Annotated in this window: 46 protein-coding genes, 2 tRNA genes and 1 pseudogene (1 of these 49 running past the window's edge); 38 read left to right on the forward strand and 11 right to left on the reverse strand. The window is 48.8% G+C overall.

Annotation, left to right across the window (positions count from 1 at the left end; genetic code table 11):
• Positions 1–440: 440 nt before the first annotated feature.
• From H8Z83_RS13820 to H8Z83_RS13860, 9 genes are all read left to right on the forward strand, one after another.
• Complete coding sequence (locus tag H8Z83_RS13820; protein WP_187015570.1) at positions 441–1,292, forward strand: TIGR02391 family protein; 852 nt, start codon at positions 441–443, stop codon at positions 1,290–1,292.
• 16 nt (positions 1,293–1,308) lie between these two features.
• Positions 1,309–2,118: a Hachiman antiphage defense system protein HamA gene (locus tag H8Z83_RS13825; RefSeq protein WP_187015571.1), complete on the forward strand. Its 810-nt coding sequence runs from the start codon at positions 1,309–1,311 to the stop codon at positions 2,116–2,118.
• Positions 2,115–5,162, forward strand: a complete 3,048-nt coding sequence (locus tag H8Z83_RS13830) for a DEAD/DEAH box helicase (protein ID WP_187015572.1) — start codon at positions 2,115–2,117, stop codon at positions 5,160–5,162. Before H8Z83_RS13825 ends, H8Z83_RS13830 begins: the two co-directional genes overlap by 4 nt.
• 69 nt (positions 5,163–5,231) lie before the next feature.
• Positions 5,232–5,447: a helix-turn-helix domain-containing protein gene (locus tag H8Z83_RS13835; RefSeq protein ID WP_187015573.1), complete on the forward strand. Its 216-nt coding sequence runs from the start codon at positions 5,232–5,234 to the stop codon at positions 5,445–5,447.
• Positions 5,440–6,897, forward strand: a complete 1,458-nt coding sequence (locus H8Z83_RS13840; RefSeq protein ID WP_187015574.1) for an RNA/DNA-binding domain-containing protein — start codon at positions 5,440–5,442, stop codon at positions 6,895–6,897. Before H8Z83_RS13835 ends, H8Z83_RS13840 begins: the two co-directional genes overlap by 8 nt.
• 12 nt (positions 6,898–6,909) lie before the next feature.
• Positions 6,910–7,836 (forward strand): restriction endonuclease, encoded by a 927-nt coding sequence (locus H8Z83_RS13845; protein ID WP_187015575.1) that lies wholly within the window; start codon positions 6,910–6,912, stop codon positions 7,834–7,836.
• Positions 7,837–7,901: 65 nt separating this feature from the next.
• On the forward strand, positions 7,902–11,162 hold the full coding sequence (gene hsdR, locus H8Z83_RS13850) for a type I restriction-modification system endonuclease (protein ID WP_187015576.1): 3,261 nt from the start codon (positions 7,902–7,904) through the stop codon (positions 11,160–11,162).
• Positions 11,159–12,589 (forward strand): type I restriction-modification system subunit M, encoded by a 1,431-nt coding sequence (locus tag H8Z83_RS13855; RefSeq protein WP_187015577.1) that lies wholly within the window; start codon positions 11,159–11,161, stop codon positions 12,587–12,589. Before hsdR ends, H8Z83_RS13855 begins: the two co-directional genes overlap by 4 nt.
• The gene (locus H8Z83_RS13860; RefSeq protein ID WP_187015578.1) at positions 12,589–14,160 is read left to right on the forward strand and encodes a restriction endonuclease subunit S; all 1,572 of its coding nucleotides are present in this window, start codon (positions 12,589–12,591) and stop codon (positions 14,158–14,160) included. The genes H8Z83_RS13855 and H8Z83_RS13860 overlap by 1 nt, the downstream gene beginning before the upstream one ends.
• A 36-nt stretch (positions 14,161–14,196) precedes the next feature.
• On the opposite strand, the gene H8Z83_RS13865 is transcribed toward H8Z83_RS13860, so the two are convergent.
• Positions 14,197–15,006: a tyrosine-type recombinase/integrase gene (locus tag H8Z83_RS13865; RefSeq protein ID WP_187015579.1), complete on the reverse strand. Its 810-nt coding sequence runs from the start codon at positions 15,004–15,006 to the stop codon at positions 14,197–14,199.
• A gap of 61 nt (positions 15,007–15,067) precedes the next feature.
• Here H8Z83_RS13865 and H8Z83_RS13870 point away from each other — a divergent pair, with 61 nt between their 5' ends.
• Positions 15,068–15,664 (forward strand): restriction endonuclease subunit S, encoded by a 597-nt coding sequence (locus H8Z83_RS13870; protein ID WP_187015580.1) that lies wholly within the window; start codon positions 15,068–15,070, stop codon positions 15,662–15,664.
• Here H8Z83_RS13870 and H8Z83_RS13875 read toward each other — a convergent pair.
• Together H8Z83_RS13875 and H8Z83_RS13880 are read right to left on the reverse strand one after the other, a co-directional pair.
• Entirely contained in the window at positions 15,657–17,117 is a 1,461-nt protein-coding gene (locus tag H8Z83_RS13875; RefSeq protein WP_187015581.1) for a restriction endonuclease subunit S, read from the reverse strand. The two genes, H8Z83_RS13870 and H8Z83_RS13875, sit on opposite strands and share 8 nt — an antisense overlap.
• A complete protein-coding gene (locus H8Z83_RS13880; RefSeq protein WP_187015582.1) occupies positions 17,095–17,859 on the reverse strand; it encodes an RNA polymerase sigma factor in 765 nt (254 codons plus the stop codon). Before H8Z83_RS13880 ends, H8Z83_RS13875 begins: the two co-directional genes overlap by 23 nt.
• Positions 17,860–18,425: 566 nt before the next feature.
• On the opposite strand from H8Z83_RS13880, the gene H8Z83_RS13885 reads away from it, so the two are divergent.
• The 5 genes from H8Z83_RS13885 to H8Z83_RS13905 all read left to right on the forward strand — a co-directional run bounded on the left by H8Z83_RS13885 (position 18,426) and on the right by H8Z83_RS13905 (position 23,085).
• Entirely contained in the window at positions 18,426–18,971 is a 546-nt protein-coding gene (locus H8Z83_RS13885; RefSeq protein ID WP_187015583.1) for a helix-turn-helix domain-containing protein, read from the forward strand.
• Positions 18,972–19,150: 179 nt separating this feature from the next.
• Positions 19,151–19,585: a hypothetical protein gene (locus H8Z83_RS13890; protein WP_187015584.1), complete on the forward strand. Its 435-nt coding sequence runs from the start codon at positions 19,151–19,153 to the stop codon at positions 19,583–19,585.
• Positions 19,573–21,513, forward strand: coding sequence for a MobP3 family relaxase (gene mobP3 / locus H8Z83_RS13895; RefSeq protein WP_187015585.1), 1,941 nt, complete (start codon positions 19,573–19,575; stop codon positions 21,511–21,513). Before H8Z83_RS13890 ends, mobP3 (H8Z83_RS13895) begins: the two co-directional genes overlap by 13 nt.
• 68 nt (positions 21,514–21,581) lie before the next feature.
• Positions 21,582–21,800 (forward strand): helix-turn-helix domain-containing protein, encoded by a 219-nt coding sequence (locus H8Z83_RS13900; protein WP_187015586.1) that lies wholly within the window; start codon positions 21,582–21,584, stop codon positions 21,798–21,800.
• A gap of 55 nt (positions 21,801–21,855) precedes the next feature.
• Positions 21,856–23,085 (forward strand): tyrosine-type recombinase/integrase, encoded by a 1,230-nt coding sequence (locus H8Z83_RS13905; protein ID WP_187015587.1) that lies wholly within the window; start codon positions 21,856–21,858, stop codon positions 23,083–23,085.
• 222 nt (positions 23,086–23,307) lie between these two features.
• Here the strand turns inward: H8Z83_RS13905 and H8Z83_RS13910 are convergent, their stop codons facing one another.
• Positions 23,308–24,186: an NYN domain-containing protein gene (locus tag H8Z83_RS13910; protein ID WP_243185027.1), complete on the reverse strand. Its 879-nt coding sequence runs from the start codon at positions 24,184–24,186 to the stop codon at positions 23,308–23,310.
• A gap of 1,189 nt (positions 24,187–25,375) precedes the next feature.
• Here H8Z83_RS13910 and H8Z83_RS13915 point away from each other — a divergent pair.
• The 13 genes and pseudogenes from H8Z83_RS13915 to H8Z83_RS13975 all read left to right on the forward strand — a co-directional run bounded on the left by H8Z83_RS13915 (position 25,376) and on the right by H8Z83_RS13975 (position 41,830).
• Positions 25,376–25,612: a helix-turn-helix domain-containing protein gene (locus H8Z83_RS13915; protein ID WP_187015588.1), complete on the forward strand. Its 237-nt coding sequence runs from the start codon at positions 25,376–25,378 to the stop codon at positions 25,610–25,612.
• Positions 25,609–27,066 carry an RNA/DNA-binding domain-containing protein gene (locus H8Z83_RS13920; protein WP_187015589.1) on the forward strand — a complete coding sequence of 486 codons (1,458 nt, stop codon included), beginning with the start codon at positions 25,609–25,611 and terminating at the stop codon, positions 27,064–27,066. The genes H8Z83_RS13915 and H8Z83_RS13920 overlap by 4 nt, the downstream gene beginning before the upstream one ends.
• A gap of 74 nt (positions 27,067–27,140) precedes the next feature.
• The gene (locus H8Z83_RS13925) at positions 27,141–29,591 is read left to right on the forward strand and encodes a type I restriction-modification system subunit M (RefSeq protein ID WP_187015590.1); all 2,451 of its coding nucleotides are present in this window, start codon (positions 27,141–27,143) and stop codon (positions 29,589–29,591) included.
• Complete coding sequence (locus H8Z83_RS13930) at positions 29,585–30,835, forward strand: restriction endonuclease subunit S (RefSeq protein WP_187015591.1); 1,251 nt, start codon at positions 29,585–29,587, stop codon at positions 30,833–30,835. The genes H8Z83_RS13925 and H8Z83_RS13930 overlap by 7 nt, the downstream gene beginning before the upstream one ends.
• 15 nt (positions 30,836–30,850) lie before the next feature.
• The gene (locus H8Z83_RS13935; protein ID WP_187015592.1) at positions 30,851–31,531 is read left to right on the forward strand and encodes an AbiTii domain-containing protein; all 681 of its coding nucleotides are present in this window, start codon (positions 30,851–30,853) and stop codon (positions 31,529–31,531) included.
• Entirely contained in the window at positions 31,524–32,162 is a 639-nt protein-coding gene (locus H8Z83_RS13940) for a hypothetical protein (RefSeq protein WP_187015593.1), read from the forward strand. Before H8Z83_RS13935 ends, H8Z83_RS13940 begins: the two co-directional genes overlap by 8 nt.
• Positions 32,163–32,246: 84 nt before the next feature.
• Entirely contained in the window at positions 32,247–33,044 is a 798-nt protein-coding gene (locus H8Z83_RS13945; RefSeq protein WP_187015594.1) for a DUF4393 domain-containing protein, read from the forward strand.
• 11 nt (positions 33,045–33,055) lie between these two features.
• Positions 33,056–36,181 carry a type I restriction endonuclease subunit R gene (locus tag H8Z83_RS13950; protein ID WP_187015595.1) on the forward strand — a complete coding sequence of 1,042 codons (3,126 nt, stop codon included), beginning with the start codon at positions 33,056–33,058 and terminating at the stop codon, positions 36,179–36,181.
• On the forward strand, positions 36,181–36,897 hold the full coding sequence (locus tag H8Z83_RS13955) for a M48 family metallopeptidase (protein ID WP_187015596.1): 717 nt from the start codon (positions 36,181–36,183) through the stop codon (positions 36,895–36,897). The genes H8Z83_RS13950 and H8Z83_RS13955 overlap by 1 nt, the downstream gene beginning before the upstream one ends.
• Positions 36,898–37,154: 257 nt before the next feature.
• Positions 37,155–37,343 (forward strand): annotated as a pseudogene (locus H8Z83_RS13960) (hypothetical protein); the annotation flags it as partial.
• Positions 37,344–37,353: 10 nt separating this feature from the next.
• Positions 37,354–38,073, forward strand: a complete 720-nt coding sequence (locus H8Z83_RS13965) for a hypothetical protein (RefSeq protein WP_187015597.1) — start codon at positions 37,354–37,356, stop codon at positions 38,071–38,073.
• Between the two features lie 33 nt (positions 38,074–38,106).
• Positions 38,107–40,944: a UvrD-helicase domain-containing protein gene (locus H8Z83_RS13970; RefSeq protein WP_187015598.1), complete on the forward strand. Its 2,838-nt coding sequence runs from the start codon at positions 38,107–38,109 to the stop codon at positions 40,942–40,944.
• A 16-nt stretch (positions 40,945–40,960) separates the two neighbouring features.
• A complete protein-coding gene (locus tag H8Z83_RS13975; RefSeq protein ID WP_187015599.1) occupies positions 40,961–41,830 on the forward strand; it encodes a BRO-N domain-containing protein in 870 nt (289 codons plus the stop codon).
• Between the two features lie 90 nt (positions 41,831–41,920).
• On the opposite strand, the gene H8Z83_RS13980 is transcribed toward H8Z83_RS13975, so the two are convergent.
• The gene (locus tag H8Z83_RS13980; RefSeq protein ID WP_187015600.1) at positions 41,921–42,889 is read right to left on the reverse strand and encodes a DUF6076 domain-containing protein; all 969 of its coding nucleotides are present in this window, start codon (positions 42,887–42,889) and stop codon (positions 41,921–41,923) included.
• A 514-nt stretch (positions 42,890–43,403) separates the two neighbouring features.
• On the opposite strand from H8Z83_RS13980, the gene H8Z83_RS13985 reads away from it, so the two are divergent.
• The 9 genes from H8Z83_RS13985 to H8Z83_RS14025 all read left to right on the forward strand — a co-directional run bounded on the left by H8Z83_RS13985 (position 43,404) and on the right by H8Z83_RS14025 (position 53,915).
• A complete protein-coding gene (locus H8Z83_RS13985) occupies positions 43,404–43,613 on the forward strand; it encodes a helix-turn-helix transcriptional regulator (protein WP_187015601.1) in 210 nt (69 codons plus the stop codon).
• Positions 43,610–44,023, forward strand: a complete 414-nt coding sequence (locus H8Z83_RS13990; RefSeq protein WP_187015602.1) for a helix-turn-helix domain-containing protein — start codon at positions 43,610–43,612, stop codon at positions 44,021–44,023. Before H8Z83_RS13985 ends, H8Z83_RS13990 begins: the two co-directional genes overlap by 4 nt.
• Before the next feature lie 688 nt (positions 44,024–44,711).
• On the forward strand, positions 44,712–45,125 hold the full coding sequence (locus tag H8Z83_RS13995; protein ID WP_187015603.1) for a hypothetical protein: 414 nt from the start codon (positions 44,712–44,714) through the stop codon (positions 45,123–45,125).
• On the forward strand, positions 45,113–47,080 hold the full coding sequence (mobP3, locus tag H8Z83_RS14000; RefSeq protein ID WP_187015604.1) for a MobP3 family relaxase: 1,968 nt from the start codon (positions 45,113–45,115) through the stop codon (positions 47,078–47,080). The genes H8Z83_RS13995 and mobP3 (H8Z83_RS14000) overlap by 13 nt, the downstream gene beginning before the upstream one ends.
• A 117-nt stretch (positions 47,081–47,197) precedes the next feature.
• Positions 47,198–47,500 carry a hypothetical protein gene (locus H8Z83_RS14005; protein ID WP_187015605.1) on the forward strand — a complete coding sequence of 101 codons (303 nt, stop codon included), beginning with the start codon at positions 47,198–47,200 and terminating at the stop codon, positions 47,498–47,500.
• Entirely contained in the window at positions 47,501–48,703 is a 1,203-nt protein-coding gene (locus tag H8Z83_RS14010; protein WP_187015606.1) for a tyrosine-type recombinase/integrase, read from the forward strand.
• A complete protein-coding gene (locus H8Z83_RS14015; protein WP_187015607.1) occupies positions 48,667–50,244 on the forward strand; it encodes a tyrosine-type recombinase/integrase in 1,578 nt (525 codons plus the stop codon). Before H8Z83_RS14010 ends, H8Z83_RS14015 begins: the two co-directional genes overlap by 37 nt.
• Before the next feature lie 283 nt (positions 50,245–50,527).
• The gene (locus tag H8Z83_RS14020; protein WP_187015608.1) at positions 50,528–52,624 is read left to right on the forward strand and encodes an McrB family protein; all 2,097 of its coding nucleotides are present in this window, start codon (positions 50,528–50,530) and stop codon (positions 52,622–52,624) included.
• Entirely contained in the window at positions 52,599–53,915 is a 1,317-nt protein-coding gene (locus tag H8Z83_RS14025) for a 5-methylcytosine restriction system specificity protein McrC (protein ID WP_187015609.1), read from the forward strand. The genes H8Z83_RS14020 and H8Z83_RS14025 overlap by 26 nt, the downstream gene beginning before the upstream one ends.
• Positions 53,916–53,980: 65 nt before the next feature.
• On the opposite strand, the gene H8Z83_RS14030 is transcribed toward H8Z83_RS14025, so the two are convergent.
• The 4 genes from H8Z83_RS14030 to H8Z83_RS14045 form a co-directional block, all read right to left on the reverse strand.
• Positions 53,981–54,056, reverse strand: a tRNA-Pro gene (locus H8Z83_RS14030).
• A gap of 627 nt (positions 54,057–54,683) precedes the next feature.
• Positions 54,684–54,827 carry a hypothetical protein gene (locus tag H8Z83_RS14035; RefSeq protein ID WP_187015610.1) on the reverse strand — a complete coding sequence of 48 codons (144 nt, stop codon included), beginning with the start codon at positions 54,825–54,827 and terminating at the stop codon, positions 54,684–54,686.
• A gap of 88 nt (positions 54,828–54,915) precedes the next feature.
• Complete coding sequence (locus H8Z83_RS14040; protein ID WP_187015611.1) at positions 54,916–55,998, reverse strand: S-layer homology domain-containing protein; 1,083 nt, start codon at positions 55,996–55,998, stop codon at positions 54,916–54,918.
• Positions 55,999–56,012: 14 nt separating this feature from the next.
• Positions 56,013–56,642 (reverse strand): redox-sensing transcriptional repressor Rex, encoded by a 630-nt coding sequence (locus H8Z83_RS14045; RefSeq protein WP_187015612.1) that lies wholly within the window; start codon positions 56,640–56,642, stop codon positions 56,013–56,015.
• Positions 56,643–57,003: 361 nt separating this feature from the next.
• Here H8Z83_RS14045 and H8Z83_RS14050 point away from each other — a divergent pair.
• A tRNA-Arg gene (locus H8Z83_RS14050) sits at positions 57,004–57,080 on the forward strand.
• A gap of 64 nt (positions 57,081–57,144) precedes the next feature.
• Here H8Z83_RS14050 and H8Z83_RS14055 read toward each other — a convergent pair.
• Both H8Z83_RS14055 and H8Z83_RS14060 read right to left on the reverse strand, forming a co-directional pair.
• Positions 57,145–57,447: a hypothetical protein gene (locus H8Z83_RS14055; RefSeq protein WP_187015613.1), complete on the reverse strand. Its 303-nt coding sequence runs from the start codon at positions 57,445–57,447 to the stop codon at positions 57,145–57,147.
• A gap of 85 nt (positions 57,448–57,532) precedes the next feature.
• On the reverse strand, positions 57,533–57,671 hold the end of the coding sequence (locus tag H8Z83_RS14060; RefSeq protein WP_187015614.1) for a tyrosine-type recombinase/integrase. 1,034 nt of this gene lie beyond the right edge of the window; only the last 139 of its 1,173 coding nucleotides appear in the window; the start codon falls outside the window, past its right edge — the gene reads right to left on this strand; the stop codon is at positions 57,533–57,535.

Here is a 57,671-nt window from a genome sequence, read left to right on the forward strand (position 1 = left end):
TCTTTCCTGATAAAATATTGCAATGCTTCCGCACCGGCTTATTACGATTCAAATTGGTTCGTGACGCGCACGCGGCATAGCCGGAGCAACCTGCTCAATCGAATCTTTATAACAAGAGGACGGAGGACTGTTTACAGCCCGAGCGCTTGGCTCACCAAAGAAACCGTCCATCCATTGCCCTCCCATTATAACAAAAATAAGCATAGCCTCCGAGGCTTCATTTGCGCTTCGGGTGCTATGCTTATTTTGTACCAACAATGAAATAACCGCAGGGGAGCAAAAAAGCATTCCTGCGGTTACCCTTTGCCAGTTTATAATTCAAAATCTCTCGTCTGGAAAGGACATTGCAAATCTAAATAATGGATTTTCAATAGACAAACTAATCTTCCTGTGCTAAGATTATCTTGTGTTAGAGTAAACTCAGTGTATGAGGTGTCCATATGAGTCAAATTATTCAGAAATTAGATCAGCAGCAATTGAAATCCCTCTGCGGTATCGTGGCTCATACGTCTGAAGGATTGACTAAAAGCGAATTAACAACACTTTTGGGTCAATGCAGAATTTGTTCTGTTGATGACGGCTCCTCCCGTAATCAGTTGGGATATACCATAGGCTTAAACAAAAGAGACTGGCTTTACAATTGTCTGGTAGCGGAGATAAACAAGAGCCAATCGTTTAGTAAGGTCTTTTCGTTTTTGCAGGCAGTGCTGAATCCTGCCGCATACACGAGTGCTGATAGCAGGCAAAAATACAGGTACTTATTCGAGGAAACAAACAAAGTCCTTCTCTTTGCCGGGTTATCGATTGACCAAAGTGGGCGATTGGTAGCGGTTTCGCAAGCTGAAACACTTTCTGAAGTTGACCAGCGAGTCAACCACTTGAAAAAAGCTCTATATGACCGTGCCATACATTCTGAGGTACAGAAGTACTGTGTTGAAGACTATTTGAGAGCAGACTATTATGATGCTGTGTTTGAAGCGTCAAAAGGATTGGCTGAACGTGTCCGGCAGATTTCCGGCTTGACTACAGATGGTGGAACACTTTTTCAAACTGTGTTTTCCAAGAACGATCCCTATATCTTCTTTAACGCAATGAAGACCGATAGCGAGCGCAGCGAATTTACAGGCTTGAAGGAACTGCTTGAGGCAATCTTCCACTTGGTTAGAAATCCAGCAGCGCACACACCCAAAGTTAATTGGAAGACTGATGAAACGAAGGTACTTGATATACTTACGTTAATATCGTTTGCACATAAGTATTTAGACGAGTGCCATCGTATGCCAGGAAAATAACGAGAGGATGCTTAGTATGGATAGACCTCAATATGTAAATTGGATTGTTCGAGAGGACGGAGTGGTTTTTGAAGACCAGCAGCCATTGAACTGTTACAGGCTATCCTATGTCAGAGATGACGCTATCCTCGATGACTGGGCACTTCACATTAGAAAGCAGTATGTTCCAGATGGGGAATTGGAAGAAGATGCCGCGTTGAACAAGTTGACGGTAGAGGAATACTTGCGCCAATATATTATCCCGCAAAAAGGAGAACCATTTGGACCGACGGCACGGTCAAATGATATTAGCGAAATTCTGTTTGCGGATTTATTTGAATTCATCCTGAACTATGAAGTTCCACGGTGTAAGCAGCACAACCGTTCCGGTAAAAATGAATCTGAGCATGGCACAGATATAATTGCATACAGGTTCTTCGCTGAGGGAAAAGCCCCGCATAAAAACGATGAGCTTGTGGCAATAGAGGTAAAAGCGCTTCTTTCTTCAAATGAGGCCGGTAAAGTAATTAAAGATGCAGTTACCGATTCAAAAAAAGACGAGGATAGAGTTTCTCATACTTTGAATTACTACCGAAAAAAGCTCCGCTTTATGGGAAAGTCAACAGAAGCAGCGGATGTAGCAAGGTTTCAACAAAAAACCGAATACCCTTATAGAACATCCTTTGTAGGGGCTGCCATTTCAAGCTTGCCAGCTGTCGAAAAGAAAGTCATTGTCGGTATTATGGGAGCAGATTTGGAACTGAAAACAGATCAGTCCGTTTTTTATGTCCACGGAGCAGATTTGATGTCCCTGACACATCAAGTATTCGAAAGGTGTACTAAATGATTTTCTCAAATACTTCAAATTATATGCTCAAATACCAAAAAGCCAAAGCAAAACTTGTAGAGTATGACATTCCGCAAAAGGATTATCCTAAGTTTCCATTAAATTCGAATGAACTATCCTATCCTGTTGTTTACATACTTTCTCGATATGCCGAAAGTGTCATCGAAAACAACGTAGCTGACATGGAAGAATTTTCACCGCATTTGGTGGCTGCTTCACAATACTTTGATGCGGCTGTAGGGGCCAATGATCGTGAGGAATATGATGCTGATTTTTTACTGTCTGGAGCTGCGGCTTATTTTCTCTCTGATGATTTTGGAAGTGCAAAAGTTTTATGTTCTGATTTTTTTGTACGGATAAATCTGGAAATCAACGAGCCTCAAAAAATCACGGGTAACTTACTCGGGTATCTTCTGCTGAATCGAGACTTTCATATAAGTGTAGATACTCCTAATGGAGAAAAAGTCTGCCATTTATTGCTGGTCTATTACAACACAGGAGAAGGGGTAGAGGAAATACGGAGCCTATTATCGGAGTATAGAAAAGCGATTTATGAAAATGACGCTCCGATGGAAATATACTATGTCGATATATTGTGTGCCATTGTTATGGTGGCCTTGTCCAAGTCATCGTGGATCCTTCTGCCCAGGTATTCTGAGTTAGATCAGTCCCTATGGTCAGATTACCTTAAAAGCCCCAAGGTGCCAAGAATGCTGTGGCCTGCGCAACAGCTTATTGGCGAAAAGGGAGTTTTAAGGGGTCAGAGCGCGATAGTACAGTTGCCAACTGGAGTAGGAAAAACTAAAAGTATTGAGCTGGTGATTCGCTCGTCTTTTGCCTCAGGCAGAGCAACCACAGCAATAATAGTTGCTCCGCTCCGTGCTCTGTGCAACGAAATAGCAAATGATATGATTTCGGCATTCGGGGATGAGGTTTTAGTCAACCAGTTTTCTGATGTTCTCGAGGAAGACTTTTCCCTTGAGTTGTTCTTGTCCTTCAAGTCAAAAATACTGATCTGTACCCCTGAGAAGCTCAGTTATATTATTCATCATCAAGCTGATTTCCTGGATGAAATTGGTTTGTATATATTTGATGAAGGCCACATGTTTGATGACGGAAGTCGAGGGGCTATTTACGAATTGTTGATTTCTGAAATCCGGAGCCACATATCAGGGAAAGAGCAAATCATTCTTCTTTCTGCGGTACTTTCTAATGCCGAGCAGATTCAAAAATGGCTCTTGGGTGAAGCTGGTGTTTTAGCGTCAGATTCCAAAATTAAAGCGACACCCAAAACAATCGGGTTTGCCTCGCAAACAAAAGATATCCACTATTATTCTGATGATTCAGCGCAGGAAGATTTTTACGTTCCCCGCAGTATAGAGGTTATTGCATTACAAAAGCGTCCCCGCGAGAAAAAGCAGCGCTATTTCCCAGAGTTAACAGATGCCAAAGACATTGCGATATATTACGCAAATAAGCTATGCAAAAATGGTGGAGCTGCCATTTTTGCTAATCGAACCAGTACCGTGCTGACTGCAATCAACAGAATTATTGAATTAAGGGATCGGGGATGCCTCCTCGCTGAGATTAAAGGAAACAGCGATGGCAAAGAAATGAGTCGACTGGCACAGTTGATGTCCGACTATTATGGGGAACAGCATCCATATACGATTGCCTGCCATTTAGGAGTTCTCCCGCATTATTCTAACTTGCCTAATGGACTGCGTCTTGCTGTAGAGTATGCCTTTAGAAACAAAGCTGTGCGTCTGGTTGTCTGTACATCTACTCTTGCACAAGGAGTAAACATTCCAATAAAGTATCTGTTTATGACCAGTTTTATGGTCGCACGAAACAGTATGCAAATTCGTAGTTTTCAGAATTTGATGGGACGAACTGCGCGATCTGGAATGTATACCGAGGGAAGTGTTATCGTTACAGACCCTCAGCTGTTCGATAATAAGAACAACCGAAGAAATGGCGGCAATTACAAATGGAAAGATTGTATTAAGATGTTTGACAGTAGCGCTGCGGAGCCTTGTGGAAGTTCAATCCTGTCGCTTGTTCAGGACATCCGAATTGACTATGAAACCAGAGTTATCGGTGTCAAAGTTGCTCAATACATTATTGACCACTATGCTGAAACAGATTGTTTCGGACAGTGTGTCAGCAAACTTACTGCAGCTCTTCACAAGGCACATCCACAAAAAAGTGCCAACAGCATTGTGGAATCAATGATGGCACGAAAAAGCATTGTGGAGGCCATCGAAAACCACCTGTGTTTTGTATTTTCAATCGGTGAGGATGCTGATAAGCAGGCGGTAGCGGCTGATATTTGCAAAGGAACTCTGGCATACTTCATGGCAAATGATAATGAAAAAGCCTTGTTAGAAAGAATCTTTGATGTCATCACATCGAAGATAAGTGAACTTGAGCAATCACAGATTAAGAACTACGCCAGAACTATGGTCGGCATTAAGCTTTCGTTACAAATTGAAAAGTGGATAGCCGAAAACCACCTTACCCAGCAGAATTATACAGATGAACAACTGGTTAAGATGCTAATATCTTTTTTCCAGGAAACCCATACGCTCAAGAAAGAAATAGACTGCTTTGCGGATATTTGCCAAATGTGGCTTGAAGGCTGTTCATTTGTTGAAATGCATGAGCGTACATCCTTGCCGATAGCGGATCTTGAAGATATCTGCAGCAAGTTCATTTCTTACGAATTAAGTTTCTTTGTGGGGAACGTCATGGATATCATCGAAATCAATGACGAGGACTTAGTTAATCCATTGCCCAATTTGCTCCTTCTACAAAGAAGATTGAAATACGGAGTCAAAACAGAAACCGCAGTTTCGGTATGCGAGAAAATCTTTAATGACCGATTCCTTGCAAATCTTCTGGCAGACGAAATAGGCCATGATTCAATCGAGGCTAACAGCATCGTAGGTGTTATAAAGTCGCATAAAGATGACATCTTGGATATCCTATCGGCCTATCCGACGTACTTTTCCGAGCGTGTTCAATGGATATGTAAGGATTAACTTCATGGCTTACGCCGAAACTTTTGGCCGCATCAATTGTTCGAGCATATGAAGAATCAGAGGTGAAAAATGACTGTTTGCTATAATAAATTGTGGAAGCTCCTGATCGATAAAAACATGAAAAAGAAGGATCTGCGTCTGGCTACCGGCATGTCTACGACCGCCCTTGCCAAGCTGGGCAAGAACCAGCATGTCAGCACAGAGATCCTGACGAAGATCTGCACTGTGCTGGATTGCGACTTCTGCGACATCATCGAATTGGTGAAGGAGGAGCAGCATGATTGACTTTTCCAAAATCGAGCAATATCGGGAGAACAACCGTATTGAGGCTAAGAAAGCCCTTGGCGGGCTACCCAGGAGCATTTGGGAAACCTATTCCGCCTTTGCCAATACCCACGGCGGTATTATCCTGCTGGGAGTGGAAGAATGGGCGGATAAATCCCTGCACACGGTAGATCTGCCCGACCCTGACAGACTCATTAAGGAGTTCTGGGATATCGTCAATAACCCCAATAAGACCAGCGTGAATGTCCTGTCCTCCAAGGATGTATTTGTGCAGGAGGTGGATGGCGACCACATTGTGATCATCAATGTTCCCCGTGCAGAGCGCTCTTATAAGCCGGTTTATGTAGATGGTAACCCGCTCTGTACCTATCGCCGCAACGGAGAGGGTGACTACCGCTGCACCAAGGAAGAATATCAGGCCATGGTGCGCGATGCATCGGTAAAGACGCAGGATATGCTGGTTCTGAACGAGATGGACTTGACAGTGTTCAGTCAGGAGAGCGTCCGCAGCTATCGCCAGAGGATGCGCCTCTCCCGCCCCGGCCATGTGTGGGAAGCCTTGGAGGATGAAGATTTCCTCCTGAAGATGGGTGCTGTGGGTATCGGCTCTGATGGGAAAAAGCATCCCACCTCCGCAGGACTTCTCATGTTCGGCAACGAATACGATATTGTGCGAGAATTTAACGCTTACTTTCTGGACTATCAGGAACAGTATGACGCTGATACCCGTTGGACTGACCGTATCATATCTTCTTCCGGCGACTGGAGCGGCAATGTGTATGACTTCTATTTCCGGGTCTACAACAAGCTGATTCAGGATATTAAGGTGCCCTTCAAAATGGACGGTGGTACCCGTATAGATGATACCCCAGTGCATCAGGCACTGCGTGAAGCGCTGGCCAACTGTTTGGTGAATGCCGATTACTACGGCAGACAGGGGTTGGTCATCGTCAAAAAGCGTAATAGCATTACGATGTCTAATCCGGGTAGCTTCCGCATCGAAATTGATGCCGCAAAGAGCGGCGGTGTTTCTGATCCGCGGAACGGAGCGATGCTGAAGATGTTCAACCTGATTGATATTGGTGAGCGTGCTGGTAGCGGCATTCCGAATATCTTCCGCGTCTGGCGCGAGCAAAATTGGACAACTCCGGATATTACAGAGCAACTCGAGCCGGAGCGGACAACATTAACGCTCTTATTCTCCAAGAGTGACGATAAAAAAACGGCGATAAAAAGTGACGATAAAAAAGCGACGATAAAATCTGCGCGGCAGAAAGAAGAAATCGTTGCATACCTTACTGATCATATTTCGGCCAGAAGTGCCGATATTGCAGAGCTCCTTGGAGTCAAAAGTACACGAGCCAAGAAACTCCTCTCTGAACTGACTGCGGAGGAAATTGTTGTAGCCGAAGGCGGAAATCGAAACAGAACTTATAAGCTGAAAGCGTAAGGAGAGTGTCAGATGCCAATTCCCAAATATGATGAGATGTACCGTGCCTTCCTTGATTGCTTGGCAGATGGCCAACTGCACAAATCAAAAGAGGTAAAAGATGCGGTTGCAGGGGTTTTCTCGGTTTCCGAAAAGGAACGGGCTGAGATGCTGCCAAGCGGGAAGCAGCAGCTTTTTGATAACCGTATTGGCTGGACAAGGACATATCTAAAAAAGGCAGGCCTTGTGCAAAGCCCGTCACGAGGTATTTATGTGATTACGCCAGCAGGCAGACAAGTCCTCAATGAAAATCCTCCTCAAATCGATAACCTTTATCTTCAGCGCTTTGAGTCATTTCGAAAGTTTATTTCTCCGAACAATAATGAAGAAAGCACCACTTCGACACCCGCAGCAAAAGTATCCAGTAAAACACCACAGGATATTTTGGATGAAGCCTTTCAGCAGATCAACACTACCCTGGCAGATGATCTCTTGAGTGAAATAATGAAGCAGCCTCCCGCTTTCTTTGAACATCTGGTCGTCAAGCTGTTGACGCAAATGGGATATGGTGGCTCGGTGGATGATGCCGGCACGGTCATCGGGCAAACCGGTGATGAAGGCATTGATGGTATCATCCGTGAAGACAAACTTGGCTTCAGCTTGATTTATATTCAGGCGAAGCGTTGGGATTGTGACAAAACCGTTGGCAGACCAGAGATTCAGAAATTCGTTGGTGCGCTGGCTGGACAAGGTGCTTCCAAAGGATTGTTCATTACGACGGCCCAGTTCACGAAAGAAGCACGCCAATATGCAGAGAAGCAACACACCACAAAGGTCGTGCTTGTTGATGGCACCACGCTGGCAAAATTGATGATTGAATATGATTTAGGGGTGTCCACGGAAGCTACATACGAAATTAAAAGAATTGACAGCGACTTTTTTGCGGAGGATCTTGATTGATTTTGCCCGCCAACTTCTGATAATAGCAACTTATCAAAAGCACTACTAAAGTTAGGAGGACACACATGAAATCCAACTTTGAATTTCTCAACAGATACTGGCCTGCGCTGGCACAGATCGGTGCGGCAGCGGAGAGCTATGTCTACTCCGATGCCAATGCCTGCCTGTATAAGTTGGGTATGTTTGGTGAGCGGCTGATTCTTGAGATTTTTGCTTTTGAGCATATCAAGGAACCGACCATCGACAACACCCACGCCAACCGGATTCGCCTGCTGAAGCGCGAAGGCCTGATTCCCAAGAAAATCGACGACATCCTGTATGCACTTCGCAAAACGCGAAACGATGCGGTCCATGCGGGTGCAGACTCTGTGGAGGATGCAAAAACGCTGCTCTCTATGACCTATAACCTTGCGGTTTGGTTCATGGAAGTATATGGCGACTGGGGATATATTGCCCCTGCGTTTGTCATGCCTGAAAATGTGGTGCAGCCGGACTATGAGTCCATCATTAAAGAGCAGGAGGAAAAGATTGTTGCACTCTCCAAGCAGGTCGATGCGGTATCCACCGCAGCATCGTCCAAGACATCCAAGGAACGTGCGGAAAAGGGTGAAACCGCATCCGAGAGCATGGATCTTTCCGAGGCTGAAACCCGCTATCTGATTGACGAGCAGTTCCGTAAATTCGACTGGGAAGCCGACACCAATAATCTGCGTTACTCCAGGGGAACCCGTCCGCAGAAAGGGAGAAATCTTGCCATTGCTGAGTGGCCCACTGATTCTACTGTCGGCAAGAACGGTTATGCAGATTATGCTCTGTTTGTGGGACTGAAGCTCGTGGGCATCGTGGAAGCAAAGAAAGCCGCTATTGACATTCCGTCTGTAATTGACCACCAGTGCAAGGAATATGCCAAGGGTATTAAAGCTGAACATAAGGACTACGTTATCGGCCAGTGGGGTGCATATAAAGTCCCCTTTGTTTTTGCTACCAATGGCCGTAAATATCTGAAGCAAATCGAAACCAAATCCGGTATCTGGTGTCTGGATTTGCGTAGTGGAGCAAATGCCCCCAAGGCTCTGCAAGGCTGGATCAGTCCCCAAGGTCTGATGGAGCAACTCGAAAAGGATATTGCCGCCGCCAATGCCGCGCTCCAGAACACTCCCTTTGATTTACTGCGCGATCCGGATGGATTGAACCTACGCAAATATCAGATCAGCGCTATCGAAGCAGCGGAGCAGGCTGTCATTGACGGCAAACAGACTGTTTTGCTTTCCATGGCAACTGGTACCGGCAAGACCCGTACTATCCTTGGTATGATCTACCGCTTTATCAAGAGTGACCGTTTTAAGCGTGTCCTGTTCCTCGTGGACCGCACTGCGCTTGGCGAACAGGCCGAGGATGTTTTCAAGGAAGTCAAAATCGAAGAATTGATGACCTTAGATTCCATATATAACATCAAGGGTCTGGATGAAAAGGAAATCGATAAGGAAACCAAGATACATATCGCTACAGTACAGAGCTTGGTCAAACGGATTCTCTATCCCGAAAACGATACTATGCCCTCCGTTACTGACTATGATTTGATCGTGGTGGACGAAGCGCACAGAGGCTACATTCTGGACAAAGAAATGAGCGAGACGGAAATGCTCTACCGTAACCAGGATGACTATATCAGCAAATACCGCACCGTCATCGAATATTTCGATGCAGTGAAGATTGCCTTGACCGCGACCCCGGCACTCCACACAACCGAAATCTTTGGCAAGCCTGTCTTCAACTATTCCTACCGTGAAGCCGTGATTGACGGTTATCTGGTAGATCATGATGCGCCACACAATATCCGCACAAAACTGCGTGTTGAGGGTATCAACTATCAGAAGGGCGAACAGCTTGCTATTTACGACCCGGTTACCGGCGAAGTTCTCAATAGCGCTGAGCTGGAAGATGATATGAAGTTTGAAATTGACACCTTCAATCGCCAAGTTATTACGGAGAACTTCAACCGGACCGTCCTCGAAGAAATCGCCTGGGACTTCAATCCGGATGGTCAGGGCAAGACCCTTATTTATGCTGTTGATGACAACCATGCTGACCTCATCGTAAAGATTTTGAAGGAAATCTACGCAGAGGGCGGCGTTGACAACGATACCGTCATGAAGATCACCGGAAGCGTGGCAGGCGGCAACAAGAAGAAAATCTCCGAAGCAATCAAGCGTTTCAAGAACGAGTCTTTGCCTAAAATCGTGGTTACGGTTGACCTTCTGACCACTGGTATTGATGTGCCGGAGATCACCACCTTGGTATTTATGCGTCGCATCAAATCCCGCATCCTTTTTGAGCAGATGTTAGGCCGTGCCACCAGACTGTGCCCCTCCATCGGTAAGACGCATTTCGAGATTTATGACCCCGTGGGTGTGTACGAATCCTTGCAGGATGTCAGCAACATGAAGCCGGTTGTCACCAATCCTTCCACCAGCTTTGAAGATTTGATGAAGGGGCTGGAGGTAGCAGCCACCGATGAGCAGCTTGCCTATCAGATCGACCTGATCGTTGCCAAGCTGCAGCGCAAGCGCCGCAATGTAAGTAAAAAGGCACTGGAGCAGTTTGCCTACCTTACCGGTGGCAAGGATTTGGGCGTCTTTGCAGAACACCTTAACAGCAGCACAATCAAGGAGGCCACCGCTGAACTGCTGGGACATCGTGAGGCGTTCTCCGTGCTGGACAAGGACAGGACCCACCGCAAGCGCCCGGTTGTCATTGATAATCATGAGGACGAGCTGATTGACCACACCCGCGGTTACGGCGAAGGCCAGAAGCCAGAGGACTATCTGGAAGCATTCAGGGAGTTCATCAACAACAATATAAATGCCATCGCAGCTCTGCGCACGGTATGTACCAGACCTTCCGAACTCACCAGGGAAGCCCTCAAGAGCCTAAAGCTGGAGCTTGACCGCCATGACTTCACGGAGAAGCGGTTGAACTCCGCATGGAATGAGATGACCAATCAGGACATTGTGGCCGATATTATTGCCTTTATCCGCCAACAGGCTCTCGGTTCTGCGCTTGTAGGGCATGAGCAGAGAGTAAAGCACGCATTTGCAAAGTTGAGAATGAACCATGAATTCAACAAGACACAGTTAGAATGGCTCAAACGGATCGAGAAGGTTCTGTTGGAAGAGAGCGTTCTTGATGAACAAATTTTTGAAGTTGGCGCATTTAAGAATGCGGGTGGCTTTACGATTATTGACCGCCGTTTTGGTGGGAAGCTTCGTGAGATCATGACGGAGCTCAATGAGTATCTCTATGACGATGGAGGAAGCGTAGCGTGAACAATCAGGAAATCGTAGCAAAACTATGGAATCTCTGCAATGTATTACGGGATGACGGTATTACATATCATCAGTATGTAACGGAACTGACCTATATCCTGTTTCTTAAGATGTGCAAGGAAACCGGCACTGAAGGGGCTATCCCGGAACAGTATCGTTGGGACAAGCTCCTTGCCAAACAGGGCGTTGAACTGAAGAAATTTTACAAAGAACTGCTGGAGCATTTGGGCGAGAGCTGTACTGGCCGCGTCCGGGAAATCTATCAGGGTGCCCAGAGCAACATCGACGAGCCAAAGAATCTGGAGAAGATCATCCAGACCATCGACCAGTTTGACTGGTACACCGCCAAGGAGGAGGGGCTGGGCAATCTGTATGAAGGCCTCTTGGAAAAGAACGCAAATGAGAAAAAGTCCGGTGCCGGGCAGTATTTTACGCCCCGCGTTCTCATCAATGTCATGACCCGACTTATTGCCCCCCAGCCCGGTGAGAGGTGCAACGACCCAGCCTGTGGTACTTTTGGCTTTATGATCGCTGCTGACCGCTATGTCAAGGACCACACCGATGACCTGTTTGAACTGCCTGTGGATCAGCAGGAGTTCCAACGTACTCAGGCATTTTCTGGCTGCGAATTGGTACATGATACTCACCGTCTGGCTCTAATGAACGCTATGCTGCATGATATTAACGGCCCCATCTATCTTGGTGATACACTGTCCAACTTTGGTAAGGAAATGAAAGGCTATGATGTCGTTTTGACAAATCCGCCCTTCGGCACCAAGAAAGGAGGAGAACGTGCTACCCGTGACGACTTTACTTTCCCCACCAGCAACAAACAGTTGAACTTCCTGCAGCACATCTACCGTAGCTTGAATAAGCACGGCGGCGCTCGTGCGGCAGTTGTTCTGCCAGACAACGTTCTGTTTGCTGACGGCGATGGTGAGCGCATCCGCCGCGACCTGATGGAGAAGTGCAACCTGCATACCATTCTTCGCCTGCCCACCGGCATTTTCTATGCTCAGGGCGTCAAAACCAATGTGCTGTTTTTTACCCGTGGCCGCGAGGACAAAGGCAATACCCGTGAGATTTGGTTCTATGATCTGCGCTCCGATATGCCCTCCTTCGGCAAAACTAACCCTCTGAAAGAAAGCCATTTTGACGAGTTCGTTGAATGCTATAAGGATGGTGACCTGTCTGCTCGTACTGAAACCTACAGCGCGGACAATCCCAACGGCAGATGGCGTAAGTTCACCTACGAGGAGATCTTGGCCCGTGACAAGACCAGTCTGGATATCACCTGGATGAAGTCTGACAACGGAACCGAGGACTATACTCTCTCTGAACTGCTGGAACAGATCAAGGAAAAGTCCACCAACATCGCCAAGGCCGTGGCTGCTCTGGAAGAATTGATTGGCGAGGTAGATGAATAATGGATACGAAAGCATTACGGCAAAAAATCCTTGACCTCGCTATCCGAGGCAAGTTAGTGCCACAAGACCCGAACGACGAACCTGCATCCGTGTTGTTGGGACGTATTCGCCAGCAGAAGCAACAGATGGTCAAGGAGGGCAAGCTCAAGCCCAAGGATATTAAGAACGATTCCGTTATCTTTGTCGGTGAGGATAATTTGCATTATGAGAAGTTCGCTGACGGAAGCGTGAAATGCATTGAGGATGAGATACCATTTGAGCTGCCTGATGGCTGGGCGTGGTCAAGACTTGGTGCAGTTGCAGAAGCGATTGGCGACGGCGATCACCAACCTCCTCCGCAAACATCTTTCGGCGTTCCTTTTCTTGTGATTTCAAATGTTTCTGGGGGCCGGTTATCTTTTGAAAACACGCGTTTTGTCAGCAAAGAATATTTCAGCCAACTACCCGAAACTCGCAAGCCGCGAAATGGTGATTTGCTTTTTACGGTTACTGGCTCCTATGGGATTCCGGTCTTGATAGATTCAGATGATAAATTCTGTTTCCAGCGACATATTGCAATAGTTCGTCCGTGCACCATTTCGAATCGTTATCTCTATGTCATACTCGGGTCATCATATGTAAAGTCTATCTGTGATGCTAAGGCTACTGGCACGGCACAAAAGACGGTTGGACTTGCGACACTAAGAGAACTTCTCATTCCCGTAGCGCCCTATAAGGAGCAGATGCAGATTTACGCGCAGACGCAAGATGCGCTAAGTATTGTCGATAGTGTATCCTCAGATAAAGAAGATTTGCTAAACATAATTGAGAGCGCAAAGGCGAAAATCCTCGACCTTGCTATCCGAGGCCAGCTTGTACCACAGGACCCTACTGACGAGCCTGCTTCTGTCCTGTTAGAACGAATCCGAGCAGAGAAAGAAGAACTCATCAAGCAGGGCAAAATCAAGCGAGACAAGAAGGAATCCGTCATCTTCCGTGGTGAGGATAACTCTTATTATCTCAAAACTGGAGAATTGGTGGAGTCGCTGGAGGACTGGGATTTCGAAGAACTCCCCGGCGGTTGGAGTGTATGCTGCCTTGGAGAGCTGTGCGACTACGGTAACTGTACTAATATTGATACCGCTGATATCGCTGATTCTGCGTGGATATTGGATCTTGAAGATATCGAAAAAAATTCCGGTATTGTTCTACAAAAAGTACGCCAAGGCGAACGCAATGCAGGAAGCACAAAGCATCGTTTCCATAAAGGTCAGGTGTTGTACAGCAAACTTCGTCCTTATCTGAACAAGGTAGTCTTAGCTGATGAAGATGGATATTGCACCTCTGAGATTTTGCCATTAGAGTTTGAGTGGAATATACTTCCGCAGTATGCACGCTACTTTTTGATGTCCCCAACATTTTTGAGATATGCCAACAAGTGTTCATATGGCGTGAAGATGCCGCGCCTCGGAACAGCAGACGGGAAGAAAGCTATAATTCTTGTTCCTCCGCTTGAGGAGCAGAAACGAATCGTTATAGCAATTGAGCAGACTTTTTCCCAACTTGCTTTTATCACAGAAAACCTATCCTAATCAACAGCCGCCTTCGAAAGAAGGCGGCTGTTTCCCTTACCATGTGACGATTTTATCCACCAGCGCCCGCTGTTCGCTGGCAGTCCTACGAAGGTAGATGCGGGTCGTTTCAATACTCTCATGGCCCATCAAATCCGCCAAGAGAGCAATGTCATTGTACTTCTCCAGAAAATTCTTGGCGTACCGGTGCCGAAAGGAGTGCGGATACACAACCTTTTTATCCAGTCCATATTTGTCTGCATAGTTTTTGAGCTGTTGTGATATTCCGCGGGTGGTGATGCGCTCACCATAGCGATTCAAAAACAAATAGCCGGAGGAACGGTGTGTTTCCTCCAGCCATTCAAGAGTTTCCGTCCTCAACTTTTTGGGTACGTATAACCTGCGCAGTTTTCCTCCCTTGGTGTACAGATCAAAGTAGCCGAGCTCCACATGCTCGATTTTGATTTGGATGAGTTCGCTGACGCGAGCGCCGGTGGCAGCCAGATACCAAACCACGAAGTACCACTCCATGTTACAGTCCTTCTTGAGCTGCTTTTTCAGAAAGTTGTAATCGGCATTGCTGATCACATTCTCCAGAAAGTTCTTCTGCTGTACCTTCACAGCTTTGAGCCGCAGACGATCCTTGTGCAAGAATTCCAGATACTTGTTCATTGCCTGGATACGCAAGTTGACGGTCTTGGGCTTGAAGAATTCCATCAGATACCCTTTGTAGGCCAGCAGGTTTTCCTTGTTGACCTCATCGTAGTGGGCATGATAAAAATCGACCGTCCAGAGATAGGAATGGATGGTGTTTTCCGAAAGATTGCTCTTTCTTAGGTGTTGCTCAAATGTTTCGTTTGTCCTCATAAAAGGTGCCTCCCAATAATGTTTTTGCGAAATTATCGCGCCAATATTATAGGGGAAATATGTGACTATCTCTTATTATGAGAAGATGGCTGATGGAAAGCTGCATTGTCTTGATGATCAGCTGCCTTTTGAGCTTCCTGATGGTTGGGAGTGGTGCAATCTTTCTATGATCGGCACAACAAACATTGGGCTCACATATCGTCCGACTGATATAGAGCCAGGTGGCATCATGGTTTTGCGTTCGTGCAACATTGTTAACGACCAAGTTGACTTGAGCGGCTTGGTTCGTGTTAAAACCACTGTCAGAGAAAATCAATTTGCACAGAAGAATGATATTTTGATTTGTGCCCGAAATGGGAGCAGGTCGCTTGTAGGTAAATGTGCGCTAATTCCAGATTTGAGAGAACCCGCATCCTTTGGCGCATTCATGGCGATATATAGGACAGAGTATTTTGAGTTTATCGTGCATTACCTTCGTTCAAGTTTCTTTAGAAGTGTATTCGATGACAGCAATTCCACTGCTATCAATCAACTTACGCAGGATATGCTAAAGCGGGCTATTGTCCCACTTCCTCCGTTATCTGAACAACGCAGAATTGTTGAAGCAATTGGTGCAATGCTTTTTGAACTCAATCAAATAGAAAAGAGCCTCAGTTGAGGCTCTTTTCCACATTCTCGACCAGAGTGAACACCGTTTTCAGTTTGGCGCAAATGGTTTGCTGTTCTCCTATCGGCGGTACCGGGTAGAGCCAATTTTCTATGTTGTCCTTGCTTATAGACGGAGAATTATCTCCCTTCATATACTGATTCAGACCATTGACTACATAACCCGATATCATCAGGAAAAACATAAATTCGGGCAGCAACACACCGTTGGAGTTGCAGACATAGAAACCGGTCGATGCGATACAGTTGCTATGTTTCTCCTCAACAAATGCAATATTTTCAAGATATGGTCTGACCAACGAAAACAAAACACTTCCATCTTTTACAGCACGGCTCGCCCGACTTGGAGCATCAGACACTGGAAGGTGCTTTGCGTCCTTGATGCAATGGAGTCGATTGTCGATGGCGTCAATGTCGATATAGTCGAAAAAATCGCCCTGGGGCTTTGTGCTTCCCAGACCTTCAAAGCAAGAATAACCTCTGCACCAGGCCCAACTCTCAGGCAATTCAAAGGGTATCTCGTCATCGATATTCACAACCTTGCCCCCCATCTTCTCATAATAAGAGTTATCCTCACCACGGAAGATGACGGATTCCTTCTTATCCCGCTTGATCTTGCCCTGCTTGATGAGTTCTTCTTTCTCTGCACGGATGCGTTCAAGCAGGACAGAAGCAGGCTCGTCATCCGGGTCTTGCGGCACAAGCTGGCCGCGAATGGCGAGATCAAGGATTTTGGATTTGGCCTTTATTACATAATCAGCCAATGCCGCTTTATCATCTTCTATAGTGGAAACGACAGACTCAGCGCTGCCAGTAGAAGACATTATTCTATCGATTTGCTGGATAGGGGGAATCGGGAGTAATACCTTTTGGAATTCATCGAAATTTACATTTTCGACGGTTGTACCTGACTTGGTATATTTGAGCAATAACTGTGTCTCCATCCCCTTTAGACATACATAGATATATTCTGCGAGCTGCGGCATATACAGTATAATAGCCTTAAGGTCCTGATTAATGGTTGCGCATTCTTTAAGAATGGCTACTGGCAATGTGTGTCGTAGAATTCCGCTACGAGTGACCAATAGCAATGTGTCTGGCTGGTACATCTGCATTTGCTCTGCGCCCAAGGTGCTTAAGCGCAGCTGCGAGGAAGTTATATATTTACTTTTCATATCTTTGGATGTTACCCAAAGAATATCCCCATCCCAATATTCCGAACGAGAAGTTGAAGGTGTTTTTCCTCCGGAAAATGAAGCAAGGTTAGATAAACGTTCCCATGCCCAACCATCTGGCAACTCAAACGGTATCTCATCCTCAATGCATTTTACGCTGTCGTCAGCGAACTTCTCATAATGCAAATTATCGCCATATGACAAGGGGGAGTAAAGCACTTGCGGTGCTTCACTCCCTCTTTCGCAGTCATTGATTTTCCTGCGCCCCATTCAGGCTGGCCCAGTGCTGGCGCAGCAGCCTTTCTGCTTCTCTGCGAAGGGAACTTTGGAACATGACAGCCACAACCAATGCGCTAAGCACTGCAGCCACAGGCTCCAGCCAGGGATATGCGGTCCAAAGCTGTTCTCCCCAGCAAACAAGCGGAACACCAACAAGCAGCATAAACAGCAAAATAATGATGGCAACGTCGGGCCTGCCGTAGCCTTCATGTCTTTTGATTTTGGCCCGTATCTGTCGAAGCGCACGGGCGCGGATCTCCCGGATATTTCTGGACGAGCACTGCTTGTCCTGTGCGACGGACTCGGCGGACTCGCCGTTGATGACGGTGCGGAACAAAATCTCCCGCTGCAACTCGGTCAGCTCATGCAGTCCCTCGTCAATTTCTTTGCGCACATACATGAGCGGGTCTTCATCAGATCCCTCTGGCAGATACTTCGCCCGGTCAAACCAGCGCATATCATCGTAGATCGCGTTGCGCACTTCCTCCGGCAAGAACGCTTCCGGATTGTAAGATCGGGGCTGTTTGATATCCACATCTTCCAGAGTATCTGGCGCAACGCGCTTGTGAAAGTTGGCCTCGCTGTAGTAGAGCATGTGCTCCAGCTCCTTCCACTCCTCTGGATGCTCCTTCACCCACTGGTCTGCGGCAGCGGCAGCTTCCGGGTCCATGGAGCGTATCCAGCGCCAATCCGCCTGAAGCTCTTTATAAGACTGGGTATCCTTGAAGGACATGAACTCACCACTCTTTCTGTATTCACAAAAAATTTACATTTCTCGACCGTCCGATTTTGCGATTTTTCTCTAAGTAATAGTAGAAGGACAATTTCACCCGGGTGGAGTTTCCTTCGGTTCGGTACGGCACGGCCTCCGCGCTGACGAACCCACATGGCCTTAGACAGAGCACCCCATGAGAGCATGTGCGCTCTCAGCCATACGGCGATTCGCTCGGAAGGCTATTCCATCTCTGACCGTGCTCCCGGGAGCACGGTCTTTTGCTATGTGCCGTTTCCAACGGCACGGCTATATAAATCATTCTAACACGGAGGAGGCGAAAAAGATAGCTCACAGATGAAAGTAAAAGACTCAGCTGCAAAGCGGCGGAGGGGTGCACACCAGTCCGACCGCAAAACAAAAACCGCCGTGACTGCGGCAACAGTCCGGCGGCTCGGCGCACACACAGGCACGCGCAAATCAACTAACCAAAGTATAGCAAACGGGCAGCGGAAAAGCAATGAAAACTTTCCGCACGCTCCCTGTGTGAGTGCCGCAGAAGTCTACAACAACACAGGAGGTATGAATTGAGTTACAACAAATGGCCCAAGCGCAGTGCAGAGAAAAACTATTTTATGGTGCCCAACGAGATATTCAGCATCGGTCTGGATTACCGGGAGATATCTCTCTACATCTATCTGCTCCGGTGCGAGAATCGTAAGACTTACCAGTGCTACCCCAGTTACAAAACCATCGGCCATGCGATCGGCATGAGTGAAAATACGGTGGCAAAGTACGTGCGGCAGCTGGAGGAGAAAGGCCTCATCTACACGGAGCCGACCATCATGCAGAGCAAAGACGGAAAACCGCTGAACGGAAATCTGCTCTACACCATTCGTCCTATCCCGGGTGTACTCGAAGCGTTCTATGAGCGGCAGTTCCGGCAGGCAGAGGAGGCTGCCGCCCGCTATCGTGCGGCGCAGCTCCTCGAAAAGTTCAATGCTCAAAGCCGACAGAACGCCTTGTGTGTGCCTTCCCAGGAGGAGGCGAGTCCCAGTCCCTGCCAGAGGATTGAACCCGGATGTGAGCCGTTTTCGGCAGACTTTTGCAGGACGAAAGAAAAAGCAGGATAAAGGCATGGCGTCGCAAGCGCCGCCGCAGCCGCCACTTCTGCCCGCAGTGCGGGCAGTTTCGGGCGCTTGAAACTGGCGTCTTTGAGAGGCAAAATAAGCACCGATGGCGTCAGCTTCCCCGAAAAGCCCCGTGTTGCAGGGCTTTTCAAGGATGTCTTACAGCAAAAAGGAGGAATTGAATGAGTAAAGAAACCAGAGATCGTATTGCATTCCGGATGCAGCCGGAAACCAGAAGAAAGATCGAGCAGTGGTACGCTGCCGACAACTGCCAGAGCAAAAATGAGTTCATCGAGAAAGCCGTGAACTTCTATGTGGATTATCTGGGAATACAGGACAACACAACGCTGCTGCCCATGGCGATCATGTCTGCTATCGACGGCAGGCTGAGCAGATTGGAGGACTATATCGCCCGCAGAGATTTTACCAGATGCGTGGAGCAGGACATGACCAACGGTATCATCGCGGAAGCGTTCGAGATGGACCGGGATGACTTGAAGCGCAGGCGCGCGCAGAGTGTCCGGAATGTTAGAACGACCAACGGTACTATCTCTCTGGAGAAATACGCATGCTCCCGTCAGGAGCCGGACTGGGATGATGACGAATGGCAAGACTGATCCTCAAGAGTCCTTATATCAAAAGCACCGGCGGGGCCTCCGGATACCTTCGCTACATCGCGACCCGGGAGCGGGTGGAGCTTATCCCGGATGACCGTCCGCCCACCCGAAAGCAGGAGCAGCTCATCGCCAAACTGGTCAAGGACTTCCCGGACAGCAAGACGCTCTACGAGTACGAGGACTACCTGACGAAACCCACCAAGGTCAGCGCCTCTGCGTTCATCACGCTGGCTCTCGAGTCCAACTGGGATGCCATCCACGGGTCAGACCAGTACATGAAGTACATCGCCACCCGTCCGCGCGCCGAGCGCATTGGTACTCACGGCCTGTTCGGTGATAGTGATTCCGTTTCACTGGAGAAGGCCATGGAGGAACTGGAGCGCTACACCGGAAATGTGTGGACGCACATCATCTCCCTCAAGCGTGAGGATGCGGCCCGCCTGGGTTACGACAACGCCGCGGCGTGGCGAAATCTCATTCGAGCGCACCGCAACGACATCGCGGCGGCAATGAAGATCCCACTCGGCGACTTCCGATGGTACGCTGCTTTCCACGACGAGGGCGAGCATCCGCACATCCACATGATGGCATGGTCCGCAAAAGCGGGACAGGCCTATCTGTCCAAGGAGGGCATCCGTCAGATCAAGTCCAAGCTCACCAACGATATTTTCCGCAACGAGATGCGCCATCTCTACGAACAGAAGTCTGAGTCCAGAGACGAGCTGGTACGGGAATCCCGCCGGGCGATGCTGGAACTGGTACACGCTATGCAGGACGGCGTGTGCGACCACCCAAACGCCGAGCAGCTCATGCTGGAGCTGGCGGCGCAGCTCGGAGCGGTCAAGGGCAAAAAGTCCTACGGCTATCTTCCCAAGCGGTTAAAGAATCTGGTGGATAGGATCGTGGACGAGATGGAGCGACTCCCTGTCGTGAGCAAGTGCTATGATCATTGGCTGATGCTCCAAGGCAAGGTGGACAGCTACTATCACGACAAGCCCCAGGAGCGCATCCTGCTCTCACAGAAAAAGGAGTTCCGGCAGATCAAAAACGCGGTCATTCAGGAGGCAGAGCGCCTGCACATGGGTGAGATCACCTTCGAGGAGAAGGGCCTCAATCAGCAGGACGAGCTGGAGGAATACCGCAACGCCTCCTACGACTACTGGGCGCTGCGGGACATCATCCGGGACGAGAGCCTGACCATGGAGGAGCGGAGCGACGCCGTCTCTGAAATGGACAAGCTGGCAGAGAGCGGCGACAGGTATGCCCAGTACCTGATGGGAAAGCTCTGGCGGGACGGTCCTCTGCTGATACCCAACGCGGCGAATGCCCGGTACTGGTTCGAACAGGCGGCGGAGCAGGGACATCTGGTGGCGCAGTACTCCCTGGCCAAGCTATACCTCTCCGATGATGTGGAGGTACGGGATATCCGTCTGGGAATGAATTGGCTGTACACCGCCGCGGTCAACGGAAGCAGCTGCGCCATGTACCGTCTGGCCAAGGAATGTCTCAAAGGCAAGCATATCAAAAAGAATACCGCCAGCGCGTTGGAGTGGTTCACCAGGTCGGCAGAGAGAGGAAACCCCTACGCTCAGTACATGCTGGGCAAGCTGTACCTTACCGGAACGGAAGCTCCCTATGACGAGGAACGAGCCGTCCGCTGGCTGACCCGATCCGCTGAACAGGACAACCAGTATGCACAGTATCTTCTGAACCACTTGGAGGAAAACCGTCCGCCCTCTGCAATGCTGGCGGTGACCCGGCTGCTCCACCACATGAGCCGGGTGTTCCGGGACAACTCCGTCCCCAAGTCCCGCCCCGGCGGAATCCAGATCGACCGCAAGCGGCTGAAGAAGCTGCAGGAGAAGCGCATTGCCCTGGGCCACAAACCGGACGACCATGAGGAGCAGTGGCCTGATATGACCATGTAAGCGGCTCAAAAACTGAGCCGCAAAACAAAGAATAAAACCCTTCCACGCGGAAGGTAGAAAGGAACTGAATGAGAAAATCCAAATACAATTCGTTTGATGAACTCCCACTGATGCTGACCGTGGAGGATGTGTCCCATGTGCTGGGCATCGGTCTGGCCCACGCCTATGAGGTGGCCCACCGCAGGGATTTTCCCGCCATTACCCTGGGCAGCCGCATCATCGTTCCCCGTGACAAATTCATGGAATGGATCGACGAACAGGCCGCGAAAAAATCTGAAATATTTTAGTAGCTATTCCAAAAACTCTGTGGTATGTGTTTGTGTTAAAAAGGAGGGATCATAAATGGCAAAGAAACGAGCCAACGGTGAGGGCAGCATCCGCAAAAAGCCCAGCGGCCGCTGGGAGGGCAGATATACCCAGGGCAGCGACCCGGTCACTGGCAAGGCCATCCAGAAAAGTGTGTCCGCCAAGACCCAGGCGGAGTGCAAAGAAAAGCTGGCGAAAGCCATTCGGGAAAACCGGGGCGTACCGCTCAATCACACGGGCGACTACACCGCAGCGGAGTGGTGCCGCCTGTGGTTTGAAACTTACAGCAAGCCCAACATCCGCTACAACACCGCCAAGGGCTATGAGGGGATTATTGAACACCACATCATCCCGGCCATCGGCGCGATCAAGCTTAAGCAGCTCTCGTCCATCCACATCCAGAGAATGTATAACGACCTGAAAGAAAACGGCAGGATGCCCCGTGGGGCGAAACAGAACGACAAGCCCCTGTCCAACACCTTCGTGCGGCGTGTCCATGCGGTGCTGCAGGCGGCGCTGAAGCAGGCGGTGAAAGAGCGGCTCATCCCGTACAACCCCTGCGAGAACTGCCGCATCCCGCCCAAGGACAAGAAAGAGATGACTATCCTCCCGCCGGAGAAGATCGGTAGATACCTCCAGGAAGCGGAAAAATACGGTGTCCTGCCCATGTTCTATCTGGAGCTGTCCAGCGGTCTGCGCCGGGGTGAACTGCTGGCACTCCAGTGGGAGGACTTGAATGTGAAGGAGCGCATCTTGACGGTAAACAAGCAGGTCACCCGCATGGAAGGCGAGCTGGATGTGACGGAGCCGAAAACAAAGAACTCTGTCCGCAAGGTGGCGCTGTCGCAGCAGGCGGTAGACCTGCTGGTGCAGGAACACGAGCAGCACCCGGACAATCCCATCTTGTTCCCGTCGCCCCGGACAGGCGGCTACTGGAGTCCGGACGCCGTGTCAAGGATCAACCGAAAGCTGCTGAAAAACGCAGGCATCGAGGAGCACGTGCGCTTCCACGACCTCAGACACACATTTGCGACTATGGCAATCTCCAGCGGCGTGGATGTAAAGACCCTGTCCAGCATGCTGGGCCATTACAGCGCCGGGTTCACTCTGGACACCTATACGCATATCACCAACGATATGCAGCGAGGCGCGGCGGAGAAGATCGGCGGCTTCATGGAGTCGGTCACGGCAGCCAACACCCCGGAACCTCCCGACCCGCCGGAGCAGAGCCGGTGCAAGGTGATACCGTTCGAGAAGGTGGGATAAAGTAAACGATGCCCAAGGGACAAATCATAGTCCCTTGGGCATCCATTTCTCGATGAGTAATAGAGGATAAAACAGAAAGCTCTCTATAAAATAGGGAGCTTTCTGGGACTACTTTCTGATTAACTTCACTTTTTCAGCTGTTGCTCAAAAGTTCGTCCTCTTATTGAGTATATAGAATTCAATAATTATTATACCATGTCGTGCGCTAAAGTCAACTGTATTTCATCTTAGGGCTTTTGCATATAAATCATCAATATCCTTCTGAATGTCATAAGTGGCAATAACGTCTGCTTCCTTGATGATGCCTTTTGAAATTAAGTCTGCTTTTTTACTTATAGGCGCAAATCCCACACAGGGTTTCGTTCCGTATTTGTAATTGTAGAAAAAGATGTTTCCATCATCGTAGAATCCTTTGATAATGGTAGCTAACTCATAACTCATGACTTTGGAATATCTAATTTCATTAGTTAATACATATTTGAGTTCATAATGTGCGTATTTACCTGTGACGCCGAAGTTTGAAATCTGTGCATTTATATAACTTTCAAGTTTATTCCAATAAGCATTTGCGATGTCATCAATGATTTTGTGTGTGACCTCAACGTCGCAGATTTCTTCTAACTCGATATGACTATCAGCGAATTCACAGATTGAGGGATTGTATGTTGAACCTGTAGTAATAACGGCAACATTTCGCTTGTTTGCTCTAATTGTGTTGAGCAAAGGGGTCATGTCTTTGTCATTGGACATGATGAAGAACTCATCAATATTATTATTGGAATACATGGATGACAAAACATCAATGGTAATCTTCAAATCAGCATAGTTTTTTCCCTGATTCGAAGTATGAACAGTCTCAACACCATAACTCTGCAATACAGACTGATGGAAAGATTCATGTAAATCCATATTATCAAAATTACAGTACACGACTATTCTAACAACTCTTCGTTGATGTTCGGAGCACCATTTTCTTAATTTTTCAAAAAAAGCAAGACGCAGAACATTAGTTTTCTCTTCCAAAAGAGCTTTATATACATTTTCATAATCAATGAAAACCGCAACATTTGTTGGAACTCCGATTTGCTTATCTTCCATCATGTATCCCTTCTTTAATAAACTGGATGTGTGTTTGAAAAAGGTGAACACCGTTATGTATTGCCACCAGAAGACCACTTCTGTGGCACCAAGTCCCACCGTGAAATTATTATAGAGGATAATGATGGAATATTCAAGATTTCGTCGTATTTGGGGTGAAAATACTGGAGCTATGCCAGTTAGGGATTGGTTAGGGATTTAGCGGTTTTTGCCACTCTACCATACAAGGCTACAACCGCCATTTTACCTCTCTGACCACAGTTGGAATGTGGTCAAGTGAATCTCAAGAATCAAACTTTTAACGCAGAAAAACCGCCTAAAAGGCGGTTTTTCAAAGAAAGGTGGTCGGAGTGCAGGGACTCGAACCCTGGGCCTCCTGCTCCCAAACTTTTGAATAAAAATTTTTCTACTTTTTCCAGTGCTTTATAGCCGTTTTTGCTTTATTATGGCAGCTCTTCGCAACTCTTGACTCCACTGTTTCCACATACTCCACGGCTGTCTGTAGTCAAACATGTGGTCAAAAACCGCTTTCTGAACACCCTCGTGACAGGGGACAGAAAGCGGTTTCTTATAGTCTGCCGGAGTGCTGTGGGCAGGTAATCCGGCACTCCGGTTTGCTGCATTGTACCTCTGATGAGGAGGTTGTGCAAGTCCTTTATGCAAGGATAGGCGGCGCAAAATTTGCATCGCTATAGACAAAGAATAGAAACTTTCCCTTAATACGAACTGCGTTTTAAGGGAAAGCGCACCAGAAGTAAGGGAAAGTGTCTGCGCTCTGCGAGTAAAACGCTGTTGACTTTCATCATAATTTTATCATGAATATTTTTCGATTGGTACTCAAAGCGAGTTGACTTTCTTCATCGCGATATAGAAATCCCTGGAGAGTTCTGATACGGCAATATCAGACAGACCGAGTGTGATACTTCGTTCTGTACGGAGTATGAGAAACAGCCGGACCTGATCTGCAGGAATAAAGAGAAGCTTCGTGTCACCATGACGGACGAACAAGAGAAATTGTTTGAGACAGGATCGTGCTGGAGATCATGGACGAATACTTGAACGCGTAGCGCAGCACCCATCGGTCAAGCTTTGGCCGCCGAGCGTGTTTTATACCAAAGTGCGTACCTGGCATTGTAAAAACGCTATATCGGTGATATAATAAGTTCAATCATCTGGTAAAGGAGAGTTGCAGATGCCGTTTAGTTCCGAAATTAAGAATTTTAGATTATCTTGTCTGATGAATCAAACAGAATTCGGCAACGCTCTCGGTGTTTCTTTTACGACCGTGAATCGTTGGGAAAACGGAAAGGCCCGCCCCAATATCAAGGCGATGAAAGCTCTGAAGCAGTACTGTGAGGAGTGTGGTCTCCCCTATGAGCCGCTTGAAAAAAGCTGGCGTGAGAATAGAATTCAGGAGGGTGCGGTATGATCGACTTCTGTAATCTTGAAAAATATCGGGAGAACAACCGTATTGAGGCTAAGAAAGCCCTTGGCGGGCTACCCAGGAGCATTTGGGAAACCTATTCCGCCTTTGCCAATACCCACGGCGGTATTATCCTGCTGGGAGTGGAAGAATGGGCGGATAAATCCCTGCACACGGTAGATCTGCCCGACCCTGACAGACTCATTAAGGAGTTCTGGGATATCGTCAATAACCCCAATAAGACCAGCGTGAATGTGCTGTCCTCCAAGGACGTATTTGTCCAGGAGGTGGATGGCAACCACATTGTGGTCATCAATGTTCCCCGTGCAGAGCGCTCTTATAAGCCGGTTTATGTAGATGGTAACCCTCTCTGCACCTATCGCCGCAACGGAGAGGGTGACTACCGCTGCACCAAGGAAGAATATCAGGCCATGGTGCGCGATGCATCGGTAAAGACGCAGGATATGCTGGTTCTGAACGAGATGGACTTGACAGTGTTCAATCAGGAGAGTGTCCGCAGCTATCGCCAGAGGATGCGCCTCTCCCGCCCCGGTCATGTATGGGAGGCGCTGGAGGATGAAGATTTCCTTCTGAAGCTGGGCGCTGTGGGCATCGGCTCTGATGGGAAGAAGCATCCCACTTCTGCCGGACTTCTCATGTTCGGCAATGAATACGACATTGTGCGGGAATTCAATGCTTACTTTCTGGACTATCAGGAACAGTATGACGCTGATACCCGCTGGACTGACCGCATCATCTCCTCCTCCGGAGACTGGAGCGGCAATGTGTACGACTTCTATTTCCGCGTCTATAACAAGCTGATTCAGGACATTAAAGTACCGTTTAAAATGGATGGCGGCACCAGAGTGGATGATACCCCTGTGCATCAGGCTCTGCGTGAAGCACTGGCCAACTGTCTGGTGAATGCCGATTATTACGGCAGACAGGGGCTGGTCATCGTCAAAAAGCGTAATAGCATTACGATGTCCAACCCAGGCAGCTTCCGCATCGAAATTGATGCCGCAAAGAGCGGCGGTGTTTCTGATCCGCGGAACGGAACGATGCTGAAAATGTTCAACCTGATCGATATCGGTGAGCGTGCTGGTAGCGGCATTCCGAATATCTTCCGCGTCTGGCGCGAGCAAAATTGGACAACTCCGGAGATTACAGAGCAACTCGAGCCGGAGCGGACAACATTAACGCTCTTATTCTCCAAGAGTGACGATAAAAAAGCGGCGATAAAAAGTGACGATAAAAAAACGACGATAAAAACAGCACGGCAAAAGAATGAAATTATTACTTACCTGACAGATCATATTTCGGCCAGAAGTGCTGATATTGCAGAACTGCTGGGTGTTAAAAGTACAAGAGCCAAACAGCTGTTGAAGGGATTGCTGGATGAAGGTGTTGTTATTGCAGAGGGCGGCAATAAGAACCGTGTATACAAATTGAAAAGATAACACAACGCAGTTTCCGTAAAGCCAATTTGCGGGAAAGCAGAAATACCAAATTAAGAGAAGCGTGGTAAACGAACATGGCAATAAAGAAAAATGAGCTGTACAGTTCTCTTTGGGCGAGCTGTGATAAGCTGAGAGGCGGCATGGATGCCTCTCAGTATAAAGACTATATCCTGACCCTGCTGTTCGTGAAATATGTTACGGACAAGTTTCAGGGTGTAAAATATGCCGATATTACGGTTCCCGAAGGCGGCAGTTTCGACGATTTGGTTGCATTGAAGGGTAATAAAAATATCGGTGAAGAAATGGATAAGGTCATTGCCAAGCTGGCAGAAGCCGGGGAGAACAATCTCCGCGGCGTGATCGACAATGCCCATTTCAATGATGAAGCCAAGTTGGGCAGCGGCAAAGAAATGGTGGATAAGCTCACCGGCTTGATTGCCATTTTCCAGCGTGACGAATTCAATTTCAAAAAGAACAAAGCCAGCGGTGACGATATTCTTGGCGATGCCTATGAATATCTGATGCGGCATTTTGCCACGGAAAGCGGCAAGAGCAAGGGCCAGTTCTACACACCGGCCGAAGTTTCCCGTATTCTTGCCAAAGTGATTGGCATCGACAGCATCGAGGAGCGCGACGAGGGTTACTCCGTGTATGACCCTGCCTGCGGATCTGGTTCACTTCTGATTCGAGCAGCGGATGAAGCCCCCTTCGAGATTGCTATTTGGGGACAGGAAAAGGAAGTAACCACCGCAGGTCTCGCCAAGATGAACCTTGTCCTGCACAACAAGGCTGCCGGTGAGATCAGAGCAGGAAATACATTTTCTGCTCCCCGCTATTTTGAAGAAGGCTCCGATGATGAGGTGCTGAAGCGTTTCGACTTTGCGGTGGCCAATCCTCCGTTTTCTCTGAAAAACTGGACGGATGGTCTTAAGGATTATGGCCGCTTTGATGGCTATGGCGACAGACCGCCTGAAAAGAATGGCGACTTTGCGTGGCTGCTCCATATTTTGAAGTCCTTGAAAAGCACCGGCAAGGCTGCGGTCATTCTTCCACACGGTGTTCTGTTCCGTGGCAATGCGGAGGCGACTATCCGCAAAGCCATTATTGACAAGGGCTATATCAAGGGCATCATCGGCCTGCCCGCCAACCTGTTTTATGGCACCGGTATCCCTGCCTGCATTATCATCATCGATAAGGCTGATGCCGCCGAGCGCAAGGGTATCTTTATGATTGATGCCAGCCACGACTTCGTTAAGGACGGCAATAAGAACCGCCTGCGTGAGCGGGACATCTATAAAATCGTCACCACATTCAATCAGCAAATCACAGACGATCCCAAGTATGCCCGCTTTGTTCCCAATGATGAGATCAAGAAGAAAAACGAGTATAACCTGAATATCCCCCGTTACATTGACAGCTCTACGCCGGAAGATCTGCAGGACATTGACGCCCATCTGCATGGCGGTATTCCCGCGGCAGATGTAGATTCCATGGAGAAGTATTGGGCACTGTTTCCCGGTCTGAAAGACAAGCTGTTTTCTCAGCTGCGGGATGGCTATTATCGGCTGAACATTCCAAAAGAGGATATCCGCAGTGTGGTCTATAACGACCCTGCGTTTTCTGCCTACGCCGAGCGCATCGACAATGCCTTTGACGCATGGATGCAGATGGTAGATTCCGGCCTCCGGAGCATTGATGAAGATACGGAAGTCAAGCCCTATATCGTCGAGTTGTCGGAGCAGTTGATTGGCTGCTTTGATGGTCTGGAGCTGGTGGATAAGTACGATGTCTACGAGGTGCTGCTTTCCTACTGGCACGAAGTCATGGGCGACGATGTTTATCTTGTGTCGGTGGACGGCTATGGCACCGCCCGGACATGGGAAAACATCATGGGGGAATACACCTCCGGCAAGAAAAAGGGGCAGGAAAGGGTCATTGGCTGGGAGGGCGTTTTGCTGCCCAGGGCACTGATCGAGTCTGTATTCTTTGCCCCCGAACGCAAGAAAATCAATGAGGCGCAGGCCATTGCCGAAGAGACCCAGAGCAGACTGGACGAGTTTGTGGAGGAGCAGACTGCCGATGAGGGATACCTGAAGGATCACCTCAACGACAAGGATAAGGTGGATGCCAAGTCTGTCGCCGCCCGCTTGAAGGTGCTGAAAAAGGCTGATCCCAAGGGAGAGGAATATGCGGCATTGAAACAGTTTGTGGACTTGACGGATTCCCTTTCCAAGCAGAATAAGGCCGTCAGGGAAATGAACGCTGAATTGGAGGAAAAGGTTCGGGCAAAGTATGCTTTGTTGACCGATGAAGAGATTCTGGATCTGCTGGTGAACCGCAAATGGTATGCCGCCATCTTTGAAGGAATCAAGGCGCTGTATGTCACCACTTCTCACCAGATGACCAACCGCATAGTGGAATTGGTGGAGCGGTATGAGGATACCCTGCCGGAACTAACTGCTGCCGTTGCTGATTATGAGTCCAAGGTCAAGGCTCATCTGAAAAGGATGGGATTTGTATGGTAATGCAGGGATATAAGCAGACAGAAATAGGCATGGTGCCAGTAAAATGGTCGGTCTCTGATTTTGGCAGCAAGGTAAAAATATATCGAGGCGGTTCTCCACGTCCTATTCAGGACTATCTTACGCAAGCACAAGACGGTATCAACTGGATTAAAATCGGTGATGTGCGCGAAGGTGATAAATATATTACTTCCACAGAAGAGAAAATCATTCCCGCAGGCGTAGCGCAATCGAGAACGGTTCATGCAGGAGATTTCATTCTGTCAAACTCTATGAGTTTTGGAAGACCATATATTCTGAACATTGATGGCTGTATCCATGACGGCTGGCTCACAATTCAAAAATATGAGAAGACTTTTTCTAAAAACTTCCTTTATTACCTGCTCTCTTCTGATTCTGTGTATCAACAGTATATCAGCATGGCTGCGGGCAGTAGTGTAAAGAATCTTAATAAAGAAAAAGTATCTGCTCTTGTGGTTGCCTATCCAGATATTAAGGAACAAGAAAGAATCGCTGATGCACTTTCGAATATTGATTCTTTGATAGCTACGCTTGAAAAACAAATTGCCAAGAAAAAAGCCATTAAGCAGGGCACAATGCAGGAACTGCTGACAGGCAAACGCCGCCTGCCGGGGTTCTCTGGAGAGTGGGAAACAAGGACATTACACGAAATATCCAACGAAATGGTTGATGGTCCGTTTGGAAGCAATTTGAAAACAGAGCATTATACAACGGAGCGACAAGTCCGTATTATCCAGCTCAGTAACATTGGCGAAGCTGGTTGGAATAATGCGAATGTCAAATATACCACTTTTAGCCATGCTGCTGAATTACAGCGCTGTATTGTCCAACCCGGCTCTATTCTGATTGCCAAAATGATGCCCGCAGGAAGAGCAATTATCTGCCCAGATAATGAAAAAAGTTATATTTTAGGATCTGATGTTGTAAAAGTTGTCCCTAATAGCAGTGTTGATAGCAGATATCTTGTTTATGCAACAAAATCTCAATTTTACTTAGATCAAATTGCAGATGACACTCAAGGAAGCACTCGTGCCAGAACAAGTGTAAGCAAATTAAGAAAAACAGCCATTCTTTTTCCGGAAAAAGATGAGCAAATAGCTATTGCCGACATTCTGTCCGAAATGGATATGGAAATTGCTGCGCTTGAAGGAAAGATTGCCAAATACCGTCAGATCAAACAAGGTATGATGCAGCAGCTTCTGACGGGAAAAATTAGGCTGGTGTAAAGGAGGGACCGATTTGTGGCTAAAAGCACGATAATCAAAGAGTTGGCAAATAATCAGATTTCTATGGAAGTAGCTTTGCAGCGACTTATGATTATAGCTTCTGATTTGGAAAATGAAGAACTGTCAGCATGGGCCGAGGCAGAATTACACGGCTATTCCCAGAGCGATACATTGCCAGAGTATAGGAATATACGGTCTATTCATTTTCTTTACTCCGGAATAAACGGTAGCTTCAAAGTTACGAATTGTCCGTTTACCTTTACAAATATTTTGGAGGAAAAACTATCTAATATTTATAACGTTCCCATTATGGATAGCGTTTCCTCTTTGCAAGACTTTGTTGACAATCCGGATAAGAAATCTTATAGAAGAGATTTTTCAATGCTGAATGGGTATGTTCTGCAGAGAACTGGGATTCAATGCACCAGCATTTACCAAACAGTACCATTGAATTTCCTGCAGAAAATTTTGAGCCAGATCAAGACCATACTTATGCATGTATTTCTTAAGTTGGACAAAGAGTATGGTTGCTTGGATGACTTAGATGTGGATACAACCACAAAAACACCTGAAGAGGTCGAAAAAATCAATGAGGTTGTGAATAATTACATTTTCATCGACAATAGCATCAATGTGGGTGATAAAAACAAACTCAAGGGTTCTGAAATTTTTGGCGGGGGTAGGGGGCATGGCTGATATCTCATATAAGTATCGAGATAATGAACACAGCATCGATTCTTATGACAATGTGGTGTTTACATACGGCTGGATAAGAAACGCTTTGAGATTTGTTTTTGAATCTCAAACCGATATTACGCTAAATTGTGTTATCGCATTTGATTCGGACGATATGTCATATGAGTGCAAATCAATAGACGAATTCAAAAAATATGCTTTTGGAAAAGCAATCCGTGTAAAATACATGAATGTTTATGTTTCCGAAAATTGGATTCAAACGCTCATAAGCATTTATGTAAATCACTCCTCTAAATCAGAACAGCAGGAATTCATACTCTCCTCGGAAAATGAAATGTTGGTGATTAGTCTGCGAGATGCGCTTCTCGCCAAGAAAAAAGGCAATCCTCGCCCGCAGCCACTTACCGTCTTTCGATATGAGGATAACAGCGTCCACATTGGTGATGGTAATAAGATTTCAAGCAGCACAGTTGGATCAAAGAACATGATTGAGACTGAATGTGAAATATCCAATCCCGCACCTGAAAAAGAAAAATTAGGATCCAAAGTGTTTTGGCAAATTTTGATTCCGGTTGCTGTCGTTGTAATCGGAGCCCTTGTTTGCATTTGGCTTGGGATTGATACGCAATAAAGACTCCGACCGAAGAAAGTCAAACACAGGATGCTGTAACAGTTTATGGTGTGTATAATCGATTTGTGTAGAGGAGGCATTACAATGAGCGAAGAGAAAAGTTTGGTAGGGCAAGTTATTGACCAGTCGAGTGGTGTTCTTGAAAAAGCATACGACGATCTTGCGCATCCGAGTGCCAAATCTTTAGGGAATACCTTGAGCCTTGTTCCTCGTACTATTGGGGTATGGCTCGGGAAATGGGAAAAATGGGTCATTAACGGTGAGGAAAGCATTTGTTTAACCGCTCAGGCAGTACAAGAAAAAGCTAAAAACATTCCTGAAGAAAAGTTGACTGAACCAGAACCCTATGTTGCAATTCCCGCAGTACAGCAACTAAGTTATTGCTATGACAGCGAAGAACTTCGAGAACTGTATGCAAATCTGCTCGTTTCTTCTATGAACGTAGACACCAAACACTATGTATACCCATCCTTCGTGGATATAATCAAGCAGCTATCACCCATGGATGCCAAAGTGCTTGAGGCAATGAAACAAGAGCAATCTCCAATCCCTGTTGTTACAGTCAGGCTGAACTTCAAAGAAAGCAAATCGTATCACGAACTTCTTATTGATTACTCGATCGACCTTTTTCAATTGTTCGGTGATACCAGCATTTTGAGTGCCAGCCTTCAAAACCTTGATCGTCTTGGCATTATTAAAATCCGATATGATCAGGTTGTAAAGCCTGATGAGAGATACGATGTCTTTTATGAAGATGCCGAGTATAAAGGCCTCGTGGCCTCATTTCAAGGTAAGGAAAATACTGATATCACGCTCTCGAAAGGGTTAATTGAACTCACTGAATTTGGAAAAGCTTTTTGTAAGAGCTGTTGTGAGGATTAGGAGGTGTATCTATGCCCAACATTGGTGATAGCGAGCGCAAAACTCAAAATCGTGTGGTCAAATTCTTTAGGGTTAAGCTGCACTATACATATTTGGGGAACCTGCATGACAGTGAGAACCATAACATCATGCAGGAGCGGCTGCACGCCTGGCTATTGAAACAGGGCTATTCCGAAAAGCTTGCAGCCAATGCCGTCGATGCGTTGGTGAAGACCTCCACCAATCTGCAGCAGGGTTTGTACCATGCAAACAAAGAGGTCTACAGCCTACTGAAATATGGAGCCAAGGTCAAGGAGTCCGTGGAGCAGTCCCCTAAGACGGTGTATTTTATTGACTTTGAGGATGTCACTAAAAATGACTTCTATATTGCGGAAGAAGTCACTATTGTCAGCAACAACACCAAGCGTCCGGATATCGTTCTCTATGTGAATGGTATTGCGCTTGCGGTGATCGAACTGAAAAAGAGCAGCGTATCCGTGTCCAACGGCATCCGGCAGAATCTGACCAACCAGAAATCGAATTTCATCGAAGATTTCTTTACCACCATTCAGTTCTGTATGGCCGGGAACGACAGCGAGGGCTTGCGCTATGGTACGCTCCTTACCCCGGAGAAGCACTATCTGGAATGGAAAGACGACGGCTTTACCGAGCATCAGACGGAACGCGATATTGTGGATATCGAGGTTGAGGAATACTGCGAGGGGATTCCTGGCAAGCTGGAAAAACAGCTTTTTGCTCTGTTTTACAAAAAGCGTTTCCTTGATCTGATCCACAACTTTGTAATCTTCGATAAGGGCATCAAAAAGGTCTGCCGCTATAATCAGTACTATGCCATCAAGCGGGCGCAGCATCGTTTGACGGACAAGAAGAGCGGCGGCATCGTTTGGCATACCCAGGGCAGCGGCAAGAGTCTGACGATGGTGTGGTTCTCCAAGTGGATTTTGGAGAATAATTCCAATGCGCGTGTATTGGTTGTTACCGACCGCGAGGAATTGGATGAGCAAATCGAAAAGAATTATAAGGGTGTGGATGAAAATATAGTCCGTACCAAGAGCGGAAAGGATCTTCTTGAGCGTCTGAATGCTTTTGATGATCGCCTGCTGTGCTCTCTGGTACATAAATTCGGGAAACGTGGCAGCGACAGTTCGGAAACGGATTACGAAAAATACATTGAAGATCTGAAAAACGCCTTGCCCAAGGATTTTTCTGCAAAGGGCGATATCGTAGTTTTTGTGGATGAGTGTCACCGCACGCAGTCCGGCAAGCTCCACGAGGCTATGAAGGCGATCCTTCCCAATGCCATCTTTATCGGTTTTACGGGCACGCCGCTTTTGAAGAAAGACAAAAAGACCAGTCTGGAAACTTTTGGCGGATATATTCATACCTACAAGTTTAATGAAGGCGTCCGGGACGGTGTTGTGCTGGATCTGCGGTATGAGGCCAGAGATGTGCCGCAGGGCATGATCTCTCAGGATAGAATCGACGCATGGTTTGAGGCAAAAACCGTCGGTCTGGCCCCCAGAGCAAAAGCAAAACTCAAAGCTCATTGGGGTAACCTGCAAAAGATTTTCTCCTCTCGCTCCCGCTTGGAGCAAATCGCCAATGATATCATCTTTGATTTTGCCACCAAGGCACGACTGATGGACGGAAACGGAAATGCTATCCTTGTGGCCGGTTCTGTGTATTCAGCATGCCGATACTATGAAATTTTCCAAAGCAAGGGTTTCCGGAAATGTGCGATTATTTCTTCTTATGCGCCGCAAGCCGGTGATTTAAGAACGGATACTGTCAGCGACGAGGAAGAAACCGAAACATTTGAAAAATACAGCACTTATCTGAAAATGATCGGCGTTGACCCGTCGGAGGACAAGACGCAGATTGCCAAAAAAGTAGAAGCTTTTGAAGCGGAAGCAAAACGCAAGTTTGTGGACGAACCTGCAAACATGAAACTGCTGATCGTAGTTGACAAGCTGCTTACCGGTTTCGATGCTCCCAGCTGTACCTACCTCTACATCGATAAGGCGATGCATGACCACGGCCTGTTCCAGGCGATCTGCCGAGTCAATCGTCTGGATGGCGAGAGCAAAGACTTTGGCTATATTGTAGATTACAAGGAACTATTCGGAGACTTGGCGGATGCCATGAACAAGTATACCGCCGGTGCCTTTGAAAGCTATGATGTAGAGGATGTCGATGGGCTTTTGAAAGATAGAGCAACAGAAGCGAAAAAGTATTTCGTTGATACCCTGGAGGAATTGGATGAGCTTTGCGAGGGCGTCGAATTGCCCAGAAAAGAGCTCGACTATATCCACTATTTCTGCGGTGAAAGTGGTCGCGACGAAAATCAGGACGAAGCCTTTGCCCGCATTCGTGAGAAGTTGTACAAGCTCGTTGGACGCTTGATTCGCGCTTTTGCGGAGTTAAAGCCTCGTATGACGGATTTAGGGTATACCCTTTCCGAGCAAAGCGCATTGGACGACAGGGTTGCGTTCTATGTGAACATGCGTGACACGATTGGTAGGGCCAGCGGCGATTTTATTGATCTGAAAGCCTACGAACCGGGTATGCGGTATCTGATTGACAACTACATCTCAGCCAGCGAGTCGCAAAAGATCGGCAGCATGGATGACTTTACCCTGCTTGATTTCATCATCTCGCAGGAAAATAAGCTGAAGAGCGAGCAAAAAGGCGAGCAGGAGAGTGCGGCAGAAACCATTGAGAACAACATCCGCAAAAAGGTTGTTGAGCGAATGGTCATCAACCCTGCTTATTACGCAAAAATGTCTGAAATCCTGGAGCAGTTGATACTTGACCGCCGCCGCGGAGTGATTGCCTACGGGCAGCTGCTGGACACATACATGGAACTGGCGAAAAATGTTGCAAAGCCCGAGGAGAATACAAAGTACCCTGAGAGTATTCGTTCCAATGGCGCACTGCGGGCGCTCTATGATAATTGCGGAGAAGATGAGGCGACTGCCTTGAAGCTGCACAAAGCCATTGTCAAGGCGCGGCTCGATGGTTTCCGAAATAATCCGGTTAAGGCAAATAAAATCAAGCGAGCGCTCTATCAACTTTTGAATGACGATAGCGAAGTGGAGCGAATTTATCAAATTGTTGTGGAACAAGAGGAGTACTGATGCAAATAGTTGTTTTCAATATTCCTGTGGAAGTTATCAGAAAAAATATTAAAAATTTGCATCTCTCTGTGCTTCCACCGGACGGCAGGGTTCGTGTATCGGCACCCACGCAACTGACGGATGAAGCAATTACGATGTTCGTTCGGACAAAACTCGGCTGGATCAAAAAACAACAGGAGAAGTTTCAACAGCAGCCGCGTCAAAGCGAGCGGCAGTATGTGTCCGGGGAAACATTATATGTTTGGGGTAAGCAGTACTTTCTTCAAGTGGAATACAGCTACAAAGGCAATGCTCTCACACTTTCGGGTGACAAGGCTATCCTGACGGTTAGAAAAGAAAGCAGTTCAAAGCAGAGAGAAAGCTTCGTAAATGAATGGTACCGCAACCTCTTGAAACAGGAAGTGGCGAAATATCTTCCCAAGTGGGAGAAAACTACGGGGCTTTACTGTAGCAGTTGGCAAAGCAAATATATGACCACCAAATGGGGCACCTGCAACACAAACACACAAAAAATTTGGCTAAATCTTCAGTTGGCGAAGAAGCCGATAGAGAGTCTTGAATATGTAATCCTGCACGAACTGGCACATCTGAAAGTCAAAAGTCATGGTCCGGAGTTTGTCGCTATTTTAAACCAGTATATGCCGCAATGGCAGGAGCGAAAGAAGCTGTTGAACGAAAGTAAGTTGGATTATATGGATTCCGATTTTGAAGAATGACGGACAATGTCTGGTAAAATGGCAATTGAGTTTTTTGATGTGGGGAGTCATGCAAACAAAAGTCAGTAGCCGAAATGAAAAAAGTTTCGCAAAATTTACGAGACCGAAAAAGAGCATAACGAAATAGGCTGGTGAAAAGATACATCGCCAGCCAGGATGGAGTTATTGGCCTGATTAGTTTTACGGGATACCCAAGGTTACCATTGCCATAAGAGAAAAACTTTCAGCCCAAATACAGACAGAAGTAGAATGTACTTAAGGTGTTACTGTCCGCCTGTGAGTTTAAGCCAGGCCATGTGATTGGCAGTGCGGAGGCGTATACCTATCTGGGCATGGCGAACTATGTGAAGCATGAGGGTAGCAGGCCGATGAATATCACCTGGCAGCTGGACCGCCCGATCCCGGCGAAGTTCTTGAAGAAGACGAATAAGTTGGTTGTGGGATAAGGAGGAGCGTATGACTGAACTTGAAAAAATAGAACGGGCAAAAATGTATATGGACAAGCTGGCGAATGGCATCAATCCCATCGATGACACCATGGCTCCAGACGATGATCTTATCAACAATGTTCGGTTATCACGTTGCTTTTTCTTCGTATCTGACGTGTTGCGGCAGGTAATTGAAAATGGCGGGACAAAGTCGGCTGTGAATAAGAAACTTAAAAAGCTTCCTCTTGAAATCCCCATGGAGAAAAGAAGCCAGTTTGCCTATACTGAGGTGCCTATCCCGGCCAGCGAAATCGCCAAACGGATAAACGCCCTATCCGACAATGATGCTATGCAAAAACTTACCTATTCAGGAATCCTCACGTGGCTCACGGAAATTGGAATGATGGAATGGGCACTCGCACCAGACGGAAAGCACACGAAAAGGCCGACAAAAATTGGCGAAGAAAACGGCATTTCCGTGGAAGAACGAACGAGCAGCAACGGACCCTATCAGGTTGTCGTTTACAACAATACCGCGCAGCATTTTATCATAGACAATCTGGATGCAATTCTCACAGCAGAGAATATGCAGACACAGATGCAAGGCGTTCCATGGACGAAAGATCATGACGACTGCCTCATTGACCTATATAAGAAGTCCGTACCGGTGAGTGAGATCGCCATTACCCTAAAGCGCAGCGCATCGGCGGTACGAGGAAGACTGAAAAAGCTTGGATTTGACGCATAGTTTACTTTGCGATGCCACAAGGAGGACACAGATATGGCCTTAATTCGTTGCCTGGAGTGTGGAAATTCAATTTCCGACAGAGCTGAAAAATGCCCTCACTGCGGGCTGCCAGCATCATACTTTTCCTCTTTGAGTAAGAATACTCCGCACATGAAAGAGGCGGGACTGGATTACAAAAATCTGCAAAACGTCCTGATTTCTTTCGAACGAGACCACGCCCAGTTGTTTTCAGCAGAACACTATATTTCGCACAGAGATGCGCAGAGGCTGCGGGATACATATGGAAAATACAACGAGAGCCTAACCAATAAGCTTATTTTTCAATATGTCTGCAATAACGCTGCGGCGATACGAGTTGATATCGACTCACTGCGCCGCTTCTTGCGCCAGATGCAATCTTTGGATGGAGATATTACGGCGCATAATACCACATATGTGGACCGCGCGCTGGAGCGGGATAAAGACTATTTTGACAATATCCTAAAACAGATTGACCCTAATATCCAGCTGGATAAAGAGCAACGCCGTGCAGTAATTACCGATGATGACTACTGCCTGTTAGTAGCTGGTGCAGGTGCGGGAAAAACCACAACGATGGCTGCAAAGGTCAAGTATCTGGTTGAGAAGAAGAGTATAGATCCGGGAGAGATCATTGTGATCTCCTATACGAACAAGGCAATTGGAGAACTGCGTGATCGAATCAATAAGGGACTTGGTATTCCCGCAAAGATCTGCACCTTTCATGCTTTTGCATATGATATTGTGAAACAGTTTTCGGAAGAACCGCCTGAGATCAATTTTTCTTCCCAGCAGATTATTTTTGATATGCTGGAAAAGTCGATTTTTCACAACAAGCAGCTCATGCGCAATCTCGTTTTATTCTTAGGGTATTACTTTGATTTGTCCGAGGATGTTTTCAAATTTACGGATTTGAATCAATACCACCTCTACAAAGCGGCGCAGGACTTTGAAACACTAAAAAGCGGTCTGGGCGAATACATCAAAAAAGTCGAACAGCAGCGCACAAAAAAGACTCGGACCATAACCGGAGAATATCTGCGTTCCATGCAGGAAGTGCAAATTGCAAACTTTCTGTATCTGAACGGACTGGATTATGAGTATGAAAAAGTGTATCCCTTTGGATCACCTTCTCGTAACAAAAAATACACGCCCGATTTCTATATTTCGCAGGGGGAGCATAGCGTTTGGCTGGAGCACTATGCACTCAGCGAGAGCGGCTACAACAGCCTGTTTACCCCGCAGCAGAGGCAGCGTTATCTCCGTGCCATTAGTGATAAGCGTCGTATTCATAAGACCAATAAAACTACATTACTGGAAACATGGTCCTTCTATACGGATCGGCGTCCTCTTCTGGACCATCTGAAAGAAGTGCTTGAAAATGAGGGCTTTATTCTAAAGCCTCGTAATTTGGAAGAAGTCTATAAGAAGATTGTAGAAACCGGGAAAGACAAGTACATTTATAAGCTGATCATCTTTATGATGAAGTTTATTGAGCAATACAAAACAACTGGTTATGACGATGGCGGCTTCGCTGTTTTGCGAGAAAGAACAGACAATCCGAGAACGCTTCTGTTTCTGGATATTGCCGAGCAGGTGTATCACCACTATCAATCCGTGCTGAAACAGCGCAATCAGATAGACTTTGCAGACATGATAAATGATGCACACTTCTATTTGCAGGAGATTGAGCGGCAGAATGTCACGCTCCCTTACAAGTATATCATCATTGATGAGTTCCAAGATATTGCTCGGCAGAGATTCAATCTGACGAAAAGGCTATCTCAAATTACGCAGGCGAAGGTTGTTGCGGTCGGTGATGACTGGCAGTCGATATATGCTTTTTCTGGCTCTGATATTACGCTATTTACTCGTTTCCTGGAGCTTATGGGGGCTGGAACGGAGTTGAAGATTACTCATACCTACCGTAATTCGCAGGAGCTCATCGATATTGCTGGAGGCTTTGTACAAAGAAATACTTCGCAAATCCGAAAGCAGTTGATTTCTCCGAAGCATCTTGAGAACCCGATTGTTCTTGAAGTTTTCGATGATAGTATCAAACCTATGGAGCGACTTGCAGATACCATCGAGCATATCATTGGTGAGATTCTATCTGAGTACGGCGAGCAGAGTTCGATTTTGTTGATTGGACGATACAATTATGACATGTACAAGCTGTACCGAACGAATCGGTTCAGCGAATTGCCGGGCGGTGCGATTAGAAGCGAGAAGTATCCTAATGCAAAGATAACATTTATGACGGCGCATAGCTCTAAGGGACTTGGGTATGACAACGTAATTCTGATCAATATGTTCGAAGGAAAATTCGGGTTCCCGTGCCAGATAGAAGATGATCCTATTATTAAGCTCGTTACATATGAGGACAATAGTATGCCCTTTGCGGAAGAGCGGCGATTGTTTTATGTGGCGATGACACGGACAAAAAACAGGGTATATATCGCGGCACCTAAAACGAAACCATCCAGATTTCTTATAGAACTCATTAAGGATTTCAATATTCCACATAATGATGAGATCAATATGCAAGTAGTGGACCTGTTTAACTTGCGCTGCCCCGTATGCGGTTTTCCTCTAAAGTACGAGTTTAATAAAAACTATGGCCTGAATCTATGGATATGTACAAACGAGGCAGAACTTTGCGACTTCATGACCAATGACAGGACGCACATGCATGACATTTTGAAATGTCCTAAATGTACAGATGGTTATTTGATCGTCAAAAAGAATCCGAAGAATGGTGACATATTCTATGGTTGCACCAACTATCTTAACGAAGAAAAGAAGTGCACCTATATGGTGCCGTTAGAGAGCGGACATATGAAGGATGACTAATAAGGAGAATGCATATATGGAGCCAAATGATAAGATCCAGCTTTTTGAAAACCAACGCATCCGCACAGCGTGGGACGAAGAAAAGGAAGAATGGTACTTTTCCGTTGTCGATGTTGTTGCGATTTTGACGGATCAGCCAGATACCCGTCATGCCAGTACATATTGGGCGGTTTTAAAGAAGCGGCTGAATAACGAGGGCGCAGATCAACTGCTTATAAATTGTAAGCAGTTGAAAATGACCGCTTCGGATGGCAAAAAGCGATTGACCGATGTGGCCGATACCGAGCAACTTCTCCGTATCATCCAGTCCATCCCATCACCCAAAGCGGAGCCGTTCAAACTCTGGCTGGCACAGGTGGGACGGGAGCGTATCGAGGAAACCATCGACCCAGAGCTGACCATCGAGCGGGCATTGGAAACCTACCTCAAGAAAGGCTACACCCGCGAGTGGATCAACCAGCGGCTGCAAGCCATTCAGGTCCGTAAGGAACTGACAGACGAGTGGGACGCCCGCGGCGTGCAGAAGGGCGTGGAATACGCAATCCTCACCGATGAGATCTCCCGTGCATGGTCGGGGATGTCCACCCGGCAGTACAAAAACTTAAAAGGTTTGAAAAAGGAAAACCTACGCGATAACATGACCACGCTGGAGCTGGTGCTAAATATGCTGGCGGAGGCCACCACCACGGAAATTTCCAAACAGAAAGCACCGGCAACCCTTTCGGAAAACATCGACGTGGCCCGTGCTGGAGGTAAGGTGGCTGGCGATGCGCGGAAGGCCATTGAGACGCAGACCGGCGTTCCTGTCATCACGTCCAAGAACGCCACACAGCTCAGCGAAGTGGTTACAAATCTGCTGGAAGACGCGGGAAATAAAGAAAAATAGCATTCAGACCCTACATGGGGCGGTTTAAAATCTGCCTCGCTATAATCAAAGAAAACCGTGTGCTGACCGCAAGGTCAGCACACGGTTTTTTCATTTGGATTCCTTCAGCCAGACCTCCAGTTCCTTCTGAGAGATCAGGCCCTGCTCACATTTATCCTTCTCCGCCCTGGCCCGCTCGCTCCAATCGTAAAACTGCTGGTCGGTGATCCGTCCGGCCTTGATCCACGCAAAGCGCCGTTTGTATTCCTTGCGGTAAGCCTTGAAAGCGTCATTGTTTGCCTGCCGGAGCGTCCACTGCTTCAGAGCGCCGATGTCGCGGCAGCGCTGCTGACCTTTCGGAACAGGCCGCTCGCAATATTCCGCGCTGACCCGCCCGGTCTGCGGAAACCATCGTCCGCAGTTCTTGCAGCGCCGCACGGTGATATTCCGCTCCACGCAGCTCCGCAGAGAGTAGTCGATCATGTCCCGGATGCTGGAGGAATACAGCACCGGCGAACACCGCCCCGGCTCCACCGGCTCAAAGCTGAGGGGGATAGGGTGAAAACAAAACAGGCCGGGATCTTTCGGCATATCGTAGGTATAATTTTTTGCTGCCTGTGCCTGCGGCTCCCGTCCCGCGCTGTCTACATTCAGCACCAACTCAAAAAAGCGTTGGATCTGCTGCTGATACCGCGGAAGCTGTTCAGGGAGCTGGTGCAGTTCGTCCAGTATCTGCGCATCCTCCGCACTGCCTCGGTCATTTTGAATGTACATCGCTGACTGGCGGTAGCGGCAGTGAACATAGAGAAGTCGAAAATAAATGTGTATGGAGGCTAACCTCCCCAGTTTTCTCTTGAAATTCTCAAGTGCGTCCCTGTCATCCTCTGCGATAAACCGGCTCCAGTTATCAGTGATGCTTTGCAGTATCGGCGTCACTTCCGCACAGTCCAGTTCCTGAAAGGCAAGCAGGCTTTCCAGAAAGGGGAACTCCTTCTGGACGTCCGGAACGCCTTGCATACCAAGGGAATCATACTGGAAAATCTCTCTGCCCTCAGAGAAATACATTTTGGCATACCACATGGCAGATCACCTCGAAATAGACAATCGTAATACGAAAATACAGACAGTCTTGACAAGAAGTGAAAAGTATGTTACCATACAAACACGGAAAGACTGTCAAAAGTAATTTACAGTTAGTCTAACACGAGGACTGCGGATTGTCAATGAAAAAGACGGTCACAAATCCGAAAAAGCACCTCGACAACTGAATACCCATCACCGGAGATGATACATGCCGGAGAAGTAACGCCAGGACGCCGCGGTAAAGCGGTCGAGCGTGCCAGGGCAGATGAAAACGCCGTGCGGGTCAAACAAGGCCGCAGGGCAGGAACGGGTACGGTGCGTGGCAGAAGATCGTTAAGAAAGGGGGGATCGGTATCTATCGTTCCTGCAAAAAGGAAAACCGCTGAACTGTTGCAGCAGTCCAGCGGCGCGCCGCGTTTCGGAAAACGCAGACTCCATCTGCAAACAGTCTAACAGAGGGACCTCCGAAACGCAAGTAATTTTTCTCTGAATTCTATTGGAGGTAACGATTTTGAAAATATCAACCTATCACAGCTACGATGAATTGCCGCTGTTCCTCAACGCGGAACTGGTGGCAAAGGTGCTGGGCGTGTCCATCTCCAGTGCCTACGAGTTGATGCACGAAGAAGTATTTCCGTCCGTGCGCATCGGCAGTCGGTTCGTGGTGCCCAAGGATAAATTCCGGCAGTGGGTGGAGCGGCAGACTGGAGGTGCCAGATGAGAACTTGGACAAAGCGCGACCCGGTCAAGAACTATTTTCCTCTGCCTAATGAGATCTATCAGCTGGGCTTGTCTCACGGTGCGATCGCTGTCTACGGTTACCTGCTCCGCATCGAAGACCGCAGGACCTATCAGTGCCATCCCAGCTACGCCACCATCGGCAAGGCGGTGGGTATGAGCAACAACACCGTGCGGAAGTATGTGCAGGAGTTGGAGGAACGCGGACTCATCCGCACAGAGCGCACCAGCATCATCACGAGGGACGGGCGCAAGCAAAACGGAAGTCTGCTCTACACGATCCTGCCGATCCAGTTTTCCATCGACCAGTTTTATCAGCGGCAGATGGATGCTGTGGACAGAGCAAAGGAGCGGCAGCGAGTGGCAAGACGCATGGAGCGGACCGGCGTGTGAAACCGGCGAGTATCTTTCTCGGCGTGCTGTTATCATGGGCAACCAAAACCGCGAAGCCCATCAATGCGGCAAGAGAAACAGCAACGGGATCACGCAGCCCAGCGGGGCCGCGACGCCTCGGAACAGCGACGCGCATGAACGCATCGCTGTTCCGCAGGCTTTCTGCGTTCTTCGAGATTCCCCTCGACCAAGGCCCAAAAGCGGCAAAGTTTGCCGTTTTAAGTCCCGGCCGCGCAGGGTTTCCGAACCGCGCAAAACGCTCCGAGGGTAGTGATACCACCCCCATCCAAAACGCCCCGTGTTTCGCCGTGTGAGCCGGTGTGTGCGCGGTTAGGAGATGGGGTGGCGTGTGTACCCGCTTTCACCTGCGAAAGCGAACGTGAGCCGTTTGTGCGAGTGTGATTTGAAACCGCGCTGGAGAGGACTTTCCCACGCCGTATGGGACGTAACTTCGGCAGATTGGGCGGTTATCGGAGGATTTTATTTATAGCAGGATAAAGGGTTGGCGTCGGAACCGACGCTCTGCCCGGTCACTTCTGCCCGCAGTGCGGGCAGTTGACGGGGGTTTCAACGCAGTCGGTTGTGGCGTCTATTCGGAAGATTTTTTGTACGATTGGCGTCTGACGTCCGTGAAAGGCCGATGAATACAGGCTTTTCGACGGCGTCTTAGCGAGAAAGAAGGCATTTTATGAGTGATAACAAGGATCGCTTGACCTACCGGCCGGAGCCGGAGACCAAGCAAAAAATAGAGCGGTGGTATCAGGAAGATAACTGCCGCAGCAAGAATGAATTCATCGAAAAGGCGGTGAACTGCTACGCGGATATGCTGGCCGCAGGCGAAAGCGCCACGCTGCCCCGTGCGGTGCAATCCGCCATCGACAATCGACTGAAGCTCTTCGAGGATCGCATCGCGTCACTGCTCTACAAGCAGGCGGTGGAGATGGACATGGCAATGTCCATCCTCCTGCAAAGTCTCAATGTGAGCGAGGAAGTGCTGCGGCAGGAGCGGGCCAAGAGCATCGCCGCCGTCAAGCGCACCAACGGTCAGCTGCGGTTGGAGCAAAAGCTCCGTGAGCTGGAGAGCGAAGCATGGCAAGGCTGATCGTCAAAAGTCCGTACATCAAGTGCGGCACTGGGCAAAGTGCTGGCGGGTATCTCAAGTACATCGCGACGCGGGAGCGGGTGGAGATTATCCCGGATGACCGTCCGCCCACCAACAAGCAGACGCAGCTCATCGCAAAGCTGGTGAAGGATTTTCCTGACGCAAAAGAACTGATGGAGTACGAGGACTACCTCTCACACCCGACAAAAGCGACGGCGTCCGCGCTCATCACGCTGGCGCTGGAATCGAATTGGGACAGGCTCTCCTCGATGGATGGCTACGCCAAGTACATCGCCCTGCGGCCCAGAGCGGAGCGGTTGGGGGAACACGGTCTCTTCGGTGACGATGACAACGTGGATCTGAACAGAGTCATGGATGAACTGGACCACTACACCGGCAACGTGTGGACGCACATTATCTCCCTCCATCGGGAGGACGCGGAGCGGCTTGGCTACAACCACGCGGAGGCGTGGCGCACATTACTGCGTACCCACCGCAATGACATCGCCGCGGCAATGAAGATCCCACCGGAGGACTTCCGCTGGTATGCCGCCTTCCATGACGAGGGCAATCATCCTCACGTCCACATGATGGCGTGGTCGGCAAAGCCGAATCAGGCGTACCTGTCCAAAGACGGTATCCGCCAAATCAAGTCCACGCTGACCAATCAGATCTTCCGTCAGGAACTGCTCCATGTCTACGAGCAGAAAAGCAAGTCCCGCGACGAGCTGGTGGCGGAAGCGCGGAAAGCCATGCTGGAATTGGCGAAGGCCATGCGGGAAATGACCTGCATCCACCCGGAGGCGGAGCAGATGATCTGGAAACTCTCCAAACAACTCAGCACCGTAGCGGGCAAGAAAACCTACGGCTATCTGCCGAAGCCGATGAAGAAGCTGGTGGATGAGATCGTCGACCAAATGGCGCGGCTGCCCACTGTGGATGCGTGCTATCAGACATGGTGGGAACTGCAATGCCAGGTGGAGGATTACTATTCCGAGGGGAAGAAACGGCTGCGCCCACCGCTGTCTCAGCAGAAAGAATTCCGCCAGATCAAGAACGCCGTCATCAAAGAGTCGGAGCATATTCGCATGAACAGGTTTTCCTTTGAGGATGAGGAAATGCAGGATGACGGCGAACAGATCAGCACCTATGACATGAGCTATGCGTGTCAGGATCTGCAAGGCGTGGCCAACGATGATCGTTTCCCTCTGGAGGAACGGGACGAAGCGGCGGAGCAGTTGGAGCAGCTTGCGGAGGACGGTGACGCCTACGCCCAGTACATCATCGGCACGGCGTACCGCGACGGCGGACTGCTGATACCGGACACAGCCAAAGCACAAAAGCTGTTGGAACGCGCGGCAAAACAGGAAATCGATGCGGCGCAGTACGCCCTCGGCAAGCTGTACCTCTCCAACGATGCTGACGTTCATAATCCCGCCAAGGGTATCTATTGGCTGAAACGCTCTGCTGACAACGGCAACGATTACGCCGCCTACCGGCTGGGCAAGGAATATCTCAGCGGCAAAAATACGATAAAAGATGCCGAAACAGCAGTGTCATATTTGCGGCAGGCCGCGGATAACGGCAGCGCCTACGCCCAATACCTGTTGGGCAAGCTGACCCTCATGGGGGAGGGCGTTCCGAAGGACATGGACGCCGCCTACGAATGGTTCGCGGCGGCGCGGGGTAACGGCCACACCTACGCAGAATTTTTCATGAAACGCATGGAGCGCGGCGAACAGGAGCCGCCCTCCGTCCTGTTGTCCGCCACCCGGCTGCTCTACCACATGGGCAATATCTTCCGTGACAACGCCACGGCTCCCGCTGCCACCGGTGTCCAAATCGACCGCAAGCGGCTGGCGCAGCTGCGGCAGAAGCGCGTCGCCCTCGGCCACAAGCCGGACGACCATGAGCCGGAGCAGCAACAAGGGTTTTCAATGAAATTCCATATGTAAAGTGGGCCGAGGTGTTCATTTTTTGCGCCGCAATAGTCAAAGAAACATTTGCAAAAACAGTAGCTTTGTGCGCCGGGTTGTGGTATGTGTTGTGGTTGCCAAAAAGGAGGTGCCGCAATGTACGACTACATGAAGGCTCTGCAAAAGCGCTTCGACCGGCAGCCGCATCCAGAACTGTACGCCCAGGTCGAATACGCCCAAGAGGAACTGCGGCGGGACATGGACGCCGCAGGGCGGAAGAAGCTGCTGCGGCTGTTGGACGCACAAAACACATTGCTGGTTGAATCCAAGCTGATGAGCTTCACGGCGGGCTTCAAGCTGGCGTGGGGCATGGCAAAAGAGTTGGAGGCAGACGGGCTCTACTCCTTCGAGCGGGAGGAAGAAGAACACATCTGCCATCCGGCGGAACAGGAGGACTAAATGTCGAAACGAAGACCTGCTGGCGACGGGATGGTGCGCAAGCGGGAGGACGGCCGCTGGGAGGGCCGCATCGTGGTGGGCCACAAGAAAAACGGTACGCCCATCTTCCAGCACGCCTATGCGCATACACAAAAAGAACTGACGGAAAAGCTCCATCAAAATATCGAACGCTATCAGGACGTGGACCTGACCGAGGACAGCCGCATGACCTTGGGGGAGTGGCTGGACCGTTGGCTGACGGACTATAAAGAGAACACCGTCCGCCCCGGCACCCTTGCGGGGTATCGAAGCTGCATCGAAAACTACATCAAGCCGCGGCTCGGCGGCAAACAGGTGTCGCTGGTGACATCGCAGGATGTGCAGAAACTCTATCGGAGGCTGAAAGAGAACGGGCGGGTCAGGGAGCATCCGAGGTTTGGTTCCGCCCTGTCGGATACCACCATCAACCGCCTCCACGCCATCTTCCACCAGGCGATGGAGGACGCCCTCCACGCGCATATCATCGCCAAAAATCCCACCGTGGGCGCAACGGTGCCGAAGGCAAGCCATGCGCCGAAACGTGTCCTGACCGACAGGGAACTGGACACCTTTCTGGACGCCGTGCGAGAAGACAAGATATGGGGTGACTTCTTCTATGTGGAGCTGACCACAGGCCTGCGGCGGGGCGAGATCTGCGGACTCATGTGGCAGGACTTTGACGCGCGGAACGGCGTCCTTCAAGTGCGCCGCACCCTTCATAGCCGAAAGTTGGGTGTTGATATGCTGGGCAAGACCAAGACCCGCAGCGGTGAGCGCACCATCGTCCTGCCCCGCAGCACGGCGGAAATTTTGCGCCGCCGAAAAGAGAATGCGATCACGCAATGGATCTTCCCAGACCCTGTCCGACCGGAGCTGCCGCTGTCTCCGAACTGCGCCTACACGCACATGAAAGCGATTTTGCACAAGGCGGGACTGCCGGACATCCGCTTCCATGACCTGCGCCATACCTTCGCCACCCACGCCATCGCCAGCGGCGTGGATGCCAAGACCCTGTCGGGGATTCTGGGGCATACCAACGCCAGCTTCACGCTGGATACCTACACCCACGTCACACCGGATATGCAAAAAGCCGCCAGCGGCATCGTTGGCGGCTTCATGGAAGATCTGCTCGGAAAGGGGCTGAGACCTTGGCAAAGAAACGGAAAAGCGGAACTGGCACCGTAAGACAGCGCAGTGACGGCCGGTGGGAGGGCCGCGTTGTCATCGGTTACGATGACAGCGGCCTTCCCAAAACGAAGAATGTTCTCGCCAAAACAAAGCGGGAATGTCAGGAGAAACTGCGGCAGCTCACTGAAAGCATGGTGGGGCGAAATGACCGAAAGATCAAACCGGATATGCTGTTCGGAGACTGGCTATGCTACTGGTATGAAACCCACAGCAAGCCGACGCTCCGCGCCTCCACGCGGAACAACTACGAAAATGTCATCCACAACCATGTCCTGCCGGAGATCGGGAAGATCCCGCTGAACAAATTGTCACAGAATGATTTACAGCAGTTCTACGGGCGGCTGAAAAAGAATGGCCGCAAGCGTCTGACGGAGCAATACGGCGCGGGCCTTTCCGACCGCATGGTGCGGATGTGCCACGCGGTCTGCCGCTCCGCCTTGGAACGGGCCGTGCGGGATGATCTGCTCCGTACAAACCCCGCCATCGGCTGCAAGCTGCCGCCGAAAAAAGCAAAGGAGATGCAGGTGCTGGATCGGGAGGAATTGCAGAAATTTCTCATTCAGGCGCAGGCGGACGGGTACTACGAGCTGTTCCTGCTGGATCTCTGCACCGGTCTGCGGCGGGGTGAATTGATAGCACTTCAATGGGAGGATCTGAACTTTGAAACCGGCGTGCTGACCGTCAACAAGCAGGCGTACACGGTAAACGGCGAATTGCAGATTATCCCGCCCAAAACCAAGGCATCCGTCCGAAAGCTGGTGCTGCCGCCTGCGGTGCTGGCCGTGCTGCGGGAGTACCGCAGGAAGGTGGATTCCCGCTGGATGTTTCCGTCCCCGGTGAAGGCGGACCGACCGATCACGCCCGGCGTGGCACGCAGGCGGCTTCAGACGATACTGGAGCGGGCAGACTGCAAGCGTGTCAGATTCCATGATCTGCGACATACCTTCGCAACGCTGGCGCTGGAAAACGGCATGGATGTGAAAACCCTTTCCGCCATGCTGGGGCATGTGTCTGCGGTGACAACGCTGGACATCTACACCCACATCACCGGCGATATGCAGCGCGCAGCCGCCGCCAGCATCGACCGGAGCATCGGCAAGATGGAGCCGCAGGAAGAAGCGGAGCCGGAGCAGAAAGGCATCGTGGACTTCCAGCCCTATGTGGGGAAGAAAAGAAAACCAGGCACCGGCTGCATCAGCGAACTCAATGACCACTTGTTTGAGGGACGCTATTCTCCTATATGGCCGGACGGGACACAGCATTCCCGCAACGTCTACGCCCACACCCGCGAGGAGTGCGAGGAAAAGCTGAAAGCGCTGATCACGGAGATGAACGAGGAACGCAAAAATCTCAAGGAGCAGCTTTCGGGCATCGCCCCACCGACAAAACTGACCAAAACACAGCGCAAGCTGTGGGACTATATGCGCCTCCACCCGGAGGTCACGGAATTCTCGACCATCGCCAAACGAACCGGCCTGTCGCGGAATACCGTGAAGAAGCACTATGAGATGGTGGCGGCAATGTTGGGGAGAAAATAGAAATCACGGAAGTGCAAGAACAGAGGCGAAGAGGATTGATTGGAATCATTGCCTCTGTTCTTCCTGTTTTGTTATAGATGAAATATGTAAAAAACTAAGATAATTCTATCACAGTATTGCGTATGCGTAATGCGGATTCTTGTCTTTTGCTAAAATCGATGGTACTATGATATTGATAATTACGCGCAGCCTCACGGCAGAAAACGACCACATCATCCAGCCGGCATTTGCCGAACGCTTCTATCGTGAGCCATAAGTGAGCTTGAAATATCGGAGGTGCAGCATGGCTATACCGAAGCTGAAGAAGCAGAATATTATCGACGCCCTGAAATTCATCGACGAGAACGGGGTTCCCGAACATAATACGAGCGTAAAATATGTTCTTGTGTCTGAGAATGGGAAAAAATACCCGCCGAAGTATGTGATGGCCGTTGCTGACCATTTGGCGAATGGTACGGATATTTCAACAGAAGCATTTACCAGTGCCGATGCAAAGAACTATCTGGAAAGCCGGGGCTTCACTATTGAAACAAAACCACAGGAAAAGTTCGAGTTGTCTATTACTGCTGAGAGTGTAGAGTCAACAGATGAACGCTTTACCATGGAAGATCTGAACCTTGGGGATAACTATAAGCCGCTGAATGCTTATTTCGAGAAGGCAAATGGGGATATCATCAAGCGTGCATACAACAAAGGCGAAAAAAGAAATTCTAATCAGACTATGCCGCGTATTGCCTGCCAGATATTTGAGAAGCAGCTTGCCGCATTATCCGTTGAGGACAAGGAGAGCTTTCCCGTTTGCAAATACAGCCCTAATAGTGACATGATTAGAGGTATTTATACGAGTGTCGATGAGTACAAGAAGCACCGCAACTCGTTAGAGTACTTGACCTACAGCTATGATAACGGCCGCCAGTTTGTTATTTATAGCTGGAATATATTCTCTACGATTATCTTTGTTCAGGAATGCTTGAAGCGGTTTGGTGAACCGGGGGATCAATTCGTTCTGATATACCGCGAGAAAGATGAAAAAGAGGTTAAGGAGAAAGAAAAAGAAGCTGCTGTGCAGGTGGAGCTTGATCAGCAATCCAAAGAGTATCAGAATTCGTTTTCGTCCATGCTGATTAAATCAAAGAACCTGATTTTCAGAGGCGCACCAGGTACGGGAAAGTCCTATCTTGCCAAAGAAATTGCTGCGGATATTGTTAGCAATGGCTATGAGAAGGAATATAGTCATCTTACTGAGGAGCAGAAGAAGCAGGTGGAATTTGTCCAGTTTCACCCAAGCTATGATTACTCTGATTTTGTTGAAGGACTAAGACCGAAAATCAATGATGATGGGACAATGGGCTTTGAATTGCAGGATGGCATTTTCAAGAAATTTGTTGCCCGTGCCAGAAAGAACTATGAGGACTCCCAAAAATCCAGAGAAACCGTAGAAAAGGAAGTCACGGTTCAAGAATCCATGACAGAGTTTTTCTCCGGCGTTGAGTTTGGCGTTGACCCATTTAAAACGATCAATGGAAATGAATTTACCATTACCGGCGTGGATGACGGGCATATCCATATTTCCATTCCCGGTAACGCATCTGTCAACAGGCTTGCTCTGAATCTGGATGAAGTTAGAAAGATGCTGGAATCCGGGCAGAAGTTTGAAAAAATAAAGGATATCACGTCCTTTTTCGGAAAGACGTTTGCTACACAAGGATACTCCTATGACTTTGCTATCTATAAAGCAATCAAAGCGAAGAAAAGTACAGTTTCAAAAGCAAAGGCAAAACAGGAGGAACTGAAAAAATACATATTCATTATAGATGAAATCAACCGCGGCGAGATTTCAAAGATTTTCGGTGAACTGTTCTTTGCGATAGATCCCGGTTATCGCGGCAAAGCCGGAGAAATCTCCACGCAATATTCTAATCTGCACTCTGACCCTGACGAAAAGTTCTATATTCCTGAAAATGTCTATATCATCGGCACCATGAACGATATCGACCGCTCTGTGGACAGCTTTGATTTTGCCATGCGCCGTCGCTTCCGTTTCGTGGAACTCAGAGCGGATGAGCGTCTTGAAATGCTTGCCTCGCTGGAAAACGAGGAATTAGAGGCTGAAGCAATCAGAAGGATGGCTGCGCTCAATAAGGCAATCGCAGAGGTTGAGGATCTGAATGAAAATTATCAGATCGGAGCGTCTTACTTCCTAAAGTTGAAAACACTTGATTTCGACCAGCTTTGGACTGATTATCTGCAACCGCTCCTACAGGAATACATTCAGGGAATGTACGATGAGGAAGGAATTATGAATCGGTTCGCAAGGGCATACGGCTATCAGAAACCCGCCAGAGGTGATGCGAATGAAGCTGCTCAGGATCAAGGATAACTCCCAGCAGAAAAAAGATGTCTTTTCTCAAGTAGCGAAGCTGACAGGTAAAATTGCAGATAAAACGTTGGAACAGCTTGAGCGTGAAGGCGTATTCGTATTTCCCGAAACCGTAAAGGACGCAGAGGATATTACACAAGATCAGATGATTCTCCAAAGCGTCAATGACACCTATCGCTCCGGCAATGTAATGGGCTTTCTCGGCTACGGTGATGAGCGGCTTGTGATCGAGTCCCGCTTTTGCGGAGAGGGGGAAGATTACTTTTTCCAGTATCTTTTAGACAAAGTTCTGGACTTTCCCAATATAGTAGATTTGGATTCCGACGCCAATCAAGATAATCGGCTGTTCAATTTTTTGTTGTTCCTGTTTCCATATTACCTCAAATCGGCGATGCGGAAGGGCTTGTTCAAGAAGTATATCCGTCATAGGTATAATGACGGATATGTAAAAGGCACCATTGATGTCGCAAGGCATATAGAAAAGAACACCCCGTTTGTAGGTAATATTGCATACAGCCAGCGAGAGTTTTCGTATGATAACAGTCTGATGGAGCTGGTGCGGCATACAATAGAGTTTATCAAAAGAAAGCCTTACGGAAATAAACTTCTGATCAAAGTGAAAGACGAGGTAAAACTCGTTATAGATGCGACTTCAGAATATGAGCCGTGTGACAGGCAGAAAATTATTGAGCAAAACAAAAAGAATACTGTCCGACACGCTTATTTCAGAGAGTATCTTGCATTGCAGCGGTTGTGCCTTTTGATTCTCCAACATCAGAAACACCAAATCGGGGCAGGGGCGAGACAGATATATGGCATCCTGTTCGATGGAGCATGGTTATGGGAGGAATACGTCAATTCGCTGATAGAAGATGTGTTTTATCACCCAATGAATAAAGGCGGTAAAGGCGCGCAGAGATTGTTTGATGGAAATGTGGGATTGATCTATCCTGATTTCATCAGCCGGAACAGTGAGATGAGAATTATTGCCGATGCCAAGTATAAGCCGATTGATAACATTGGCAATCGAGATTATTTACAGGTGCTTGCCTATATGTTCCGTTTTGATGCAAAGGCTGGCTACTATCTCTATCCAGAAGTGGAAGACTCTGACGATTTGAAATTGTGGTTGAATCGTGGTTTGACCTATGAGAAAAATGTTATGGCGCGTGATGACATCAGCGTTACCAAGCATGGCCTGAAAATTCCCGTGGATGCGCTAAATTACAATGAATTTTCTGCGAGAATAAAAACCTGCGAACAAGAATTCAAAAGTGCGCTAATATTTTAACTGTTCAAAGAAGTGCGTACTTAAATAAGAAAACAGCCCCTGAAATCGAATGATTTCAGGGGCTGTGGTCCGAGATGGGAGACTCGAACTCCCGACATCTTGCTCCCAAAGCAAGCGCGCTACCAACTGCGCTAATCCCGGATTTAGGTTTTGAGTTTTGCGCCAGATGTGGTCAAACATGTGGTCAGGCGGTTTTTTTGACCACCTCGGCTTGCGGGGAAAGTGCCTGTATCGCAGGCGTGTCAATGGATTACGAGGATAGCGTTTTCCGGCTTGAAGGGGAAGCGACCCGCTCCCAAACCAGGCGCGATACCAACTTCGCTATACCCGGATATTCAATTTCTGTCATTATACCACGACGAAGGGGAAAATCAAAGATTTTTCTGTCTGTGGTCAATCCTGTGGTCAAAGCCGCTTTTATGCCGTTTTCCGCAATCGGGGAAAATCCCGCAATCGCAGGTGTCACAAGACTTTGCGGCGTTTCGCCTTGCCCTGTCCCGGATACAACCACGGCACTCCCAAAGCAAGCGCGCTACCAACTGCGCTAATCCCGGATATGAAATTCAGACTGATCCGACGGCCGGATGTTCTAACTCAGGAGTGTGTTTGCAAATGGCTACGCCACAGAACCTGACCGCAGTACACGTGGCTTGCCGCAAAAGGACGGAATGCAGACGAAAGACTATCCTCTATTTTACTGAAATCTGCCGCAAAGTCAAGTCCTATATAGAAGAAGCCCCGTGCCCTTATGGGCACGGGGCATTGATCTTAGCAACCGCAGCCGCTATTGCAGCCGCAGCCGTTGTTGCAGCCGCCCCAACCGCCGCTGCCGCAGCAGCACCAGATGATGATCAGCAGAATGATGATCCAGCAGCAGTTCCCGCCGCCTCCGCAACCGTTATTACAGCACATATCGGAACCTCCTATGAGATCGAGATGTAGACCGTTCATGCGGTCTCAATCCATAGTATGTGCCCCGGTGAAGAAGGTGCGAAATTTTTTAGAGGCGCTCACTCTTGACCAGCTTCCACGAGCTGCGCCACTCGTCTCTGGTAAAAACGCCCAGGTCCATCAAGTAGTCGGCCAGAGACTGGCTGCCGTCAGGCAGGTCAGCCTCCAAGGCGTAATAGGAGATGTACACAAGCTGCGCCCGCAGGAAGGCGGCGCTTTGCAGCATGGCAGCGTCACCGTCGGTCAGGACACCGGCGTTCACGGCTCGGAGCAGGGTATCGGACAGATCCTTGTTGGCAGCGGAGCTGTATCCCATGGCCCGGAGCACGAATTCTGTGTACTGATAGGCGTTGACAGCCCCAGCAGGCTTGAAGGATGTGGCTGTGTAGCCGTTCGTATAGCCCTTTTCGTAGGCGTAGCCCACATAATGCTCCGCCTGAGAGCCTTTCTCAATGTCCTTGAACGGCGTAGTTCCAGACCAGGCCAGCGCCTGCTCCTCCTCGCCCAAGACCCGGATGAACATGATGAGGGCCTGAAGGCGGGTGGGGGCAGCCTCCAGATCAAAGCCCTCGCCGTAGCCGGTGAAAGTGCCCTTGAACAAATGCAGGGACTTCAGGGCGGCGGCCATGGCGTTGTAGTCCGGCCGGTCGGAATAGGAGAAGGCGTACTGCCCCTGATAGTCTACCACTGCGGTTTCGGAGGTGACGGTATAGGCGGCGGTGGTGTCCTCGGCGGTCAGATAGCGGTGGTTGGCGGTGAGATTCGTACCGCTGGGAACCACAGCTCCGGTGGTAACATCCACCACAGCGCCGGATTTATAGGTCACGCGCCCGCGGCCGGCCAGCAGCAGAACGCCGGTACCTGTGACGCCGTGAAGCGTGTCACCCTCCTTGAGGCGGGTCTCCTGCCAGGTGGCAGTTGCCTCGCCTACCTCACCGTTTTTCAGACGTTCGGCCAACGCTTTGTCCGACTGCTCCAATGCCTGATCGATTTTTTTCTCTGCGCGTTGAGAAAATTCACCGTTCAGGTAAGAAAGGGATGCCAGCGGATCTCCCGCGTCCCCGGCGGCACCGACCCAGACGGCAGAGGCCAGAAGCGCGCATACGGATAGGAACAGGACCAGCTTTTTCATGGGGAGTTCCTTTCTCAGTGATTGGCGATGCGGTAACTCAGGGTCAGAAGGCTGTCGGCAAAGTGAATGTTTTCAAACTGAACATCCGGATTGGGGCTGGACAGTTCCACATTGGTGAAGTTCCAGAAGCCCCGGATGCCAAGGTCAATCAACCGGTTGGCGGTAGCCTGTGCCACAGCCTGAGGAATGGTCAGAACAACAACGTCCACGGCGTGGCGCTTGATGTAGGACTCCAACTCATCGGTCGAATAAACGGGGATGCCGTTGATCTGTGTATCGATCACATCGGGAGAGACGTCAAAGGAGGCGTCCACGGTGAAGCCGGTGTTTTCAAAGGGGAAGTTGTTCAGCAATGCGCGGCCCAGGTTGCCGACGCCGATCATGATGAGATGGTGATCGTTGTCCACACCCAGAATGTGACCAATCTCGGAACGGAGTTCTTCAACGTTGTATCCATATCCCTGCTGGCCAAACTCACCGAAACAACTGAAATCCTGACGGATCTGAGAAGCGGTAATATTCATTTCCTGCCCCAGAGAGTGGGAGGAAGTGCGGACAATGCCGCGGTGATAAAGATCGGTTAGCTGCCGGTAATACCGGGGAAGCCGACGAATGACGGCGTCCGAGATATTTTCTTTTTTCATGATTTGATCCACCTGCTTTGAAAAAATATGTTATCACTATTTTAAAATAAAATGCCGGACTTGTCAAATTTTTTAACAATCTTTGCCGGGATAAAAATTTTTTGCTAAGAAAGGCTTTACATGACCGAAAAAATCTGTTATACTATCGAGCGATGTGTAAGGGGACTATCTCTTGCCGGAACAACCGAATACGCGCCCGTAGCTCAGTTGGATAGAGCGTTAGACTCCGACATTTCAGGTGTCTCCAGTTGAGATATGGCGCAAAGCATTGCCACACCTGCGTTTGCGGGAACGGCAGAGAAAAAATAGTTAGTTGTTGACTACTATTTGACTACTATCGCAGAAACCCACAATCAAATACGCGCCCGTAGCTCAGTTGGATAGAGCGTTAGACTCCGACTCTAAAGGCCGCTGGTTCGAATCCAGTCGGGCGTACCAAAAAGGATGATTTCTTATGAAATCATCCTTTTTTATTCGTGGGTGAGCGATTTGCAAGTTGGGATCAAATGTCCTGTTCTGTCAGGCGGCAGATGTGTTCTTCTTCCTCTAACTCGAAGGAGTAGAGCCCACCTGCCTCCAGCTCTTTCGCCATGCCCCACGCCAGCTTGAAGCCCGCTGTGAAGCTCATCAGTGTGGACTCAGCCAGCAATGCGTTCTGTGCGTCCAACAGCCGCAGTAGTTTCTTCCGTCCTGCGGCATCCATGTCCTGCCGCAGTTCCGCTTGGACACGGTCGACCTGTGCGTCCAGTTCTGGATGTGGCTGCCGGTCGAAACGCTTTTGCAGAGCCTTCATGTAGTCGTACATCGCGGCACCTCCTTTTTGGCAACCACAACACATACCACAACTCGGCGCACAAAGCTACTGCAATTTTCCAATGTGCTGATCATATTCATATCTCCAGCATCCCTTGCAGTTCCGCACTGGCGGCCTTTTTGTTCTTGTCGAAGGCGTGGGTGTAGATGTCCAGCGTGGTGGAGGGCTGGCTGTGGCCGAGGATGCCCGCCACCGTGGCGACATCCGTGCCGCCC

Source organism: Dysosmobacter segnis (genome assembly GCF_014297285.1).
GTDB lineage: Bacteria > Bacillota > Clostridia > Oscillospirales > Oscillospiraceae > Oscillibacter > Oscillibacter segnis.

Coding starts and splice junctions, on each gene's coding strand:
- H8Z83_RS13950 (WP_187015595.1), top strand. CDS start 33,056: ATGCCCAACATTGGTGATAGCGAGCGCAAAACTCAAAATCGTGTGGTC.
- H8Z83_RS13860 (WP_187015578.1), top strand. CDS start 12,589: ATGGATACGAAAGCATTACGGCAAAAAATCCTTGACCTCGCTATCCGA.
- H8Z83_RS13940 (WP_187015593.1), top strand. CDS start 31,524: ATGGCTGATATCTCATATAAGTATCGAGATAATGAACACAGCATCGAT.
- H8Z83_RS13880 (WP_187015582.1), bottom strand. CDS start 17,859: ATGTCCTTCAAGGATACCCAGTCTTATAAAGAGCTTCAGGCGGATTGG.
- H8Z83_RS14035 (WP_187015610.1), bottom strand. CDS start 54,827: ATGTGCTGTAATAACGGTTGCGGAGGCGGCGGGAACTGCTGCTGGATC.
- H8Z83_RS13965 (WP_187015597.1), top strand. CDS start 37,354: ATGACTGAACTTGAAAAAATAGAACGGGCAAAAATGTATATGGACAAG.
- hsdR (WP_187015576.1), top strand. CDS start 7,902: ATGAAATCCAACTTTGAATTTCTCAACAGATACTGGCCTGCGCTGGCA.
- H8Z83_RS14040 (WP_187015611.1), bottom strand. CDS start 55,998: ATGAAAAAGCTGGTCCTGTTCCTATCCGTATGCGCGCTTCTGGCCTCT.
- H8Z83_RS13925 (WP_187015590.1), top strand. CDS start 27,141: ATGGCAATAAAGAAAAATGAGCTGTACAGTTCTCTTTGGGCGAGCTGT.
- H8Z83_RS13865 (WP_187015579.1), bottom strand. CDS start 15,006: ATGAGGACAAACGAAACATTTGAGCAACACCTAAGAAAGAGCAATCTT.
- H8Z83_RS14005 (WP_187015605.1), top strand. CDS start 47,198: ATGTACGACTACATGAAGGCTCTGCAAAAGCGCTTCGACCGGCAGCCG.
- H8Z83_RS13830 (WP_187015572.1), top strand. CDS start 2,115: ATGATTTTCTCAAATACTTCAAATTATATGCTCAAATACCAAAAAGCC.
- H8Z83_RS13900 (WP_187015586.1), top strand. CDS start 21,582: ATGAGAAAATCCAAATACAATTCGTTTGATGAACTCCCACTGATGCTG.
- H8Z83_RS13835 (WP_187015573.1), top strand. CDS start 5,232: ATGACTGTTTGCTATAATAAATTGTGGAAGCTCCTGATCGATAAAAAC.
- H8Z83_RS13975 (WP_187015599.1), top strand. CDS start 40,961: ATGGAGCCAAATGATAAGATCCAGCTTTTTGAAAACCAACGCATCCGC.
- H8Z83_RS13890 (WP_187015584.1), top strand. CDS start 19,151: ATGAGTAAAGAAACCAGAGATCGTATTGCATTCCGGATGCAGCCGGAA.
- H8Z83_RS13995 (WP_187015603.1), top strand. CDS start 44,712: ATGAGTGATAACAAGGATCGCTTGACCTACCGGCCGGAGCCGGAGACC.
- H8Z83_RS13905 (WP_187015587.1), top strand. CDS start 21,856: ATGGCAAAGAAACGAGCCAACGGTGAGGGCAGCATCCGCAAAAAGCCC.
- H8Z83_RS14045 (WP_187015612.1), bottom strand. CDS start 56,642: ATGAAAAAAGAAAATATCTCGGACGCCGTCATTCGTCGGCTTCCCCGG.
- H8Z83_RS13820 (WP_187015570.1), top strand. CDS start 441: ATGAGTCAAATTATTCAGAAATTAGATCAGCAGCAATTGAAATCCCTC.
- H8Z83_RS13990 (WP_187015602.1), top strand. CDS start 43,610: ATGAGAACTTGGACAAAGCGCGACCCGGTCAAGAACTATTTTCCTCTG.
- mobP3 (WP_187015585.1), top strand. CDS start 19,573: ATGGCAAGACTGATCCTCAAGAGTCCTTATATCAAAAGCACCGGCGGG.
- H8Z83_RS14010 (WP_187015606.1), top strand. CDS start 47,501: ATGTCGAAACGAAGACCTGCTGGCGACGGGATGGTGCGCAAGCGGGAG.
- H8Z83_RS14025 (WP_187015609.1), top strand. CDS start 52,599: ATGAAGCTGCTCAGGATCAAGGATAACTCCCAGCAGAAAAAAGATGTC.
- H8Z83_RS13875 (WP_187015581.1), bottom strand. CDS start 17,117: ATGGGGCGCAGGAAAATCAATGACTGCGAAAGAGGGAGTGAAGCACCG.
- H8Z83_RS13930 (WP_187015591.1), top strand. CDS start 29,585: ATGGTAATGCAGGGATATAAGCAGACAGAAATAGGCATGGTGCCAGTA.
- H8Z83_RS13970 (WP_187015598.1), top strand. CDS start 38,107: ATGGCCTTAATTCGTTGCCTGGAGTGTGGAAATTCAATTTCCGACAGA.
- H8Z83_RS13910 (WP_243185027.1), bottom strand. CDS start 24,186: ATGATGGAAGATAAGCAAATCGGAGTTCCAACAAATGTTGCGGTTTTC.
- mobP3 (WP_187015604.1), top strand. CDS start 45,113: ATGGCAAGGCTGATCGTCAAAAGTCCGTACATCAAGTGCGGCACTGGG.
- H8Z83_RS13945 (WP_187015594.1), top strand. CDS start 32,247: ATGAGCGAAGAGAAAAGTTTGGTAGGGCAAGTTATTGACCAGTCGAGT.
- H8Z83_RS13915 (WP_187015588.1), top strand. CDS start 25,376: ATGCCGTTTAGTTCCGAAATTAAGAATTTTAGATTATCTTGTCTGATG.
- H8Z83_RS13955 (WP_187015596.1), top strand. CDS start 36,181: ATGCAAATAGTTGTTTTCAATATTCCTGTGGAAGTTATCAGAAAAAAT.
- H8Z83_RS13980 (WP_187015600.1), bottom strand. CDS start 42,889: ATGTGGTATGCCAAAATGTATTTCTCTGAGGGCAGAGAGATTTTCCAG.
- H8Z83_RS14020 (WP_187015608.1), top strand. CDS start 50,528: ATGGCTATACCGAAGCTGAAGAAGCAGAATATTATCGACGCCCTGAAA.
- H8Z83_RS13845 (WP_187015575.1), top strand. CDS start 6,910: ATGCCAATTCCCAAATATGATGAGATGTACCGTGCCTTCCTTGATTGC.
- H8Z83_RS13825 (WP_187015571.1), top strand. CDS start 1,309: ATGGATAGACCTCAATATGTAAATTGGATTGTTCGAGAGGACGGAGTG.
- H8Z83_RS13920 (WP_187015589.1), top strand. CDS start 25,609: ATGATCGACTTCTGTAATCTTGAAAAATATCGGGAGAACAACCGTATT.
- H8Z83_RS13840 (WP_187015574.1), top strand. CDS start 5,440: ATGATTGACTTTTCCAAAATCGAGCAATATCGGGAGAACAACCGTATT.
- H8Z83_RS14055 (WP_187015613.1), bottom strand. CDS start 57,447: ATGTACGACTACATGAAGGCTCTGCAAAAGCGTTTCGACCGGCAGCCA.